This window comes from Psychrosphaera sp. 1_MG-2023, assembly GCF_030548245.1.
Classification (GTDB): domain Bacteria; phylum Pseudomonadota; class Gammaproteobacteria; order Enterobacterales; family Alteromonadaceae; genus Psychrosphaera; species Psychrosphaera algicola.
In genome coordinates, this window is record NZ_JAUORW010000018.1 from 1 (window position 1) to 57,671 (window position 57,671).

The following is a 57,671-nucleotide window of genomic DNA, read 5'->3' on the forward strand; positions in this document are numbered from 1 at the left end:
ACAAGCTGTATTTCCAAGGGTATGACGGTGCTGAATACAAAGAGCATGATGATCCAACGTTTGGTTATTACAACGAGCTGTTTGTTTATGATGGTGTCAATGCGCCGCGAATTGTAACGAATTTACGCGTAGGGGCTTCAGCTTCACCTTCGTTTATCGCGTCAGTGAACAATGAATTATTAATGTACGCCAATAACGGCAGTACAGGTAATGAGTTGTTTAAGTTATCTGGCGACGTTATGGACTCTGATAGTGATTCTGTAGCAGATGTATACGATGCTTTCCCGAATGATGCAGCCGCATCAGCAGATACAGACGGTGATGGTTATCCAGACGTATTAGTAGAGGGTGTCGAAACGGCTTTAGTTGTTGATGCGTTCCCACTAGATGCAGCAGCATCTATGGACGACGGTGACGGTTACCCTGATGCATGGAATGAGGGGGCGACAGCTGCGGATTCAACAACTGGGTTAGTATTAGATCAATTCCCTGCAGATGGCGGGGTCAACTGGACAGATTCAGACGGTGATGGTGTTGGTGATAATACTGATGCATTCCCGGCATATTCTGGTGCGTCAGTTGATGCCGATGGCGATGGCTATCCTGATAGTTATCATGACGGATACGACCACGAAATTGCGCAAGGTGGTAAAGAATTAGACCAATTCTTAGGTAATAGTGCGGAATGGAGTGATGTGGACCTCGATGGTGTCGGTGATAACTCAGATGCCTTCCCACTTGACGCCGCAGCATCAATTGATACGGATGGCGATGGTTATCCAGATGTATTAGTTGCAGGTATTGATACTGACTTAACCGTAGATGCGTTTGTTAATGATGTTACCGAATCCACAGATACTGACATGGATGGAATTGGTGACAATACTGATTCCGACATTGACGGAGATGGTGTATTAAATGCGGTTGACGCAAATCCATTAGTTGCAGTTACCAGAGAAAATGACCTTGACCGTGATGGTGTTGACGATAGTGAAGATGACTATGTCGACTTATTGTTAGCGAAAGCGGCAATTGAAGCCACCGTGGAAAGTTCTGGTGGTAATATTTCAATGAATGCGACGGGCATTGATACTAAGGTGACTGACAAGTTAGCGACGTTAATCAATGTTGCTAATATACCGACCACTGTTAGTTTTAAATCTGTAGTTGATGGCGAGTTAAAACAATCTGGTTTGCAGGATGTAGGCATTGTATTAACTAACTTAGTTGGCTCTGAGCAAACACTGTTTTTGCCGCTAGCGATTAATCCACTAGCCACGACCGCGACTACCGCATTTAGCAAAACCGGCGAAGATTTTGCGATTGATGTGAACTTAACCGGCGTGCCAGTAGATTATCCGGTGACATTCTCTTATCAATTAATTCAAGTCAATACTGTGTTAGTTGAGGGGACGTTATCAATTGATGAAGGCTTATCAACAGCACTAGAATTTGATGGCGTTAATGACGGGAATTACGCTATTACTATTGAAGATGAAAATGGTTTAGCTGTTTTTGCGAATGGTAAACATGAAGTAAACCTAACCGTTCAGCAAAATACGCGACCTTCAATTTCCACAGGCTTGATGTTTAACGACAAGAAAGTCACTGTGGTTGAATCAAGCGTAAGTTCAGCGTTTCTTGCGTTTGATATCTTCGATGCTGATATGGATTCATCTCATAATGTAATAATTACTATTGATGGTGAAGAAGTGTTCAATGGTTCAGCGTCTATGCATGAAGTCATTGAAATAAATCCTGAGCAATTAGGGGTTGGCTCACACACTGTTGTGGCCAAGGTCGTTGAAACGGATACAACTGACTTATTTGAAGCAAGCCAAACTTCTCGATTCTTTATAACGGAAGCGTTACCAGAATTAAGTACAGTGGCAGACTCAGATAACGATGGGATCTCAGATGCAGATGAAGGTATGTCAGACTCTGATGGTGACGGCATTGCAGACTATTTAGATAATGCGAACTTGTTAGCTAATCAACAAAAAGTCGGCGATACCATAATTTCTGTAGAGGAAGGCCTAACAATTTCGATTGGTCAAACGGTGAAAGCTATAGACAATGGACATTCAGCGGACGCTGCAACAACCGTTGCGGAAATTGAAGCTGCATTGAATGTAGAAATTGATGACTCAGATGTTACTAAATACGTTACCCCAATAATTGACTTCGAAGTACACGGTGCCGACGTTGGTTCAATTATTACAATGATAGTACCACTTAACGAAAAACTGCCTGTTAATGCGCAATATCGCAAACTTAAATCAGATGGGTCATTTGTTTCCTTTGAAGTAACTGACACTCAACAACGAGATGGTGATTCTATTTGGTCAGCGGTTAAAACCTTATCAGGTGAATGCCCAGCAGCCGATGACACCGAAGCGTGGAGCCGAGGTTTAGTACAAGGCAGCAATTGCATTAAGTTACGCATAACCGATGGTGGCGTAAATGACGATGATGGCGTTGCTAATGGCGTGGTTGTTGACCCTGCGGTAATAGTGGCGGTAAATAATGCGCCAGTAGTTGAGTTGGCTAGAGAAATACAGGCTAATGAAAATACTTATGTAGAAATTGTTGCGTCAGCAACAGACCTCGATAGTGCTTTGTTAGCGTATTCTTGGACGCAGGTTGAAGGTAGTGCAGTTGAATTGCTATATACAACAGGCGATACGATATCATTTGTAACACCTTCAACATCTGAAGGCGAAGAGTTGAAGTTTACTCTGCAAGTGACAGACGGTGTTCGAGTAACCACTAAATCAATTACGGTTGTGGTGGCAAACTCAAATACAGCACCAACTGTGACAGCGTCAAGTTCTGTCTCTGAAACAGAGATCGGTGGTTTAGTAACACTATCCGCATTGGGATTAGATACTGAAAACGACGATCTTACTTACAGTTGGTCTACAGCGACTAGCAATGTGGTATTAGCTAATGCCGATACAGCGACTGCAAGCTTTAATGCGCCAACGGTTACTGAAGATACGACAATCAACTTTGAAGTATTAGTTAGTGATGGTGAAATGACCGCTACTGCAAACGTCAGTGTATTGGTTAAAGCAGCTAAGGAAGAAAAAGATGAAGGACTATTAGGTCTATCATTTAGCTACACGTTAGCAACCTTACTTGGTGGTTTTGTGGCATTCCGCAGACGCATCAAAAAATAACAATTAACTGTTTTAGTTAATTAACCAAAAGGAGCTTTCGAGCTCCTTTTTTATTGCGGGTTATTTAGGGAATAAAAAAATCCAGCTTAAAAATTAGTTTGGCTAAACGCCATACAATCTAACTAAACCTGAATCATAGTGTTGTGGACCAAATGAGAGTGACAATTATTTAAGAAATACAGAAGGAAATGAGGCGTTTTTCATAATAAGTATTTCAAATCACCAATTAACATTTTATTACACTAAAATTTAGACATAAAAAAACCGACATCAGTCGGTTTTTTTGATTAATCCGCTACTACTTTTTAGGTAGTTCGATTTTTTTATCGTCACTTTGCTTAAATAACACAAGTGTTTTGCCAATTAGCTGAATTTTTTCGGCTTTGCTTTCGCGCACTATCGCTTCAACATATAGCTTTAATTCTTCACGATCTTCAGAAGGTACTTTAACCTTAATTAATTCGTGAACCGCTAGGGCGTTTTCGATTTCGGCTAAAACGCCTTCAGTAAAGCCATTCGAGCCAAGTTGCACGACAGGTTTTAGTGAATGGGCTTCGCCCTTTAAGAACTGGATTTGTTTTTTTGATAGACTCATTAGGTTTAATTTTACAGTAATTACTTGAATTAATGATATTCTACCCCACCTTTAGACTATTACCAATTCATATACTAAGTTATGGCAAAAGATAAACGTTCCGGTAGCAGTAAACGCTGGTTAGAAGAACATGTAAACGACCCATATGTGAAAGAAGCCAACAAACGTGGGTTACGTTCTAGAGCCTATTTCAAAATTGAAGAGTTGCAGAAAAAAGATAAACTAATGCGACCGGGCAGTATTGTTGTCGACCTCGGGGCCGCGCCAGGTGGTTGGTCTCAGTACGCTGTAGAGTTGTTAGATGGTAAAGGCACGGTAATCGCGTGTGACATTTTACCTATGGATCCAATTGCAGGTGTCGACTTTCTCCAAGGTGATTTTAGAGAAGAAGATGTATTAAATGCATTGTTAGATAAAATCGGCGACAATAAGGTCGATTTAGTCATGTCTGACATGGCGCCAAATTTGAGCGGAAACGACTCAATTGACCAAGCAGGTTCTATGTACTTGGTTGAGTTGGCTCTCGATATGTGCCAACAAGTGTTAAATAAAGAAGGTAAATTTGCTGTCAAAGTATTCCAAGGTGAAGGTTTTGATCAGTTTGTAAAAGATGTACGTAATGTATTCAAAGTAGTAAAAGTGAGAAAGCCTGAATCGTCAAGAGCACGTTCGAGAGAAGTGTATCTGGTAGCGACAGGATTTAAATTATAGTAGTCTTCATTTTAATGTTTATTTGTTGAGGTTATCCCTTTGAGCGATATGGCTAAAAATCTAATTATTTGGTTGATGGTAGCAGTGGCACTGATGTCTGTATTTAATACGATCACGCCAAATGATAGTACGAGCAGTAGTACAAACTATACCCAGTTTGTTAAAGAAGTTCGTATGGGCGAAGTTCGTGAAGTTAAAATTAACGATCGCCAAATTGTCGGCCTGAAGCGTAGTGGTGAAAAGTTTGAAACTTATATCCCAACAGCTTACGACAAAGATTTATTAAACGATTTAATCGAAAATAACGTACGCATTGTTGGCGTACCTCCTGAAGAGCCGTCAATTTTGGCGTCTATTCTAATTTCATGGTTCCCTATGTTGCTATTGATTGGTGTATGGATATTCTTCATGCGTCAAATGCAAGGCGGCGGCGGTAAAGGCGCTATGTCATTTGGTAAATCTAAAGCGCGTTTAATGGGCGAAGACCAAATTAAAACAACGTTTAAAGACGTAGCCGGTTGTGACGAAGCAAAAGAAGAAGTTCAAGAGCTTGTTGATTACCTAAGAGAACCTGCAAAATTCCAAAAGCTTGGCGGAAAAATTCCAAAAGGCGTATTAATGGTCGGTCAGCCTGGTACGGGTAAAACCTTACTTGCGAAAGCCGTTGCCGGTGAAGCAAAAGTTCCATTCTTCGCAATTTCTGGTTCAGACTTTGTTGAAATGTTTGTTGGTGTTGGTGCATCACGTGTTCGTGACATGTTTGACCAAGCTAAAAAATCAGCTCCTTGTATTATCTTCATCGATGAAATCGATGCTGTCGGTCGTCAACGTGGCGCAGGTTTAGGTGGTGGGCACGACGAACGTGAACAAACGCTTAACCAAATGTTAGTAGAGATGGATGGTTTTGAAGGCAACGAAGGCATTATCGTTATCGCCGCGACTAACCGTCCTGACGTACTAGACCCTGCATTATTAAGACCGGGCCGTTTTGACCGTCAAGTTGTGGTTGGTTTGCCAGACGTTCGTGGTCGTGAGCAAATTATTAATGTTCATATGCGTAAAGTACCTGTAGCAAACGACGTAGAACCTGCGTTAATCGCACGTGGTACGCCAGGTTTCTCTGGTGCTGACTTAGCAAATCTAGTAAACGAAGCTGCCTTATTTGCTGCTCGCTTTAATAAACGTTTAGTCGACATGCAAGATTTCGAAAAAGCCAAAGACAAGATCATGATGGGCGCCGAGCGTAAATCTATGGTTATGGGCGAAAGCGAACGTGAAATGACAGCCTACCACGAAGCTGGCCATGCAATTGTTGGCCGTATGGTTCCTGACCATGACCCAGTTTATAAAGTTAGTATTATTCCTCGTGGACGTGCACTTGGTGTCACTATGTACTTGCCTGAACAAGATCGTTTCTCACACAGCAAACAGTTCTTGGAAAGCCAAATATCTTCTTTATACGGTGGTCGTATTGCCGAGGAAGTTATTTATGGTGCAGATAAAGTATCAACGGGCGCTTCAAATGATATTGAACGTGCAACTGATATTGCTCGTAAAATGGTTACTCAATGGGGCCTTTCTGAAAAAATGGGACCTATGTTATATGCTGAAGAAGAAGGCGAAGTGTTCTTAGGACGTACGTCATCTAAATCGCTTCATATGTCTGATGAAACGGCACAGGCCATTGATGCTGAAATTAAAGTATTTATTAACCGTAACTACGAACGCTCAGTTGAAATTATTAAAGCGAATTTAGACATCTTACATGCAATGAAAGATGCGCTAATGAAATACGAAACAATAGACGCAAAACAAATTGATGATCTAATGAATCGTGTTCCAGTTCGTGAACCTGCGGGTTGGTCTGCAAAGCCTGAGTCTAAAAATGACGACGACTCTACAGACAACACCAAACCTGAAACTGACGTTCCTAATCCTGCCAGTTAATATTAAGGCCCCTTTATAAGGGGCCTCATTTTTATGACAATGTTTAATTTAACAAAACTCGAAACGCCTATCATAATGGCGATCTTAAATGTAACTCCCGACTCTTTCTCAGACGGCGGTAAATTTACTCAGCTTGATGCGTCTATTAAACATGCAGAATTGATGTTGTCTCAAGGTGCGGATATTATTGACCTTGGTGGCGAGTCCACTCGTCCAGGCGCGCCAGAAGTGAGTTTGGATGAAGAATTATCACGGGTATTACCTGTGATCGAAAAATTAAAAAGTGAATTTGGGTGTTTGATTTCGCTGGATACCAGCAAACCTGAAGTCATGCGAGAAGGCATTAATAGCGGCGTAGACCTTATCAATGACGTATGTGCGTTAACGGTAGGAAACGCTGTTGAGGTTGTTGCTAATTCAAATGTACCGGTTTGTTTGATGCATATGCAAGGCACACCGCGTACAATGCAGTCAGAGCCAGAATATAGCGATGTAGTTACCGATGTAAGTGCATTTTTGGCTGAACGAATAAATACCTGTTTAGAAGCCGGAATCGACAAATCTCGAATTTGTATCGACCCAGGATTTGGCTTCGGTAAGACATTAAGTCAGAATTACCAATTACTAAATCGATTAGACGAATTTGAATCGTTAGAATTGCCGCTCCTTGCGGGACTATCGAGAAAATCGATGATTGGAAACTTGCTAGGGTTAGCCCCCGATAAACGAGCATTAGCAAGTGTTATATGTGCAACTTTGGCATTGACCAAAGGGGCAAAAATCTTAAGAGTGCATGATGTTGCAGAAACGAAACAGGCATTAGATCTGTTTAAAGCGACTTATTACGGAGTAAATCATGAGTAAAAAATATTTTGGAACAGATGGTATTCGCGGATTAGTTGGGCGTTCGCCTATTACTCCTGAATTTGCACTAAAGTTAGGTTACGCTGCAGGTAAAGTTTTTGCGAAAAACGGCAACCGAAAAGTGCTTATCGGAAAAGACACTCGCATTTCGGGTTATATGCTTGAAACCGCATTAGAGTCTGGCCTTATCGCTGCTGGTGTTGATGTAGGCTTGTTGGGACCAATGCCAACGCCTGCTATTTCATATCTTACTCGTACATTTCGCGCCGACGCCGGTATTGTCATCAGTGCCTCGCACAACCCATATTACGACAACGGCATTAAGTTCTTCTCTGCGGCCGGTACTAAGCTTCCAGACTCAATAGAACATGAAATTGAAGCCATGTTAGATCAAGAGATCACATGCGTAGAATCTGAAAAACTCGGTAAAGCAACACGCATAAATGACGCAGCTGGCCGATATATCGAATTTTGTAAAAGTCGTTTTGCGCCTGAATCATTGCGCGGCATGAAAATCGTAGTCGACAGTGCCAATGGTGCAACGTATCACATCGGTCCAAATGTATTCCAAGAGCTAGGTGCAGAAGTGGTGTCTATCTTCGCAAAACCGGATGGACTGAACATCAACGAAAAATGTGGCGCGACGCATACCGAAGCACTACGTGAAGCGGTATTAGCCAACGAAGCTCATGTCGGTTTGGCGCTAGACGGCGACGGCGACCGCATTATTATGGTTGACCATAAAGGCGTTGAAGTTGATGGGGATGAACTGGTATTCATTATTGCGCGTCACGCATTAAAACAAGGCAACCTTAAAGGGGGCGTTGTTGGCACATTGATGTCAAACCTTGGTCTAGAAGTTGCCCTTAAAAAGTTAGGAATTCCATTTTTACGCGCTAAAGTCGGCGATCGTTATGTAATGGAACTATTAAAAGAAAACAATTGGACTATTGGCGGCGAAAGTTCAGGTCATGTTATAAACCTAGAACATATGCCAACAGGCGATGGTATTGTGTCGGCAATCCAAGTATTAACCGCCATGGTTGAGTCAGGGTTAAAATTATCAGAACTTAAATCTGGTATGGAAAAATACCCACAAGAGTTAATAAATGTGCGCGTTGGCCAAAATAAATATCCCCTTGAAGTGGATGAAGTTAAGTTAGCGATAGCAGATGCAGAAAAAGAACTTGGCGATGAAGGTCGTATATTAATTCGTAAATCGGGTACTGAACCTCTTATTCGAGTTATGACTGAAGGCAAAGACGCAGAGCTAATTAATGCCGTAGCGAAACGAGTTGCTGAAAAAGTAGCCGCATACGCCGATTAATTAAAGCTTTGCTTGTAACTTTGCAAGTTGTTAGTTACTATCACGCCCGCGAAAAATTAGGAGTAAAGCAATGGCTGAACGTCTACCTTTAGTAGTTGCCAACTGGAAGTTGAACGGCGATAAAGTGTTATTGGCGGAAATGATTGATGCGTTACAAGCGTTTGAATCTAATGAAGTTGAAACCGTTGTATGCCCACCATTTGTTTATTTGAATGAAAACACAAATGGTGTTAAAAAGGGCGCTCAAAATATTGCAGAAGTCGAATCTGGTGCATTTACCGGTGAAGTCTCTGGCAGAATGTTACGTGACGTGGGTTGTCAGTTTGTCATAATAGGACATTCTGAAAGACGCGCCATGTATGGTGAAACAGACGCTGTTGTTGCTAAAAAAGTATTGGCAACATTGCACGCTGGATTAGTCCCAATTATTTGCGTTGGTGAAAGTGAACAGCAACGCGAAGATGAAGAAACCATAGCGGTTATTTCAAAACAGATCAGAGCCGTATTGGATGATTTGCCGTCGTATTCAGACAGCTTAGTTTTTGCCTACGAACCCATTTGGGCGATAGGCACTGGAAAAACGGCCACGACGGAACAAGCGGAAGAAGTACACGCCGAAATCAGAAAGGTTTTGGCGAGTTATAATCAGGAGTTAGCGCAAGAGACTCGTATTTTATACGGTGGAAGTGTTAAGCCTGATAACAGTAAAGAATTATTTTCAAGTGACAACATCGACGGAGGCCTAATTGGAGGCGCGAGTTTAGATGTAGAGTCATTTACAACCATTTGTAAAAATGCGGTAGCTTAAGGTAATAGCATGTACGAAATTTTGATAGTAGTTTATTTAGTAGTCGCATTAGCTTTAGTTGGATTAATCTTGATCCAACAAGGTAAGGGTGCCGATATGGGCGCGTCGTTTGGTGCTGGCGCATCAGCTACATTGTTCGGTTCTAGTGGTTCTGGTAACTTTTTAACCAAAACAACCACGATTCTGGCAACCCTGTTTTTTGTTATCAGCATATTCCTAGGAAGCTTGACAGCGAATTCAGTTAAAGAAGAAAACGAGTGGAATGACATCTCAGCACCAGTTGTTGAAGAAGTTAAAAAAGTCGCTCCAGCAGATACGGACGTTCCAGTTTCTAACGAAACAACAGACGCACCAGTAAAAGACGTACCTGCAAACTAGAAACACTTTCGCGGTTGTGCTGAAATTGGTAGACAGGCAGCGTTGAGGTCGCTGTGTTCGAAAGGACGTGAGGGTTCAAGTCCCTCCAACCGCACCATTATTAGGTTTTTTAAGAACCAATAAAGACCCGGAAAGCCAATTAAAACAGGCTTTCCGGGTTTTTTTATGGGTTATTGTCGATTACTAACGAACAATGACAACCAGCAATTTAAGTAGTACATTATGTAGTACAGATTCACTTTCTCAAATGGTGTACTAGATAAATACCAGTAAAACCATCATCCCAAATCCCCAGAACAAAAAACCGTCATTAGTAAGCGACAACCAAACAGAAAAACATCATTCCCAATACCCAGAAAAAACGTCATCCCCGTAGCTTGTAAAGTTAGGCAGCCTAAGCGATATTAGGGATCTCCAACCGAGCGCAGAGGAATCACATAATCCACCTCCAATTAGCTCATAGTTTAAGAACAAAAACCGTCATTATTAATCGAAAATCAACAGGAAATACCGTCATCCCAAAAGAGCCTAAGCGCTATTAGGGATCTCCAACCAAGTGCAGAGGAATCACATAATCCACCTTCAATTGGCTCATAGGTTAAGAACAAAAACCACCATCCGAACCAAACAGAAAAACATCATTCCCAATACCCAGAAAAACGTCATCCCCGTAGCTTGTAAAGTTAGGCAGCCACAGCGATATTAGGGATCTCCAACCGAGCGCAGAGGACGTTACAAATATCAGCAACTCTGACCCCACAGGTTTCTTTCAATTGGTTGAAATTACGTTTTATACTGACCGACTAATTTCGACATATCTAACGCGAGATCATTAAGCTGTTTACTTATCATGGATGCTTCGGCGGTACCGTTTGCGGTTTCTTCTGCGACTTCAACAATCTGGTGCACGTTTTGGTTTATGGTCTCAGATACCATAGTTTGCTCTTCAGCAGCAGTTGCAATTTGACTGTTCATGTCGTTGATCGTCGTGACTGAATGACGTATTGCTTTTAGCGCTGTGTCGACTCTTTCTGCTTCTGTCACTGTGTGCATGCATTTTTCATTTATTTCAGTTATCGCAAGAACCGCTTCGTTAGTTCCACCCTGCAATTTAATGATCATGCGTTGAATTTCATCCGTGCTGCTAGCCGTTCTTGCCGCTAGGGTTCTAACTTCATCGGCTACCACAGAGAAACCTCTACCTTGTTCACCGGCTCTTGCTGCTTCTATCGCGGCGTTTAATGCGAGTAAGTTTGTTTGTTCTGCAATGCCTCGAATAACTTCGATTACACCACCGATATTTTTAGATTCTTCACCTAAATTACCAATAACGTCGACGCCAATATTAACTTGGTCACCTAACCCATTAATGATCTCTATTGCACCATCTAGTATTTTCGATGCGTCAGTGACTTGGTCTTCCGCGTCATGGGCGGCTTTTGCGGCATTGCTAGCGCTTTTCGCCACATCCAAAGCCGTTGCTGACATTTCGTTCATAGCGGTAGCAACTTGGTCACTTTCTAAATGTTGACGTTGCACACCTGATTCGGCTTGAGCCATCAGTTGCGTAAGGTTCACACTTGAAGTCGATAATATTTGAGTCGACCCATTAATTTGCTTAACCATATCTGCAATTTTTGACGCAAATAAATTGAACGCCGCGGAAAGCGCACCTAATTCATGGCCTTTTGATTCATCCAAACGTTGTGTCAAATCACCATCGCCATTGGCTATTTCATCTAAGGCACTCACGGCATGATTTATTGGTTTGGTAATAGTTTGTACTAATTTGATGGAAATAGCAGACATTACTAATAACAAAACAATCGCTAAGCTAATGATTTTAAAGATACTGTCCGACAACATTTCTTGGTTATGTTGTTTAAGAACGCCCAGGGTTTTTTCTAATTCGTCGACGTAAAATCCAGTCGCGATAACCCAATTGGTGTCAGGGATCATTACGGCCTTGGCGAGCTTGGGTGACGGTATTGTTGAGTTTTGTTTGGGCCATGTATATTCAACATAACCGCCACCGGTTAGTGCTTTTTCTATATATTCTTTAACCAGATATCGACCCTGCTGGCTTTTAGAGTCTAAATAATTTTTTCCTTCTCGTTCTGGATTATCCGCACTAACAATTTGATTGCCCTGGGTGTCATAAACAAAAAAGTAATTATTGCCTTGCTGGTATCTTAAATTACGTAAGATTGTTTTTTTCGCGTCATCGGTTTTAGCGGTAGCAACTGAGGTGATAGCAAGTTCGATAAATGAGTCGAGTTGCTCTTTTTTCTCGGCCGTCAGCGAAGTGCGTAATTGGTCTTGGCTTTGTAAGCTTATTTGCTCAGATTGTGAGGTCGCCAACAACGTAATTGCGAGTGCGGTAAGTGCTAGGGGTAATAATGCGATTGTTAATACTTTAAATTTAATTGATCTATTTGCCATGGGGATCTACCTATCGTCATAACTATCCTTTTTATCGGATAAACCTCGTCAATCTTTAAATTATTTAAGTCATTTATTTATTCTAGGGTTCTAACCCGTAACGGTCGTGTTTGCAACATTAGAATGAAAATCAACCCAAAGACTGGCATCGCTAGGTACTAAGCCACAGACAACAATATTTTTACTTTGGCAGACATAACAAAAGTGTTTGGAGTGCTTTAACCACAAGTTAGTTTAGTTGTCACAAAATGCAAGTTCAGCTGTCCTGCATCGTCGTTGTTTACGCATAGTCTTTTGCCCCAAAAATAATCTGTACCTAATTGCCATCGACCTTAGGGAAATTAGTCGGTAAAATTGGTGGTCTTTCTTTATTCAGTCCGTTGGTCATTATTCATGAAGTTATTTATTGCGGAGAAACCCAGTCTAGGTCGAGCGATTGTTGACGCGTTGCCTAAACCGCATAAAAAACAAGATGGCTTTATCGAAGCCAGCGACGGCACAGTAGTGACTTGGTGTATCGGTCATTTGTTGGAGCAAGCACAGCCAGAGGATTACGACAGCAAATTTAAGAAGTGGCAAGTTGAACACCTGCCGATTATTCCAACCCAATGGCAATTAAAACCCAAGCCAAAAACGCGCAAGCAATTAACGGTGATCAAAAAGTTAATTGGTAAAGCAACCACTATAGTTAATGCTGGCGACGCCGATAGAGAAGGACAAATATTAGTTGATGAAGTGATCAGCTATTGTGGTGCTTCAAAGCGCAAAATTGACCAAGCGCAACGTTGTTTGATTAGCGACCTTAATACCGCGGCCGTGTCTAAATCCTTGCATAATCTGCAGTCTAATAAACAGTTTGTGCCATTAGCGGTGAGTGCTTTGGCCCGAGCTAGAGCAGACTGGTTATATGGCCTGAATATGACACGCCTTTGCACATTGCAGGGGCAGAAGTCTGGGTATCAAGGTGTGCTGTCTATTGGGCGTGTACAAACCCCAATTTTAGGATTAGTGGTAAAACGTGACCTTGAAATTGAACAATTTACCGCTAAACCGTTTTATGAGGTGATAGGCCATTTTCAAACACAAAATGGCGAGTTTTACCAAGGGAAATGGCAACCAAGCGAAGCCTGCGAACCTTATATGGATGAAGCATCTCGGGTGTTATCAAAGCCATTGGCTGAAAATGTGGTGCAGCGGATCACCGACAAACCCGCCGTCATAGACAAAGTTAAAACAGATAAAAAGCAACAGGTTGCGCCGCTGCCGTTTAGTTTGTCTGGTCTGCAAATTGCCGCGGCCAAAGCCTTTGGGTTAAGCGCAAAGCAAGTATTAGATACGTGCCAATCGCTTTATGAGAAACACAAACTCATTACTTACCCGCGTTCGGACTGCCAATATTTACCAGAAGAGCACTTTGCTGATGTTCCCAAGGTCGCACAGGCCATGGCCCAATGTTCTGACACATTAAAAAAACTGTTAGAAAAAGCCAATTTGTCTCAAAAAGGACGAGCCTGGAATGATAAAAAGGTATCGGCCCACCATGCCATCATCCCTACGGCAAATGCGAGGTCTGTTGGTAATTTGACATCCAATGAACAAAAATTATATGGCATGATCGGCCGTCAATACATCGCCCAGTTTTACCCTAAGTTTGAATACAAAGAAAAACAAATCGATACTATTGTGGAAGGGGGATGTTTTGTTAGCAAACAAAAAGAGATCACTCAAAAAGGTTGGAAAAGTCTATTTGAATCAAGCAGTCCAAAAAGCAATGCAAAAACGAATGTCGATACCGATGACCAAGAATGGGCAACATCTGAATTGCCTCAAGTTACTGTAGGTCAGCAGGTGCATTGCCAACGTGGCGAGTTAGTTGAAAAGATGACCAGCCCACCTAAACCCTTTAACGATGCAAGCTTGTTGAGTGCCTTAACCGGCGTGGCGCGTTTTGTTACCGATCCTGCGATAAAAAAACTGCTGCGAGATACCGATGGACTAGGTACTGAAGCAACTCGGGCAGGCATCATTGAACTGTTATTTAAACGCCAATTTTTAACTCGTACCGGAAAAAACATAATCGCAACACCGATAGGGCGACAATTAATTCAAGCATTGCCCGACGTTGTATCACAGCCTGACATGACCGCATTGTGGGAGTCGCAACTTGAGTCCATTAGCCAACAATCTATGGGCTACAAACAGTTTATAACCCAAATAGAACAAAACCTTGCGCAACTTATCGAAGACGTTAAAACCGTCAAGTTTGAATCACTGCCACAAAGCCCAGCGAATCGAGGCGCATATAAACCCCGACGACCTCGTTCAGCGGCTAAAAAAACAGTTAAAAAGAAACGCAGCACTAAGCCAGCCTAGCCCAAAGCAGTCACTTAATTTAGTGCTGTATGAGTGAGTATTAAGTGCTTTTAGAGTTTTTTAAAGCGGGTATAACTAAAATTTCGGGTGGCGTAAATCGGTGTAGCTGACTGAGTAACTGACTGAGTAGCTGAATATGTAGCTGTGACGTTGGCCTTTTTTTGTTTACTTCTTTTTTCTAATCCTTAGTTTTTGCCTTCAACAATACGGTTATCTCGCTAAGCAGGCAATAATATAGGCTCATGACTACGAGCCTATATCAGCAAACCATATTACGAAATATTTCGTACGTCTAATTCTGGTGGATGAACAGGTGCGGTGTCTTCAATATAAAAGCTGTCACTGCGGGCTTTGCTCCACCAAATTTGCCACATGCCAGGCAGTGCGTCGTTCAGTAGCTGTTTGGTTTTCAATTCAGGTACTGTATGGGTGTTAGACTCAAGCATGCCGTTTGGGGTTCTGCGTTTGACCATATTGTAAGTGAGTTTATACACTTCATCTAAGCCCATAGCGCCGAGTAATTCATAAAAGCTGTGTAATGTATGGTGTTGGAACGAAGCGACTCGTTTGGCTTTGCGCTCAACGTCAATAGCTTTGCTGCGATTTTTGTCCTGCGTTGCAATGCCGGTAGGGCATTTGTTGGTATCGCATTGTTTAGACTGAATACAACCCACCGACATCATAAAGGTGCGCGCCGCGTTAACCATGTCGGCACCAAAAGCAACTTTGTTCACTATGTCGAAGCCAGACGCGGTTTTACCCGACGCGATGACTTTGATCTCTGAACGAATACCTAAACCGACTAAAACGTTATTTACAAAATAGACACCTTCAAGGCACATTAAACCAAGGCGATTACTAAACTCAACTGGAGCTGCACCAGTGCCTCCCTCAGCGCCGTCAACGGTGATGAAGTCGACAAACACGCCCGTTTCTATCATGGCCTTACCTAAACACAAAAACTCCGCAGGATTGCCTATACACAGTTTTATGCCAATGGGTTTACCGCCGCTGAGTTCTCTAAGTTGTGAAACAAAGCTAAGCAATTCTAAAGGTGTTGAAAATTCAGGGTTCATTGGTGGCGAGACGCAGTCTTGTTCTTTGCTTATCCCGCGTATTACCGCAATTTCATCAGTGATCTTAGCTTTAGGCAAAACCCCGCCATGACCGGGTTTAGCCCCTTGAGATAACTTAATTTCAATCATTTTAACTTGCTCTAGGTTGGCGAGCTTTGTAAAGTCGTCGGCGCTAAATCGACCTTTATCGTCGCGGCAGCCAAATAACCCTGTGCCTATTTGCCAAACCAAGTCACCACCATGTTTTAAGTGATGCGAGCTGATGCCGCCTTCACCGGTATTGTGGTAAAAGCCACCTTGTTTTGCGCCTAAGTTCATCGCTTGAATTGCCTCAGCGCTAAGTGCGCCGTAGCTCATAGCGGAAATATTAAGTCGCGAGGCCAGATAAGGTTTTTTACATTGTGAGCTGCCAACACGAATGCGTTTGCTTTCTTCCTTTAAAACCTTAGGTGCCATTGAATGCCAAATACTTTGGTAATTGGTTTGCATTAAATCGCGCTGCGTACCAAACGGAATGGTATCGCTCACGCCTTTTGCACGGCGATAAACAAGGTTGCGCTGTTCGCGGTTAAACGGCATTTCTTCAATGTCGTTGGCGATAAAATACTGCTGGATCTCAATTCTAATGGATTCAAAAAAGTACCTAAAATACGCTAACACAGGATAAAGCCTATTTAGTGTATGACGGCTACTGGTGATGTCATGCAGGCCAACAAGGGTATAAACAGACGTGAAGACCATTAAACTCACGGTCCAGCCATTTACAAAATTAAGTAACAAAAAAATGGCAAGGGCGTTGCCAAAGGTTGCGATTATCCATAAAACTCGTTGTGCAGTTGTCATCAAATCATATCCATCTAAAAGTCGTTATCTTCAGCGCCTTATCATCATAAAACGCATTTAACTGATAACTTTAAGAATATACGAAATTAAAAATATGGAAATCGATAGTTGCCTGCAAATTTACGGGGTTGAAGGCGTCGAGAGTTCGAGGCCGCGGCTCATATAGATGTCGTCATAGGCGAGCCCACCATTGCCGTAGGGTTTTTTATGTGGTCCGGTATTAGAGTTAGCAAAAAAGTAGATTAATGGCTGTTCTCGTTTCATTCTAAAAGCCGCGTTTTTAAATACTAAGGTCTGCTTGGCAAATTCGCCACCTTGTAGATACACATCGTAAGTTTGCCCACCGTCCGCCACCTGCGCATTATTAACCACATACCAAATTTGATACCAAACGTTAGTTTGCAATGGGGTTGCAGAGCGATTTAAATCATAGTTTTGAACATTGCTGTATTGACGGTACTTGTCGTCGCTGTCTATTTTCACCATCAAAGTACCGTCGTTTTTAAAGCCATTGGACTCGGCTTTATCGGTGACTCGTAAAGTTGGTTCAAAGGCGTTATAGGCTTGTTTGATGATCTCATCAGGCGTTAAATTACTAATGCCAAACGCATGATTGTTGGGAAAGCTCTCAACCAAAATACGAGTATAAAATGTATAGGTGTCACCTACCGCAACCGCTTCTGGTAAGGCTTTAAATGTCAGGGCTTTTCTATTGCCAACAACGCCGTCGGCGGCGGGTTTCTTAAGTAAATAGCGATTATTATTTGCTGTTTTAATCACGGTGACTTGCGGGTTAGCAACAAACGGCTTGGTGTCATTTTGTGTATCCACGATTTGCCAATCGGTGATCTCGGGCTGCTCAAAGTCATCAACCAAGATCCAATTAGATGTAGGCATAGTGGTAACACATGCACCGAGCATAAAAATGGTTGTAAGCACTAAGACGGTTTTCATATTTAATTGTATTTCCATTTTTAATTGCGGTTTTTATGTCTGCCACTTTTGGGCCTAGCCTAACTTCACTTAGCTTCACTTCTCTTCACTTCACTTAAGATAGCGGGCTAACTGACCGGCTGCTCTGAGCTGTCTAACGACTATCTTTTTGTCATTTTAACGACCGGAGCGTTAAAGGTCTAATTGCTTAGTGCGTTACTTTAATTTATGACACACAAATTTATTATATTTTTGATTTATTAGAATATTATTTGGTTTGGCCATTGCTTTATTAGCTTATTATTAGTTTAGGACAAGAACTCAGTATGAGACCAAACTCTAGTTAATCCCGCGTATTTTATAGTTCAAAAATACAATTAATTACAGACAATAGAAGGGATCTAATGCATTATAAGTACTATGAACAAATCCCCTTTATAGTTCATCGAGTTAGGGGGCAATCTTTATAAGGAGATAAAGTGAATCTACAAGATGCTTTAGGCGTATTATCAAGATCTTCAAAATATTCAGTATCAACTTTACGAACAGAAAATACCGTAGATGAACTTCAAGCGCTGAAAGATCACCTATACATTACTCCAGAGATACAAAACGACTTTAAAGTTGCTTTGCAAGCAGCTCTCGATAATCCGGATCCAAAAAGAATTATATGTCTTTGCGGAAGTTCTGGAGATGGGAAGTCTGAAATTCTAACTCAGTTGTATAGAGAGTTTTCTTCCGAGATAGACTTTCATCTAGATGCAACTCATAGTAGCAGCCAACATAAATCAGCAATTGATTGTTTAGATGAAAAGTTTGATGAGTTTAAACTGAATAATAAGCCTTTAGCGATAGGCATAAATATTGGTATGCTTCAAAAGTTTATTAAACAAGGAAGTGATAGGCATAGTGATATAAAAGGCTCTTTTGAAGAGTATTTTAAAAATAGACATATAAAGGGCTTTGATACTCAATCGGTTAGCTTTTATGATTTCGAATGCTACCCTAGGTTAAACTTCTCATCTTCTAAGATAACTTCTGATTTCATATCAAAATTTTTAGCAAAACTCACAGAAGAAACACCAGAAAATCCTTTTTATAGATATTATCAGTTAGAAAATAAATCTAGCTCATACGTAGCAAAAAACTTTGAGGTTTTATCATTACTATCATTTCAAAATAAATTAATTGAACTCTTTGGATTGGCTAGGCTAATGGAAGAGCAATTTCTTATTCCTAGAATATTTGTAGATTTCATTTATCAAATCTTAACCATTGAAAAGCCAGATGGAATTATTGGTAATATTTTTTCTAAGTTTGATAATGAATTTAGTCGCTGTTTCGCTAAAGTAGACCCTATTCATATTCGAAGCAAAGCACTAGACAACTTTTACTTGGAATATACGACACATACTTTGTCGGCTGAAGTGCAAAAAGATATTGATATTCTTTTATCTTTAGTAAACTTTAGCTTATCACCTGAAGGTATTGTCAGAGCTTCTTATCTTTTAGAGGAAGAAAACCTTAATTCATCTTTATCAGAAATATCTAAAAAGTCTTTTTTAGCCTGTTCTCTTAATAACTACCTCAATTTAGTTAATATCTTTCAAAAAACAAAATTCACAGATGAAGATGAAGATATTTGTTTGAATATTATTGAAGAGCTAATTGTAAACTCTTCATTAGATTACGCTAATCGACTATTACCTTCAAAAGCGGATGGTTTTATCGTAAGTAGAAAGTTAGACGATTACTCCATCTGTAATAAAGTTAATGTCCAAGCTGATATCGAATGGATTGAAAAGCATAAGCTAACTACTACAGACTTCATTCCTATTCCGCTGATTATTAATAACGGTGATTCACCTTATATTTTCAATATTGACCTAAACACAATGATTCAAGCTATATACATATCAAATGGCTTTAGACCTAACCGTCAAAACTTGGAAGGCGTAGCAAAGTTTGATGAGCTAATTTCTCATATTATAGATAAAACAATAAAGACAGAGTCAATGAAAATAATCAGTGATAATAAAGTTATATCTGTCAGTAAGAATAGACGTAGGTATAAGGTGGAGCGTTAAGATGGAAGATTTTACTACAATAGAAACGTCTATATCAGATATTGGCAAGCTTATCGAAAAAAACAATTTATCAGCTTATAGCAATGTAGCAGATCAGTTTTTACCTATAGGTCCTCAAACATTGAAAGATCACCAGTTAGACTGGGAGCTAGTATATCAATCTCTAATTGAAGATTTGTATCAGCTATCTTTAGGAGGTAGGGACAGAAATACTCTTAAAGACGAAGTATTAGAGTCATTTAGAAATAGTCGAGATACCAGAGATTTAGTTGAGGTTTTTGACGAGCTATATTTATCTTCAAATACAATAAGTAATATCACTCCACTAGCATACTTAGTTGGTAAAAAAGAAGCGCCATCTGCCAGAACTAAAACGATGATAAATATTGTTCAGGGCCTTGTAACATCGCCTTTAATTGAACAAATGACTTCTTGCGGGAATAATCCGCTAGAGTCATTATTAATAGAGAAGATAGAAGACCTTTGTCAAGCCAAGACTTTCGATGAAAGTCGATTAACTTATTTACCTTTTTTGGCTGAAGTATTTTCGAAAGACATAAAAACACTGACAAAAAGCCCAAGTTATTTTCTTGCTGAATTAGAAAGCTTTATTAGCCTTTATACTTTCCTTTACCTTACGCAGCTTACTAGCCAGGTTTGCATCCCAGATAATCGGTATAAAACACCTCAGGCAAGACCTCTTTATTTTATTTTAGAAACAGAAAGAGCAAGTAAAGAAAGGCATGAATGTAACCAATATGGTTATGATTTTTTGTTTAGTAAAACTCGTGGTATCGCTTTTAACCTTTTTCCTTATTTAGGCTATTTAAATCGTCTTTCAAAGAAGCCAAGCTGGCAGTTAACTAAGTATGATTTCACATCCAAAGTTAATGAACTTAATCGTACCGTAGCAAAGTTATTTGACGAATTATACCAGGACGAAGATCTCCCTCAGTCGGCCATAAACTCTGGGCTTACTTTACAAAAGCTGATATTTGATAAAACCTCTCGAAAAGACGCTAACAAGAAAGTTGTTGAAATTTTCGAGAAAAAGTTTGCCGCAGAATTTATCACTGATAGAAAGGCTGCCGGTAAGTACTTTGTATTAAATTCAAACATGCTTTTGTTGCTAACTAACTTGGTTATAAGTGACTCACCAGAAAGAAAACTTTTGATAGATGATGTGATTGAAGGGTTTAAAAAACGTGGTATTTGGTTAGATTTAAAATCTAAAAAAGCATTATTACAATTCTACGAAAACGTAGGGAATATTGAAAAATTAAGTGACAGCGGGGATGCAGTTTATGTCAAAACTACCATTTGAAGAATTTTTAGCTAGGTTGTTTTGTCAATTTATAGCGCAGTCAAATTCACTAAATAACAAATATCACTTTAGCAGCTCTGATCCTGCTCAATCGATTAAATTATATAATGGGTTTAAAAGTTTAAATTTTAAATCTTTACCTGTTGGCAAATCTTCATTGAACTATGTCGAGATTGAAAATGGTAAGAAGGTTATTGTTATGTTGCATCATCTAGGGGAGCAAGATAAGAATTCTAATCATGAAGATTTTATAGCTAGTATTAGAGATGAGCTGAATAATATTGAAAATGCAGTCCTATTTGTAATTAATAATAGTTCTTTAGAAACACTAACATCTACATTTACAGATGTTAGTGTAAATTATAGTGTTTTCACACCTAAATATGTCAATGAAGCTTTGGTTAAACATGCTTCGGGTATTAAAGATGAATTGATTTTTAATTACCTAGTCGCTCGCGAAGAGAAAAAAATAAAAGAGCAAAATCTAAGTATATTTGGATATGAACCACTTTATAAATCGATTCACAAAGAAAAAATAGACCTTAAAGAACACGGCCTTTTTTCGGAACCAAGACTATCAGAGATAGATGATGAAAAGGCACTTAAGAAAGAGTTAGATAGGAATGTACGCCTATCTAACATTATAAATTCTAGAGTCCATGATTTTGGTGACGACCCAGCAGAGCTTCAAAGGCAACTTGAAGAAGAGGGCTTTAGTGAGCGTTACATTAAAGAAAAAGTTATTAAGGGCAACATAAAAGACGAAACTTTTTCTGGAATAGAAGCGGAAATTGAGCGGAATAAAGATAGAAACTTAGACCTTGTTGATATCGAAATAAACGGACAAAAACTTGAAGAGTGGAAAACTGGAAGTTCTAAAAAACATATTTCTTTAATTGGGGATGTCACTTCTAATGTTATTGAATTAAAGATAAGAATGACAAGGGGAGAACCATTACTTAAAACTGAGCAAATTACCCCTTATGGTAATTTAAAAAAGAACCAAGTCATAATATCAACCTCTAATCATGATCAGCACTCAACACTCAATGTAAAATTACCATTTGACGGTACGCCGTTATTTTTTCAATTAAAGTTAAAAAGACCTTCGCAAAGAGAATGTTTTCAATTTAATTGCTGTTTTGTAGAAAAGGATTCTTTCTATTTATATAATTTTTTTGAAAAACTAGAAGTTGAGATAAAAAGGAATAATGGCAAAATTATTTTGGAAAATATTCAAGATAAAATTACTCTAAATCCTGAGGGTTTATATGTTCATACTTTTACAGGTTCTGAAAGTGAAATAGATTGTAAAGAAATTAAAGAAATCGACTTTAGCCAGAACAGTGATGAAGAAGATTTTTTAGGTGATTTTGAATTAGTTTTAGATGACCATCGTTTACCGATCACCATTACAGGTACAAAAGTTATTGAAAGCGTGAAGCTTCCAAGTTTGTTTGACTTACAGCGAAGCACAGACATTTTTGATAATGACAGAATTCCTAAATATAAGCCTTCTACTTCAAGAGTCATTATTAGCGGAAGAGAAAAAGAGCTTTCCGTAAAAGCAAAAGAATTATGTATTGATGAATATACAATTATTAATGAAGGAATATTATATATTGACGATACGGCTTCTAACACTTTATACCTAAGTAATATAGAAGCAGACTTTCCTAAGGTTGCTCAATCATATCGAGCATTATTTTCTTGGCTGACTAAGAATGAGACCTTGTTATCTATAACAAATTGGCCACCAGAATTATTAAACCTACTTGAAAGTACGCTACATATTATAAAATCCGAATTAGATAGTATTCCTCAAGAAGCATTAAGTCTAAAAAGTCGAAACTTGTTAAAAATAGGAATGATTAAAAAAGGTGATGATGAGTTTTTTAGCCCTTTTCATCCTTTGTGTATGTCATATGCTTTAGAGTTCGCTAAATTAAGATATACAGATAATGAAAGCTCATTTAATCAGGTTCCGCAGACGACAGTAAATAAGTTTAATGCTGCTGGATTACTTCCTATACTATTTGACGAAAATGAAGGGTTTGTTAGGACACAATCATTATCTAATAATAAGCTCTGGCTAGAAGCTGTGCCACAAAAAGATTCAGGAAATAACTATGTATCATCTTTGGTACAGGAAAAGATTCAAGATTTTATAACTTGTTTCGATATGTTGTTTCAGCAAAGTAATGATGCACCTTTGATTATTAACTCTATTAATAATCAAAAAAATATTCATGTTTTTAAAGGTATTTTAAATTACTATAAAAAAGCAAAAGGTAAGGCTAAAAAGATACAAATTAACATATATGACGAGCAGCATTACCTGACCGCATTTGAAGAGTTTTCTGAAACAAGGAAAATTGAAGAACTACGAGAGCTAGTTCGATTAAATAACTCTGACAAAGAAGCCATTCTTGACGACTTAATATTTAAAATAAGAATGAATGTTACGGTTAATAAGGTAAGGGAATTTAATGAGTATGATTATGCTCATTTGAGCTTCTTTAAGAATAATGAAGAAGTTACGCTGCGATCTAATAATGTAGATGAAGGTAAATCAGGCATTGTATGTAATGGTGTATTATCTGGCGAAGCTTCTTACTTAGAAAATGAAGTTTTCTATACAGGTTTCGGTCTTAAGAATGTTAAATCTGAAAACTTATCTGTCAGTATTGCCTCTTTATATAATCAATTACTTTTCGCATATCGCGACAAGTCAGCTAAATACATCAAGGGCAATGTGCCTGTACTTGCGGTGAAAGATACCTTTAGAGATAAACTATCTCAGTCATATGATTCGAGTTTATGGACTTGTATCATCGACCCTAAAGTAACCCTAGAGTTTTTTGACACAAAAGACACAATATTAATTCACTATGCTGACCAATATACTAACTCAGTCGCTTACGATGCTATTACTGTCTCGTCGCGTGTTGGTTTATACAAAGACTTATTACAAAGCCAATCTGATGAGTTAATTAATTCTTTTAATGCATTAAATGGGCAATGGTTATTAAGCATTGTAAAAGAATCTGGTAAGAAAAAAACGGAAAACACCAAGAAACAAATAAAGGAAAAACAAGGGATTGTTGCTGCATATAAGTTCTTATCTAGCTTACTTATCTCGAGCGACATTACTTGGATTCCTTTATCTGTAGGAGAAATGCTTAGAGTAACTGGTAACCTTGGATTAGAAATTAAAGATAACGATTTTGCTGCGCGACTTCATAATAAAACCAAAGGCGCACTATCAGACGATATTTTGTTTGTAGGTATTAAAAACGACCAACTAGTTTTATTGCCATTAGAAGTTAAAACAAGAAAAAAAGGTACTGACTTTACTAAGGCAGTAAAGCAGGCAAAAGCATTATCTGATCATATGAAACGCTTACTTGAGCCTAAAACATTTAAAGGGAAAGTGTATCGCTCGCTATTTATTCAGCAAGTATTAACTCAAATAGACAAGTTTGAATTATATAATGTTTTTCCAGAGAATTACTTTACAGGTATACGCAACAACCCTAATACCTTATTGCAAGGTGATTACGATATTTGTGATCTTTCTAATTATCCTGAGGGCATTGCTTTAGCCGTCAATGAAGGTATGGAAAGATCCAGAATTGAAAGTGAGCTAGATGAAGAGGTTAATGTTTTAAAGCTTCGCTTACCTCAAGAGTTTGTCAAAATGATCCATGAAAACTCTATAGAAGTACTTTCTAAAAAATATCAAAACAATTCTGATTATCCTGAAATTTCGAAATTAAATTTACTTAAAAGTGAGTTAAGTAAATTTGTAAATAATTACGAAATGGACACTAGTGGTGAGGAGGAGATATCTTCCGCTCAGGTTGATATAGCAGATACAACTTTTCAAGAGCCTATTTTTGATTTTAACCCTAAAAACGCCTCTGATGACAATTACATTGCTCTGTTCGACTATCCGGATAACTTATCTTCCATTGTCGAAAAAGTAATAAATATTTATCAAAGAAATGTTGATGAAGCAGACGTATTATCATTGAAGGAAAGCAGTTTCGAAGAGTATCAACTATTGTCTTTTTATAGACTTAAAGACACCCTATCTACCGCTAGTCAAAATGAAAATAGCTTACTAGGCGATCGCAAATCAATCGACGAAGGTACGATGCTAAACTCTATCGAAATCGAGCCAGAGTTTTCATATTTAGCTAAAACCTTATTTAGGTTTTTAGGTAAGGAAGTCACTCTAGGAGAGTTAGTATCCTTAGATGTTAATGATTTACTAGAGATTGAAGGGTTTGGTGTAACAAAAGGAAAGTCATTTGAGCTTTTTAAGGGCAAGTTAAACGAAATTTTGTCAAAGCCCAGTGAAGAGGCGAGTCCTTTAGATAATTTAAATGAGATTAAATTAGCATCATTAAATATCACTAGTGAATATAATGCCTTAGCCAATACTCTTTTAAGAGCATTTGGTAAAGAGTTAACCATTAACCAAGTAATAAATGTTAATCGAATGAGCTTGTTGTCAATTCCCGGCTTTGGGAAGGGGAAAATTGAAAAACTTGAAGCTTTTATTAAGAAATTAGAATCAGGTGCATTTAGTGCAAACGAAGTGCATGAACAAAGATTAGATTTTGATTTATCTATAAAAGAGTTAGAAATGGAGTTAGTAAAGAGTTTTGATAAGTTTTTCAGTGGAACCCCTTCTAAAGAAGCTAGCATTCTCAAGAGGCGATTAGGTATAAATTGTGAAAGCGAAACGTTAGAAGAAATTGGCAAAACTTATGAAATATCAAGGGAGCGAATTAGGCAAATAGAAGCTCAAGCTAAGAAAAACTATGTCGCGAGATTAAGTATTTCCCCCAAAGTAATTTGGGCAATTACCAAAAGTAATTTGAGTGAACTTCGAGCGCCTTTATTTCCAGAGCTTAGAGAACGCTTCAACAACAAGAAGAACTTTTATTCATTCTTAGAAGTTTGTTGTGAACTTAAAGAAAATGAGATTAGGAAAGTAACCTCTCCGAATTTAAGTAAAACAGTTTTTGAAGAGTTTTGGGTATGGAATAAATCTCCAGCTAACCTTGAAGACTTGTCTTGGTACTTACATGAAAATATGAATATCGAGCTTGCTGTGGCAGAAAACCAAATTTCCATTTGGAAGCAAGAGGGACTTCTTGAGATAAATGATGAAGAAATTAAGCCGCTAGCTCTATCGAAAGTACCTGGAATTACTAATGCATTACTAGATTTCCCAAATGGTGATACTTGGCAAAATATTCAAAACCATGCCAATTCTAAAAGAATAACACTGGGTGACTTTTCTACAGATAGACCAGAGCCTAGTTTAGGGTATGGAGCGGATAAAGAGTACTTATATCAATGTGCTCGTGGCACATACCGCCACTTGGCCTATCTCTGTATTAATGAAGACGATAAACAACAAATTCTAAATAAAGTTCACTCTAAGTTGGGTGAGCATAAGCACTCAGGAAGAAACTCGGTTAACCTTCATGCAGATATATTTAAACCAGTAGGGTTTTCACATGAATACTTCACGGTAAGGCATATTGTTAGAGCTTTTGGAGAACCTTTTGGAATTTATTTTAATGGTAAATCAGGAGCTGATACTGTCAGCCTTGATAGCGAGTTTAGTTTAGCCTCTCAAAAAACGGTTTTAGTCGACTTATTTAAAGCGTCTTTAAAACCCCTCTCTAAAAAGGATGTTGCATCTAAAATCAGAAGTCAGTCACTTGGTCATGCTTCTTTCTACCTAGATAAGTTATTAACTGATGGTGACATAGTGCGTATCGATGAAACACATTATGCTCATATAGATAATGCATTTATTAATGTGGATATAGAGGGAACATTAAGGTTGGCTTTCGACTACATCGATAAAGAGAGTCGTATTATTGAAGGTGAAAAGGTTCAGTCCCAGCTTAATAAGTATCTTGATAAAGAATATAACAAATACTTTTATATATCTTTATTGAAAGCTCATGCCTGTGACTTTGGTAAACAGTATTACTTTATTCAGAATCTTATTTCTAATACCGAAATTAAATATACAGGGCTATCTGATATTTGTAGGGAGGCATTAGATAAGTCATCTACTCGTGATGGGGCCTTTAAGTTTGTAAATGAACGAGTATGTATCCATAAGCATGTTTTAGCACGGTGCTTTAATCAATCATCATTAGGGCACCTTAGCCCTAACGTTGCCTCTTTACTTACAAGTGATAAAGAGTTAACCGATAGTTCAGAAAATATTGAAGTTGAGGCTAGTACAGCTACTGAAGTCACTACCCAAACCGAAAGTTCATCAATGAACTCAAAGAAAGCAGATGTTGAAACCTGTCGAGTTTTAATTGGACAAGCTATAGATAATCGCAAACCCATTTATTGGGAGTATGGTAATAAAAGCTTAGCGAATAGACACTTAATTGTTTTTGGTCGTTCAGGGCAAGGTAAAACCTATTGCATTCAAGGGTTATTGATGGAACTCGCTAAGCACCAACTAAATTCGATGGTTATAGACTACACCAATGGTTTTTTACCAGAGCAACTAGAGCCTGAATTTACAAATAAAGTACAACCTAGAACAGATTTAGTGGTTCATAAACCATTAGAATTAAATCCTTTTAGTAAACAAAGTCAAGAAGTGGCAGGCTTTAAAATTTCGGATAAATCACACGATGTAGCTTCTAGGGTTGCATCAGTATTTAATGCTGTTTATTCAGACATAGGCAGTCAGCAGTTACCGACCTTAATAAAAGTAATTGAAGAAGGAATTGACCTATATGGAGCAGATTATCGCTTTGAAAGAATGTTAAAAGACTTACAAGAAGAAGGTAAGCATGGTGAAGCTTTAGCTAATAAGCTTAACCCTATGGTTAGAGCCAATCTCTTCTCTTGCGACGAGTCATCTCAAGGCTGGGAAGGTATTTTTAAATCTCAAGATCCGACTACCAGGTTAATTCAACTTGCTAGGTTATCCAGAGATATATGGAGATTAGCCACAGAGTTTATTCTTTGGGATTTATATTCCTATGCATGCACAAATGGAAATAAGAATACACCTTTACCAGTAGTACTAGATGAGGTTCAAAATTTAGATCAAAAACTAGATAGTCCGCTAGGTAAAATGTTAACTGAAGGCCGTAAATATGGTTTGTCATTAATTCTTGCGACTCAAACATTAAGTAATCTGAAAAAAGATGAGCAGGATCGCTTATTTCAAGCCGCACACAAATTGTTTTTTGCTCCTGCTGAAACAGAGATTGATAGCTACGCAAAATTATTAGAGCAGGCAGTACCAGCTTCAAGTAAGAAAGCTTGGTTACAAGAGCTGGCTAAGTTGAAAAAAGGTGAATGTATCTCTGTTGGTTTGCACATGAATGAATATGGTGTTGTTGAGCAAGGAGCGCGAGTGGTTAAAGTTTCTTCTTTGGGAGAACGTATATGAATACTCACAAGAAAATATCTTGGATTAACCTAGTGCTTTTGGAGCTGTTTAATGAATAGAGAAGAAAAACTAACCCAAGAATTGTTAATTGTCATTGATAAAAACAATGCCTCAGCCCTTTATAGTATTTCTAGTTCAGTGAAGGGGTTTAATACTTATTTAATGAGTGAAAAGACTTTAACAATCCAAAGAGGAAAAATTAAGCACAAAGGCCATGAATTTGAATATTCTGCGAAACTTGGTAAAGTCAAAAAGAAGGATCAAAAGTTTTTTTATTTAGTTCTCACTGCACCTTATAGTGATCTTGAGAAATTTAGAAAAATGTTACGAGAGCTAAAGAGAGTAATAAAGTAAGAAGAGATCATAATAGAAACATTGCAAGATGATATTTCTGGTTACTATTCTCAGAAAGGTTATTCATTAATTTATTCAATTGAAAATTTAATGAGAAAATTTATTACATATTTCATGATAACCAACGTGGGTAAAGATTGGATAAATGATAGTCCTGACAATATTAAGGATGCTTTGAGTAAGTCAAAACGTAAACAGCATATGGATGTACTTCACCAATTAGATTTTATACATTTAGGTGACTTTTTATTTAAAAAATATCAATCTATAGATGAAGAGAAGGCTTTTGAGAAGCTGTCACAATATAGAGATGATAATGAAGTCACTCTTTTAGATGTACAGAGTGCGATTCCTCGCTCTAATTGGGAGAGGCACTTTAAAGGAATAATTAATCAGTCTGATGAATATTTGAAATCCCGCTGGAAGAAACTATATGAATTCAGGAATAGAATAGCTCACACGTCTAGCTTGTCAGATTTTGATTTAAATGAAATAGATATTATTGTAAGTGACGTTCAAAAGGTATTGAATGATGCATTCAAAAATATAGATGTGATTGAATTAGAAGAGCAAGATCGACTTTCTATATCTGAAGGGATTGCAATAAATATTGATCAAAGAATGGAGCTCTTTTTTGAAGAGCTAGATAACCTTGAACAAGAATTAAGAGCTTTAGACAAAGAAAGCTCACAGCTTCCTTTAGAAAAACTAGTAGAAAAGCTTAAATCAGATCAAATTTTAGATTTCGAAACCATGGAAAAAATAAAGGAGTTAATAAACACAAAGTCTTCTATTGTCTTTAGTGGAGGTTCCTCAAGTAATAGGATTAATGAATTAAATGCCAAAACTATAAATATCAAAAATAAACTAAGAAGTACCTGGATTACAGATGTGTTTAATGCTTTAGAACGTCTTGGAGGCACCGCTTCTTTGAAAGATATATATAAATCTGTCAGAGAAGTTTCTGATAGAGACTTTCCTGATTCTTGGGAAACCTTGGTAAGAAAAACGCTCTATACTCATTCATCAGACACGGACATTTATAATGGAATAAATGATTTGTTTAAGAAAAAAGGGCGAGGTCAATGGATGATCAGAAAATATCCGCCCGAAGAATTTGATAATACTTAATAAATTCAATAAATCATTTAAAGTCACCCATATAGGTTGATAGCTTGTCGCATTAGTAAAGGAACCTATAATCCAATTACTACATAACATTGAACCATTATATTTGAGAACGAAATGTCCAATCAAAACATAGAATTCATTGAGTTATCTAAACTAGAGTTAGATAAATTAAATCCAAGACTTCCATCTAAATTTAGGAAGGAAAAACTAACTAAAATTGACATTGTTAATTGGATGCTGGGAGATGCGAGCATTATTGAGTTAATGTTAGCGATTGGAAATGCAGGCTTTTTCATAGGTGAGTCGTTACTTGTAGTAAAAGAAACTGATGACAGCTATACAGTCATCGAAGGAAACAGAAGGCTAACATCAACCATTTTGCTAAATGAACCTCATTTAGCTGAAATACATAAGAAAAAAATTGATCAAGTCATTCTAGAAACAACAGAAAGACCTAAAGAAATACCTTGTATAATTTTTGAAAGTCGAGAGAAAATTAACAAATATTTAGGCTATAGGCATGTAACTGGAGTGAAGTCTTGGGGCATCCTTCAAAAGGCAAGATATTTAACAGGGTTGCAAAAAGATTATGTAGACATGCCATTTTCAAAACAATGTAGGGAGTTGGCTAAATCTATTGGTTCTAGAAGTGATCATGTTCGAAAGTTAATAGTTGCTTATCAATTATATGAACAAATAGAAGATAACGGGTTTTATAAAATAAAAGACTTAGATGAAACCTCCATTTTTTTTAACTACTATGCAGATTCACTGAGTAGAGATTCGATTAGAAATTTTATTGGGGTAGATGTTAAATCTGAAACCCCACTAGAGAAGTTAGAAACTATCAATCTTCAAGAGTTGACAAAGTGGTTTTTCGAAAAAAATGACCAGAATAAAACTAGAATTATTGGCGATAGCAAGCATTTAAGCATGCTTGATAAAGTTTTAGGCAATGAGGAAGCTAAAGAATACTTCCGAACTGGCAGTGGCTCTATATTTGATGCATATCAAATTGTCTCTGTATCGAGTGATTCCTTTAATCACGAGGTTGAAATGGCTCTTACAGGCCTTAAAAGAGCACAAAATATTATTCATAAAGTCGAAAAACATGTAAATAGTGAAACCATCAAAATTAAGCTTAAGGAGATTTTTACCTTAGCGAAAAATATGAAATCAATCATTGAATCCACTGAGGATGATACTTGGGATGATTGAATTTAAAATTCTTGAAAAAACACCTTCTTGTGCTCGAGATAAAACACATCACTACTGTGATTATATTGAGTTAATAACTCTGTGTGATGGTGTTGATGGTGTATCTAATTCCGATATCTATGACCGTTTCTTAGAAGATAGTAGAATTCCTGAGATTGGTTCTGAAGATGGTGCACAATCCAATGAATTGTGGGTAGCTGAAATAGATAATTGGTTTTCAGAATTAAAAGTTAGACAATCCGCTTATGGAGATAATTACCCTTTTGAATTTGAAGGTAACCGCTTTTGTTTAAAATCGGAACTAAATGATAGCCACTTTATTTATATTGGATTACTACTCTGTTCATCTTTAAGGTATATAGAAAATAGCAGTGTACTATCAAGTGCTTTTGAATATGCATCCTTGTGCGCAATGACTGAGTATCTACCAGCTCTGGCAGAAGTGCATATTTTTGGCGTTTCTAGTAGAAACGAAGGGAGATACACAGGTAGCCTAGAAAATAAGATACGTCTTCTTTCTGAAGATACTAATTACCCTATTAGCTCTAGATCTAATATATTTAGACCCGCTGATAACGGTGATGGTGGCGTAGACATAATTGCGTGGCTTCCTTTCAACGAAGATACCAATATTGACAAAAAACTACTTTTTATTGGCCAAAGTGCTTCTACAATGGGATGGCCAAGTAAGCAGCATAGCGGAGAGAGATTACGATCATACTTAGACATAGAGACAACTTCTCTTAACACCCTTTATGTTCCATTTGATATGAGGGACTATGAAAGAAATATAAAAGAGTGGACTATTGTAACAACTGACATACTCTTCGACCGGCATCGCATGTTGAACTTATTAAAGCCGGAAACCATATTTTCAGGTGAATTGGGACTTGAATTTAAACAATTAATTGAATCAGCCATCGCGTTTGAAGAAGATATTGTTTAGATAAACTGATTACTCTCACTTTTTCAAGTCGAATTGTCAGATATTACCTGAACCAATAAAACTAAAATTATCAGTTTTAACCCTCATTTTGTATTAATACACTTAAATAAAATGAAGGTTATAATTTTTTTATCACAAATTATCATTTCCTATTAAAGTAGAAAGTAATTTGTAATTTCTCAATGCACTAATCCCATGTTCAACATGAGCAGCCCAGGCAATCTGAAGGTCCTTACCTTTTAATTCTGGGTACTTTTGTTTTAGTAATAACTCAGTAATAACTTGAGTTTTACCTAGCCAAGTGTATTTATCCAATATAAGGCTTCCATCGAGCTTGTAATCGATGTTTGACTGGTAAGTGTAATCAGACTCAATTGAACGGAAAAATGCGATACGAGCTGAAACGTTAGGCGTAATACCAGTGTTAGCTTTTAGCTTTTTAAGCTGCTCTTCAACCGTGCGGTTTAGCTGCATTCGGTTTGGTAACATTATACTGCCTCCTTTTGAGCAACAACTGGGTTGGTTTTCCAGAAGTATCCTTCATTTAATGTTGAGCATTTAGTTTGTTCATCAAACTCAATTTCAAATGCATGTGAAACTTCGTGAGCCATTGCACTAAAAAAGTCTTCATCAACTTCTGTATCCGTTGATAACAATATGACTTGTTCTCCCGCTTCAGGGAAGTAATGTTTAACCAGTTTATCACGATGTTTTGAATCTAACCTGCCTAACGGGGTATCAACCACAACAGGTAACACTTTACCTGATAACTTGCCAAGTGCTTCTAATATAGCAAAGGCAAAGATTTGCTTTTCGCCCGCAGACATAGATTTTCGGTTAATGGCGATATCATCAGCATCAACAAGCGTTACGTCAAATGTATCAGGGTTTATCTTGGCTGAAAGCTTGAGGTCTTCTTTTCGAGCAAGCTTCCGGTAAGACCGAGAAAATACCTCTTCTAGTTGGCTGACACGCATTTCTGTTAGCTGGGTTGCAAACTCTTCTAAAACTTTACTGGTTGCATCTACACGCCTGACCGCTTTTGAAATAGACGCTTCCGTTTTTTGACTGGTATAAAGCTTTTCTAGTCGTTTAGCTAATTCTAAAGCTTTAGTAATTAACGATTTTGCTTTAACTAAGTGATGACTATATTGCGTTTTTAGGGCGTGTTTTTCAGTATCCAACTTCCGTAAATTGTTATAAAGACTTGTAAGTTCTTCTTCATCTGGTGCTCGTTGAATGTTGATAGAGACTGATTCCAAAGCTTTTTCTGTTTCCATTAACTCTTGAGTTAGTTCATTGCAGAGCGTTTTTGCATCTGCAGCGTCAGATATTTGTGCTTGTATTAGGTTAAAATCAGAATTAGAAATATCAAGCTCTACACTTTCTGATGATGTGTCAGTTAAAGAGCTAAAATAGTTGTTGATTGTCGCTAGTAGCTCGTCTGAATCACTTTCAAATTGAGATTTTATGACTGTTTCCAAGCCTGTTAAGTTTTCATTTAATTTATTTGAAAAAGCTAAAGAATCTTTAATTTCTTGTTCTTTAGTTAATGTATCTATGAGTTCCGCTATTGCATTGGGCGCTAACGCAAGTGGGAAAGAACCATCTAACTCGCCAAGCAGTTTTGTTTCTAAAACTGCTTTACGCTTAATTAAGTCGTTTGCCTTATTTTTTTCATCATTTTTAGTTTTTGCCCAGGCACCACCTCGCTCTTGGATCTGTTGTTCAGCTGCCTGAATTTTAGGTTCCAATTCGACCAGTTTAGTTTTAATCTGGTTTTCAGCTTCTCGCTCTTTATTAGCTTGTAATAGTAACGCTTTTTTTTCTAGTTCAAGCTCTTCAATAACTTTGACGGTTTTTGCATCGGCGGCTTTTTGGCTAATTTGTTTTATGTATATGTCTAAATCGTCGGAGAGACGATTAATTACGTCGATACCTAACAGCTTTTGCACGGCATCTTTGAGGTACGAGCCAGTATCATCTTCTGCTAATTCAGCGATCTTTTCGCCATCAAAAAAGAATAAGTCACCTATGCCTGGAGGCACTAACTCATGAAGGAAGCTTTGCACTTGTTCGGTTGTGAGAGAATCCTCACAGACTTCATTCTTAAATAATATAAGTGATTCATCTGCATCTAATGACCAGTTGCGTACAACGCGGTAGGTGCTATGTTCGCCTTGATGTGTGTGAGTAAATTCTAAACTTACTTTGGCAATGGGATCGATATTATCCTTTATTGCCTTTTTATTAATTTGTTCAGCAAGGTATTCGTTAAATTCCTTTTTAGAGACAGCATTACCTATGGCTTTTCTACCTAACAAAGCTAAACGGATAGCCGTTAAAATAGATGTTTTTCCTGCCCCATTTAATCCACCAAATAATACAACTGGCTTAGATAGCAATCCATCTCTTCTAGGAGCTAATTCAATATTGTGAAGTCCGTTAAATACTCGAAAGTTCTCTAAGGAAAGTGTTTTAAAAATCATTACAAACCTTCCTTTTCAATTAGCTTATTCAATTGTTCTAATTCTTCAGCGATAGTTAAAACTTCTTTTGATTGGCGCATTTGGTTTTGTCGGCTTTCAAGGTTTTTCTCGATAATTTCTTCTGCTGATTCCCAATCCTGCTGAACAATTTTACCAATCTTGCCAAATATACCTGTACGACGCGATAATCCACTCATCGAGGTTTCTAAGTCTATGAGCTTTTTAATCATTTGTGGTGCGACATCATATTTGGGAGATAGAGTATTGATCAACTTGGCTTCCTCGTGGCTGAATTGATTAGTATCATCAACTGTCCAATCAAGGTCATAGCCGAATATCTCGTTGAAGATTTTCGGAAGGGTATCTTCCCAATCAGGCTCATTCGGATCGTTTAGCCATTGATGGCGCACTGCGTGAAGCTCTGGTACGGTTATCAATTCAAGGTCTTTGCTGACTTTGTTTAGCTCTTTTTGAGTTTCTAATAGCTCTCTTAAAAATTGCTGTCTGAAAGAAAGTAAATAAGGACCATAAGTATAACCTTCAGTCATTTCTTTTTTACCGTCGACTGTAAGGGTTTTAAATGCCATACGGCCATCACGACGGATGTGGCTTCTGTATTTTCCTTTATCTTCAATAACGGTTGTTTCAGCCAACTTATTTCGTAAATCTAGCAAAGGTTTCATCCATTCTTCGCCATTCTGTACCAAACTTTCCATCGCTCTGTCTTTTGTGACAACAGTACAAGTCCAACAACCAAATCTAGAATTACCGCAAGAAGGTGTTGTTTCGTCAATAACCATAGGACATTCGCCTTGGCCGGAAGAGTCCTTATACAAATTCCATAATATTAGATTCTTGCCTCCCCAAGGGTTTTCCCACTCAAGGTCGTATTTATCAAACCATTTGTTTTTAGTCCCATGAGGCGTTTCTTCACTTTTTAAATGGCATAAACGCAAAATTTTCCATACATCATCGACATGCCATGTATCTATAGGTGTATATATGAATGCGTTTGACAGTGTTGTATGTTTTGCTAGTGACGACCCATCAATTTTATGCTTTGCAATAACTTGTGCACGAGATGCGCTTTCTTGAGATCGCGAGCCCAATACGACAATGACTTCGTCATATTGACTCACTTTGTCAGTAATGAATGTGCTGACAGGGTCGATTTTCATTCTCTCCGTACACCACCTGAAACTTCTTGTTGGAGCAGGGTAGCCCTTACCTAACAAGTTTGCCCAGAACGTTTCAGATGTCTTTGGCACAACTTTGTGCGATGTAATAGGCAAGTTATCTCTTTTCGCTCCTCGCTCAATTGCTTTAAGAGAGTTATTTACGTGATTAACAACTATTGGAGTTTCGACTAGTGTATCTGAGGCGACCACAAAAACGGGCTTATGACGTTGCTCAGGTTTTAATCCTAGCAATGCCATGTAAATTAGCGCCATAACCGCAGAAGAGTCTTTACCCCCGCTATAACCTAGAACCCAAGGTCGTTTGTCAGATAAATATACTCTCTGAGTGTCGGCTATATATTCGCTGAGATATTGACCTGAGAACATTTCGTTTTCGATGAAGTCGACATATTCTTCATCTAAATCATGCTTATTTAATAAATTCATGTGTTTAGTAATTCTTTTTCTTTAGTTAGATCTTCAGTTGAAATTGGCAGACCTATTTGTCTTTTGATTTCCGTAGCGGTTAAGAATATGTTTGAAACTGCCTTTGAAAGTCGTCCGTGTTGCATAGCTCTGTTTGACCAGATTGAGTTAGATTTAAGCCAGTTAATTCGTTTTAGAGCTTCGAATTTTTTATCTTGTTCCAGCTCAGTTAGACTGTATATATCTTTGCCTACAAGAGCTAGAGCCTGAAGACCTATGCCATGCGCTGTGATGTACTCTTGCCTGAATTCAGCAGCAGATAATGACTTAGACTGAACTTGTTGCCATTCAACCATATAGTCATTCAACCTATTCCAAAATAACTCTGCAATGTTACGTTCTTCTTCAGTAAACCCATCTTTGGGGCCTTTTGTAAAAAGAGCTCTGGTTGCTTGCTTAATACCGCTTAGTGTAAATAGCTTACTACTTCGAACCGAAATGCTTGAGCGTTCAAATTCAGTAAAACCAACAAAAGGCTTTGCATTCATTGATAAATAGCGAGCTAATTCTGAAGCTTGGTCTCTATGGTCATATAAAGTGCCAAGAGAAGAGCTCGGTCTTACAGCGTACTTATTTAAATCGGCAAACATTTGTTGACTGCGTTTTAAGCCTTCATCAACAAAAAATAAAACGGCAATATTATCTTGGCCTAGTTCAGGATTTTCTTTGATCGCTTCTTCGATGGCCGCTCTACGGTGTTGCCCATCATTGATTAACATTTGTGCATCCATAGAAACCCTCAAAGTCCCCATGTTGTGGGCACCTTCAGTTTCCTCAAACGCTACGTCAGTGCCGACAGATGCTGTGATTGCAGAAAATACATAATCTTTAGGTGCATCTAGGAGATACTTAGTCATTTCTGGAATACGGCTTTTGTTTAAAGTTCGCTGAGATCTCAATTCAACAGGGACTTCTTCTTCGTCGTAAATAAAAATTTTAGGAATGATTCTAAGTGGGCAAGTCGCTATATAAAATGGCTTTCCTGCTTGTATAGCTCTAATTGCTGGGAAAGAATAGCTGTAATTACTGTCGATTTTATCCATGATGTTCACCAAGTTATTACGTAATGTACGTGATAATATTACGTACGATCCGATTCGTCACGTAAAAAATGATATTTTATTTTATGTGTACACTTTCTAGGCAGGTTTATTTGTTAGTGAAAATAACGTCCACTACTTTTTATTTTTTGGCGGATTTTGATAGTAATAAGCGTTACCAATTTTCTTAAACACAAGTTTTCCGCATTCTCTCAAATGCATTAGTTCACAGCCAGATATTTTAAGGACTTGGCGTATTTCTTTACTTGTATACCAAACAGCGACTTCGGTCATTGTAAACTCTTAAATCAAACCAATCGAGTTGTTCCATAGTAAAGCTTTATTCTTCTAAAATGAAAGTTTGAATGATGTTAATACTTATATTATTCAACAATTGCCTCGTTAGGCTTTTTTACACTGTACTTTGGTTACCTATTGGTAGTGTTCTACAGTGGATAAAATTTAGAAATTATGAACCAAATTTTGAATTTTTTTGATGTTTTTTTATTCAGGGGCTGCCGGGAGTAATTGTGTTTGTTGTATCTTAACATTAAGAAAACTAACAAAAGGCCAGCTTATATGTTGGCAAAATTGTGGGTTAGGAAGTTGGCTAGTTTTATTTAGTAATTCAGTGAAATTCTTTAAGCAAAATAGCATTTAACCACTTTTCGTTTTCACGACCAGGTCGGTTGTCGCCTGTTATCCATGTTTCACTGATTGTTAACTCTGGCAGATTGTTAATTAACGCAGTCAAAGTGGACTCGTTCATATCGATGAATTGTCTGCCGTGCTCTATACGTTCAGCGTCACCGTATTTAAAGCTAATATACATAACGCCGCCATTGTTTAAGTGGCTGTTCAAGTTTTTCAGAGAAGGTAATAACTCAGATTTAGATAAATGTAGCAATGAAGCACAACACCAAATGCCGTCAACTTTTTCCTGTATAGAAAACCGCTCGAAGGTTGTAATTGCCACCTGTTGTCCTAGCAAGCGTTGGGCTCTATGAGCAAGTTCAATGGAGGCATCAAATGCGGTAACCTTAAAGCCTTGGCTCTTGAAATAAAGGGCGTCACGACCACTTCCACAGCCTGCATCAACAATTTGGGCATTAGGTTTTAGAAAGGGCAAAAATTTCTGGTAGATATTATTCATATCAACATTAACTGTTGCGTCAAAAAAAGCCTCAGCATGTTGATTGTAGTAGTCTAAAGTCATTTGTCGTCCTTGTTCGGCTTACCGACCTGTACTTTGCCATTTTTGTTGAATCGGCGCAAAACTTTGTTCGCCTACTCTGTGTTTAGCTGGCTCTTATTACCAAGATTTTTGTTAGCGAATTTAACGTGCATTAAAAAGTCAATTTACGCATAATTGACACGATAATAATTGAACTTCCTACTTCCAGTAAGTTCTAATATGCTACCGCTTGTTTATGGATTTTTCCCCTATTGTCGAAGGAATGTTATGAAAGTTAATGTTTGGTCTTTGTTGTGTTTTGTCTCTGCGTTGTTTGTGTCTCAGTTGGTTTTGGTGGGCTGTTCTAATGATGACAATGCTGCGTCGGCGGTTGGCGTGGATGAAACGTCGGTTTCTGAGGGCGATAAAGGCATTGCTTCTTCGGGTATTGGCGAGGAAGAAGCCGCGCTGGATATGGCTCAGGCGTTAATTGATTACAAAGACGCGCCGTTAAAAATTCTTGATGTATCGGAGCGCAGTAAAGACGGTCGTAATTCAATTGCGATTACCTTGTCGGTGCCGGTCGACCCTTCTAAAGATCTACAAAAGTACTTTGGCATTAGCCAGCAAAATGGCAAGGCCGTCGACGGCGCTTGGGTGATTGCTAAGTCGGGTAAAACCATTTGGTTTCCGTACGTAGATCCAGAGGTTAAATACAAGGTCACCATTTACCAAGGGCTTAAAGCGATTAATAATCGAAGCTTGCTCCGAACCCAACATGCCGATGTGGTCACAAGCCGCGTAACGCCAAGTTTTAATTTTGATACCAGTGGCGCGTTTTTAACCCAAGGGTTAGGCAATGGCCTGCCTGTGGTTACAGTTAATGTAAATGACGTCGACATTAATTTTTACCAAGTGCGAGAAAAAGACCAACAGCGCTTTTTAGAAGAAATGTCTCACCGTCAATATTACTGGGGTATAGAGCGTGTTACTCAGTTTGCCGACTTAGTTTATTCAGGTCGGTTTGAGTTTGACGGCGAGCCAAATACGCGCACCAAAAGCAGTATCGATATCGAAGGTATTCAACAGCTAAAACCGCCGGGGATTTATCTCGCAATTATGGCAAAGGCCGGAACGTACAGCGGTCAACAGATGATGTAGTCTTTAGTGCTTATTTGTATTGGTTTGTGTCGACGATTGCAGCCTGAAACTGCCACAACAGAAGTCAAATTCAATTCCAAAACTAAAACTAAAATCATAGTCAGATATTTTGCCGATGCTTCATATTGGTTTTATCTCATACATTTACCACTGGTGGTGTGGTTGCAAATCGCCTTTGCCTAACTCCCCATTTACTGGGGATTAAAATGGCTGTGTGTCAATGATAACAATCGTATTGGCTTTATTGACTTATGACCTCGCGGTGCGTTCGACATTTATTTGAGCCATGTTAAATGGCAAGAAAAAACCAGCCTTACTGTTAAAATCAAAAAACTAAGTTCACCTCTTTACCCTTTATTTTACCTATATTTTACCTTGCCCTGTTTATTTTAATGTCATTACGATAATAAATTGAACCGGCGCTAAATCGCCAGAACAGTTAAATGCTTTAATGCCATGACTTAAGTCAGTGATGACAGCCATGTTCAGGCGGTTGGTAGGAAAATAAATGAGTATAGAAATCAAAGTTAGCGAGCTTAGTCATGGATTTGATGACGGATCGCAATCGATTAAGCTGTTAAATAACGTCAACGCACTATTTGAAGCAAAAAAGCTAACCGCGATAACGGGCATGTCAGGCTGCGGTAAATCTACGTTGCTTACGTTTTTAGCTGGGTTAGATGCCCCTGAATCTGGCCAAATTAAATACATAGATACCAGTACCAATCGTCGTATTTATCGGCGCGATCTTAAAAAATGCATGAGTTTAATATTTCAACAATTTCATTTGTTGCCAGAGCTTAATACCGTGCAAAACATTGCGTTTCCTTTGTTACTTAGGGGGGATAAAAGGGCAATTGACAAAGCCAAATTCTGGTTAGATAAAATCAATCTAACCGCCGCTTGCAATCGGCCGATACATCAGCTCAGTGGGGGCGAGCAACAGCGGGTTGCCATTGCAAGAGCTTTTGTCACTGAGCCCAAAATTATTTTTGCCGATGAGCCAACAGGCTCGTTAGATTCGAGCACTGGCGCCTATATTCAAGCGTTATTGTACGACTTCTGTAAAAGTGTGGATACCACGACAATTTTAGTGACGAATAACGAACAGCTAGCGAAGAGTGCCGACCAACAATTAACCTTCATTGATCGTAAGTTGATGCAAGCCTAATGAATATTTTTGTATTAGCCTACCGAATACTGCGCTCTAATATTAAAACTCTTAATCATCGACTCTGGGCGCTGACTCACCTTGCATTAGCCATTTATATTCTATTTGTCAGTGGGGGTCAGGGCACTTTGCAAAAGTATTTAAATAACGACCTTGCAACTATGTTAGGTGCCGACACAGTAGTAGAAGTCAAAACGCCTATCGCACCTACTTTTGCCACTTTCTTAGCGCAATACTCTGATAGGCAAACAGACATACTAATTGTTGAGCTGGTCATGAGTAACGACACTAAGTGGTCTGAAATATTATTGAAAGCAGTAAATAGTACCTATCCACTCAACGGCAAGATAGAGGTTTCTCAAAAGCTTGGCGGCCAGATAGAGTCCGTGTTGTCAGGCCCCAAGAAAGGCGAGATCTGGTTAAGCGAACGAGCCATCGTAAAGCTCAATTATCACATTGGCGACATGGTTCAAGTCCATGACCGTCAGTTACGGTTGACGGCGGTGCTGGTCAATGAACCCGATCGGCTATTATCTTTTGGTAATTTTAAACCTAATGGCTTGTTAAATCGTGCAGACTTGAGCCATAAATATACGAGTGAATCGAGACAAACACATCGTTTTTTATTGCAACAAACTCAACAACAATGGTTTGCTTTACAAGAGACGCAGAAAGCCCAAGGGGTAAGCGAAGCTCAGCAGGATGCCAAGTTTATATCGGTTTATTCAGGTAAACATCCACTTTCTAATTTGCAACAACGTATTTTCAACTTTATCGGTCTTATATCCATCGTGTTATTTCTGTTGGCGGCTATCGCATTTGACCTAGCGGGCAACACAATGAGCAATAGGCAAACTCAGTTTTTTACTGTGGCTATGAGTACAGGTTTAACCAAATCTAAAGCCGTACTCATTTGGTTTTCTGCTGCAATGTTGCAGTTTATTGTCGTGATAGTTTTAGCGATTATTATCGTGACTTTTAGCCTGTCTGGATTGTTTTTCGTCGCTCATGAAGTACTGCCAAACTTAAAGTTCAGTTGGTCTTTGGTCGATATTCTACAGCGGATATGTCTGTTACTGATTATCTATTTTGCTAGTTTACTGCCTGTTCTTTGGAACTTATTGCAGTTAAATGTAAAAGCGCTATTGGTGACCAATTCAAACTCGAAACCTAACCTTAGCATTCGATTGTTGAGCATTTTGATCAGTTTTTGCGTCATTACCTACACCTATAGCGACAATGCAGTTTTAACTACTTATTTGTATCTCGGGTTTGCCCTAGCGGCCGCTGCTATCTATTTGTTTACATTGTTGACTTTGCATTTAACCTGTCGGCTGTTGGCAAAACGATCGGGTTTTACTGCAATCATAGTTAATGTGATGTTGCAGCGTATAAATACAAAAATTGCACAAATTGTTGGTATTGGGCTGTGCATTTTTGTTATTTCGTTTATCTCTATTTTAACCGAAAACTATTCAAAACAATTTCACACATTAAGTTTTATGCAAGATGGTAACTTGCTTGTCGAGCAGGCAACGCCGCAGGAAATGAACAGTTTTAACCAATGGCTTGAACAAACAGACTCAAGTTTATTACAGTCAAAGCCTTTTGTTTTTGGGAATCTAATCGGCATCAATGGTCAACCCTTAGGACATTATTCACTTAAACCGAATGAAAGCTTGAGCAAAGTACAAAAGGCGATTCGTCTTCATTGGCTTCAGGATATTGCTGGGGCATGGCAAACAACGCGGAGCCCAAACAAGCAACAAACCCAGGGCAATCAAGCCGCCGAAAAAGTGCTACAGAGTGCAGCGCCTATTTCCGTTGTTGACGAGGTTATGACCGACCTTGAATTGTCCATCGGTGACCGTTTAACATTTCAAATCAATGGCGCAACTCGGCAGTACTATATAACGTCAGAACATCGACATATTCCCGGAAAGAGCCTGCTAAGCTTTTGGTTTGTTCACCCTTTACAACAAAAGACTCAGGCGTTTAGCAATGATAAAACGTTATTTGTTGCGAGTACTTCTTTGTCTAAAGAAGCCCAGGCCGAACTAGCTCATTTTTGGCGGCGATTTCCGCTTATTCAAATGCAACCAACCGAACTCATCGCAGAGAAAATACAAAGTTTTTTACAGGCATTAGAGGTCATCGTTTTATTTTATTCTGGTTTTTTAGTCATGCTCAGCACGCTGGTGGTGTGGACTGGGATCAACGCTTATGTCGACTGTGACAAAATGAGAAATGGCTTAATGTTGAGCTTTGGTCTGTCAAAACTTCAGTGTTACAAAATGACCAGTATCGAATGGCTATTCACGTCGTTTATCACTTCGTTTGGAGCATTACTCGGTGCTTATTTAGCGGTTTATTTGTTATACATATATAGCCTAGGTGAGCCGTTTTATTTTAGTGTTACTCAGTTTGTATCTAGTTTGCTCGAAGGCACGTTAGCGCTGTTTTTTGTGGCGTTTATTTTAAATTATTCGTCGTTCAATATTAGTCCCATCAATTTGTTAAAAGGCAATCTATCGGATAGCTTGAGTTCAAACCTAAAATCGGCCCAAAAGCTCAGTAAACAATGCAATTCGAGTACAAGTTTTATTCGAAAGTTTAGCGTTAAATACATTGTTTTTATTATTAAAAATTGGAAAAAGATAGTTAGAAGACTTAAGTAGGAAACATTATGAAAACTTGTTTATTCACTGCCATCATACTAATGGTTCATTGGGTTTTGCTACTGCCAGCGATGGCCCATAATCACAAACTGAATTTTGAAGTGTCCGACGTGACATTCTATCAAAATGGCGAAGCGCTCTTATTTGGTGGGGTGGTTCAAAATAAACCATATTTGAAAATTATGGATAGAAAAGAAAATGGCGAACTCAGCACTAGAAGCCCATTTTATTTAGACAATAATCTGTACCAAGGTTTTGCTACCGCGATGTTAGTTGAATCGAGTACGTTAACTCAAAACGCGATTGAACGGCCCGTTTTATTTGGTCACAATGGCGTCTATACCATAGTCGGAACAGAGGTCGTTGAGCTCATCAGAACCGCGTCAATTTATCGCAGCATTGATGATTCTGCGTTTCGGTTGTTGCCCCATGCGCTAGACGTCAATAATGACGGATTGACGGACTTTGTGATCCCAAATTTTGAATCTACCTCGATTTGGACCCAGAAAATCAATGGTAGTTTTAAGCAACAGGTACTCGATTTTTCTCTGCCTACTGAATATTACGTTGACGAATTTGACCGCGCGAGCTTGTTCATTGAAGTTCCTAAACAAGTTATACAAGCTCAGGTGATAGGTAATGAGTTAGTGGATCTTGTCGTAGTATTTGATGATCAAATTTTGATTATTGAAGCCATTTCAGCGGGGCTGTATGCAAGTCAAGCTGGGGCGAGTGGCAAAAAGGGAGTTAAGCCCATTGAAGTGAGACTGCCATTTGCTCTTAAATCTGAGCATGCTGAAGAGCAAAACAAGGCAAACGGCACCACTTATAAGCTGTTAGATGTACAAGATTTGAACAATGATGGCATTGTCGACTTGATTATAGATAAGCGTTATTTTGACGGTACGGATAATGATGTAGGCAATGAAGAACAATCGATAATTGTATTGTTTGGCGCATTAAAGCAATCCGAGTTGTTCTATGCAAAAACGAATAGTGACGAAATCAAACTCGGTGGTGAGATGCTAGATTATGGCTTTGCTGATTTTAACGGCGATGGCCGTAAAGATTTATATTATGTGTCTGGCGAAATTGGTGCAGGGTCAGTTATGTCAGCCCTGTTTGGTGGGGGCTTTGAAGTCGATATTCGAGTTCATTTACAGCGTGAAGGCATGAACTTTACGACTAAAGTCAAGGCTGAAAAAGAAACGCAATTTTTAGTGGATGTCAAAAATGTAGCATTTGGAACTTTTCTCGAGGTGGCCGATATTAATCATGATGGTAAAGACGATTTGATCTTAAAAGAAAGTGAGCGTTATTTATCGGTGTATTTAGGCAATGCGAAACGGGTTTTAGCTAAAAAAGCGCAAAAGATTAAAATGTCGCTACCTGAAAATCCAGCAAAAATTAAACGACTCAGATTAGGCAAAAACCACTTTGTTGTATCTTACGAGAAGTTAGATCGCCTCGTTCAAATCAAATTGGATTAACAACAGAGTGGTATTAGAAACAAGTGCATTGTTTCTAATACCACTCATTTATTCGGAAGCACATTGCACTTGTTTGATTTCAGTAGATGATATTAGCCCCAGAGTTTTGGCGTTAGGCCCTCCACTAATCCTTTATAGTAAGACAGTCCAAAATCACGGTCCTGTTTTAAAATTATTGGGCCATCCAGATCGGCAAGTTCACAAAACTGCGCGACAACAAAAGCCGGCGCCATACTCAACGAAGTTCCCATAAAATTCCCCACCATTAATTTTAATCCCTTACGTTTTGCTTGTTTAACAAGATGAAGAGCTTCAGTAAGGCCACCGGTTTTGTCTAGTTTTATGTTGATCATAGTGTACTTTTTTGCGGCGTCATCAAGTTCACTTGAGTCTAGACATGACTCATCGGCACAGAGTGGAATAGGTGATTCGTAGTCCAATAATTCATGATCGTAACCTCGTGGTAGCGGTTGTTCAATCATAACGACATTTAATTCTTTAAATTTAGGGGCGAGGTCAACAAGTTGTTCAAATGACCAACCTTGATTAACATCAACCACAATAACGGCATCAGGCCTGGCTTTTCGCACTGCAGTTATTTTTTGTAACGGCTCGATGTCATCAAGTTTCACTTTTAAGTATTGTGAATCTAAAGACTTAGCCTGTTGAGCCATATTTTCTGCGCTGTCGATACTTACGGTATAAACCGTATTCACTTCTCGTTGCGGGACATTAGAGATTTGCCAAATGGTTTCACCCGCTAGCTTAGACTCTAAATCCCATAGTGCACAATCGACGGCATTTCTTGCACCGCCCGATGGCAATAAGGTTAATAATTCTGCTCGTGTACATCCAGCTTCAATCTGCTCTTTAATACTGTTTATCTGGGCAAGCATGGACTCTGCGGTTTCGCCTTGATAAAAGACGCCGCATCCTTCGCCGCGGCCTAAGATTGATTGACCAGTTGATTCGTCTCTAATGGTTAAATAAATAACGCTAGAAGCATGAAACGTATGTCCTGTAATGGCAAAAGGTTTTGCATAGGGCCAAGATTGAATTTCTACTGTGAGGTGTCGCATGGCAATTTCCTTAAAAATTGATTAGTCAAAATGGTTGATTAAATTTTGGGTAATTGCATCACAGCCATCAATCAATGGGTCAACGCAGGGTAATTCTAAAATGGCACTGACATCTTGCAAATACTGGACTCTGTTGGTTTTTGGCAGACCTGAAGTATTTATACTCACACCAATGCATACGACATTTGGATTTGTAAGTCGAGCCGCCCGCAGGTTTTCAGAGATACACTCTGCAATGTTTGGCACTGGATAGTCGTCAAAACCCGCAATAGTTGTGCGGGTTGCATCATGGCAAACCACAATTGCATCCGGTTGAGAACCATGTAATAAACCTAAACTGACAGCAGCATATGCCGGGTGATAAAGTGAACCTTGTCCTTCAATTACTGACCAAAGGTCGTCAGAAGTTGCTGGCGAAACACATTCGGCGGCACCAGAAACGAAGTCGGCGACTACGGCATCAATTGGAATACCATTGCCTTCTAACATGATCCCAGTTTGCCCAGTTGCACAGAATTTGGCTTTAATTGACTGCTTTTCCATTGACTGTACAAGTGATAGAGCTGTATATTTTTTGCCTACCGCGCAGTCAGTGCCAACTGTAAGAAGACGTTTTCCTGGTCGTTTTAGACCATTTGCTATTGGTAATCGTTTTGGTGGTGTTCGAACATTAATCAGGGCAACTTGATTTAAGTCCGCAATTTCTTGAAGTTGAGGAATATCCTCAAGCGCAATATGTAAGCCACTAACAATATCTAAACCCGCGTTTGCCGCTTGTCGAAGTACATCTAACCAATGTTGGTCAATGTTACCGCCAATTGGTGCAACCCCAATCACTAAGCTTTTGACCCCAAGGTTGACCGCTTCTTCTATTGTTAGGTCTTTGACGCCCAAATCTAGCGGATTACCTTTAAATCTGAGTTGCCCGGCAACAAGTTCTGGACGCCATTGAACAATACCCGATGCAGTTTTTGCTGCTGTTAAATTATCTGTGTCACCAATAAATAACAAGTATGGTGTTTGTAAGTTCAGTTGACTAAATTGCTTCATGATTTTTTTTGCCTTTTAAAATGAGCTGTGGTTTTTACTCTAACACCACGATTTAATAGCCGTGGTTGTATACAAAAACAGATCTTAAAGTGGCAGTTGTGCAGCAACTAAGCTCTACATGGCGTCATTACTTTTTACCCAGTTATCACCAATTAATAGAAACGTTCGGGTGATGTTTGGTCCACGGAAAAACAATTTCAAGCTCTCCCGCGATTTGCAGTAAGGTCGCTTCGTCACAATATTTACCTGCTATTTGTACGCCAACGGGAAGACCTTCTTGCGAATAGTGTATCGGTAAAGAGATCGCGGGCTGGCCGGTGACATTAAAAATTGGAGTAAATGGTGCAAATTCAGAAACAGATTGGTTCGCCCAAGAAGGTAGACTTAACGTTTTGGTGTTAGAGTTTAAGGTGCCAATGGCCGGAGGCTGACAGGTAATCACTGGACTAATAAATGCATCGTATTGAGTAAAGAAGTTTCCAACATCAGTACAAATCTTATGTAATGCTTGTAAGCTTTTATCAAACTGCATTACCGACATTGTTTTACCATGTTCTAATATAGCTAAATTATTATATTCACGAGTATCTGGGTTAGATTTTTTATTGAGCATGGTTTCAAAAGTATGAATGCTAAGGGGATGCTTGAAAGACCATAGATCGATGAAGGCATCAAACAATTGTTGCCAGTCATAAGGTAACTGTCTTTCGACAACTTTAAATCCTTTGTTTTGGTAATAATGTACGGCTTTTTCTACCGCCTGAATATTGTCTTTACTTACTTTGGAGCCGGAAGGACTCGTTGTTGTATAGGCGATGGTTAAGCGACTAGCTCTAGTTTTTGCTTCTAGCGCAAATGACCTTGTCGGTGGAGTAAGCTGATACAAAGCTCCGGGCTCATTGCCATGCAAGCAATCGAGCATAGTGGCGGTATCTCGTACGCTTCTTGTTATAACATGAGATACGTTAGGCGCAAAAGGTAAGTACAGCTGGCTAGGTGTACGAGATCTTGTCGGTTTTAATCCGACAACACCACAACAAGCCGCCGGAATCCGAATTGAGCCTCCGGCATCGCTAGCCTGAGCAATCGGCACCGCTCCACAAGCCACAGCGACAGCCGCTCCGCCACTGGAACCACCGGCACTTAACTTCGTATCCCAGGGGTTTCTTGTCGCCCCGTATAATACCGATTCCGTTGTTGACGAACTTCCCCATTCGGGCATGGTAGAAATGCCCATTATGGTTACGCCGGATTGTTTTAGTCTTTTAGTGAACTCCGAGTCTTTTGTGATTTGGACGTGTTGGCCCAATCGACTGCCCAACTCAAATGGTTGGTTTTTTAGTTCGGTATCTTTGATAAGAATGGGGACCCCGGAAAATGTCGTATTACTATCACTTAGGCTTATCGCTTTTGTTGTTTCTTGTTTAGTGTGGTGGGCAAGATAGTTGAGTTCTGGGTTCGTTTTGGCTATTGCAAGGTCTGCTGCATCTGCTAATTCTTTATGGGATACCTGCTTATTGCGGATCAACTCAGCTAGCCCAACACCATCGTATTGACCGTATTCTTTAATGTCCATAACCCTCACCTTTATGTTTTCTTGAATATAAAGGAATACGATTACTTATTGGCTATAGCTAGGGTGCGCATTGAGTCACGTTGCCTTAGCTAGATGTCACTATTGTGCGCATTAGCATTATTGATCGTGGAATGTTGAACAAAAATCAACCATACTAATTTTACTAAAACTATTTAAATCGCGGCATAGTATTAGAGGAGTCTACTGTGATGACCAATTATTGTACACCAACGCTCGATATCCCTAACGGGCCTTGGACTTCAAATGACAACGTGATTAGTATCGCCTCAAAAAAAGCCATTACGCATTTTGATGATGATGAGTTTTTGGCCATGCCAGATAATGATGATATTCCCAACTTAGATGGTAGGCTTACTTACATACATATTAGTGATGACTGTATTGCGCAAATTATCGATGTTCATTTAGCCAATCCTTTCAATGATAAAGGAATTACAGAAGCAGGCTGGATAGCTTTTCAGTTTGCCTTATGTGGTAATCAGATCTCGATAGTTGATGGTTACGGTCAAATGACTTATTCAGGTCCAAGGTTTGGGGTTTGTGCCACAAGCCACGTAACCAAGGCTGTTAAGTTCATTCAACCCGGGTATGTAAACTACGTTAATATTATAGTTAGGCCACAGTTTTTACTGCAACAATTTGGCCTAGATCCGCAATCATTGCCGCATCAAATTCAGGCCATATTAGCAGGCAAAAATGAAGGCTTTTATACGTGCAGTCATCCGCTTAATTCACTGATGAGTAATGCAACTGAGGCTTTAATAAAAAGTACCTTTAACGGGAAGTTGTTTGAAACTTTTGCCAAAATTAAAATCATGGAATTATTGTGTTTTGCATCTGATTTGATTACGCAACAGCATGAAGTTTCACAATGTAAATTAAAACTCAGTGATCGCGATATCATGTTGCTTAATAAGGTTCGTGAAGATGTACAGGACAATTATGCGGACCCTGCGCCGTTAAGTGAAATTAGTAGAAAAATTGGCTTGAATCGCAATAAACTATCGCTAGGTTTTAAAGAGTTATTTGGTACTGGCGTATATGAGTATTGTCAGCAGTATCGAATGTTACAAGCTAAGAAATTACTGCAAGATACAAAAATGTCGATTTTGGAAATTGCCATCGAGGTTGGATTTCAAAACCATTCGAGTTTTAGTCGAGCCTATAAAGATTTTTATAATCGCGCTCCAAGCCAAGATCGCGCAGCGTAATATTTGTTTTCTTTTTAGGGGGGGAATTGTATTTAAGACTATTCCAACCCGAATTGGAAAATATCATATTTTAATTGTTTAAAGTCTTTTTCGAATCGATAATCTTAGTCAGTGATAAATGGGTGGAATCAGTTGAGTTGATAAAACTCTTTTTTACACACGGAATTTGTGAATAAAATTATGATGCCTGAATATACCTTTTCTATAGCCTCGATAATTAAGCTGCTGTTAGTGTTTAACTGTGTATATGGCTGTTTGTTACTCAATCGTCCAAGGTACACTGGGCTTAAATGGCTATTGCTTATCGCTGGATTGGCTACGACACTCGACCTCACTCAAAATGTATTTAATCTGCATCAAGAATTGGCCATAGCAACGGTATTTACCTTGATTTTAGGACCCGGATATTATTGGTTTATCAAAGGTTTGATTTCGCCTGTTAAGTTTCAATGGCAAAATTTAAAACACCTGTTGCCCGCAATTATCGCCTTGTTTATTTTGAACCAACCACAAATTGTCATTGCTTTTGGCACCTTAAGTCAGCTTGCCTATGGTTATGTGATTTTAAGGCTGATAAAAAATTATCATAAGGCAATACAATCAGAAACGTCTTTTGCTGAATCTCTAAACCTCAACTGGGTAAAATACGCTATGGTGGTTTTGATCTTAAGCATCGTATTTGATCTCATTCGGTTAAATTTACAACCTGTGATCCCAAACGACATCAATGAAGTGTCGCAAATTATCTCAAATGGCATTGCGGTGATCGTCACCAGTTTCTTGGTCATCAAATTAAACCAATTGCCCGAAATATTTTCGGACTTTTCGCTACCACAAGACGCTCAAGCACCTGCGGAACAGCCAGTGGCTGATGCACTCGCAGAGGACATGTTTCAACAGCTGCACCAGCAAATTATGGAACAACGGTGGTTTTTAACCCCCAGGTTAACTTTGAGGATGTTGTCTGAGCTAACCGGCCTTGGCGAAAAAGACATTTCCTGGGCAATCAATACCGGTGGCTCAGCCAGTTTTAACGATTACATAAATAAACTTAGGTTAACTGAGTTTACCCAGCGTTTTGAGCAAAAAAATCACAACCAAATGTCGATTCTTGATGTCGCTTTGGATTGCGGCTTTAACTCAAAGTCATCGTTTAATTTGGTTTTTAAACGGGAGCTTGGAGTGACACCGTCGCAATATTTAAAAACGCGTAATTCGGAACCTGGGCGAACTTAAAACCAAATACTCACCCGAAGTGGCTTAACTCATACGTAGCTTAATTTATTAGGTTTTATATTAAATTGTTACCGGAGTTAAATTTACATTAATACCAGAAAACTGTTTTAACGGAGGTTCATCATGGAAGTCGGTCCTAATCCCAATCAATTAGCGCCAATACCAGCAGCAGAACAAGTAACGTTTTTAAAAAATATTATAAAGTCACCCAACATCATTGTTGGGGATTATACCTACCTAGATGACCCTGAACTGGCTCGCGACTTTGAATCTCAGGTACTTTATCACTACCCATTTATTGGCGACAAATTGATCATTGGCAAATATTGTGCAATTGCCCATAAAGCTACATTCATTATGAACGGTAGCAACCATCTAATGAGCGGAGTCTCAACCTATCCATTTTATATTTTTGGCAATGGTTGGCAAGAGGCGGCGCCTGAAGCGGGTGACTTACCCTATAAGGGGGATACAATTATCGGCAATGATGTTTGGTTGGGCTACGACTGCACAATTATGCCTGGAGTGACTATAGGTCACGGGGCCATCATTGCGAGTAAAAGTGTTGTGAGTAAAGATGTTCCTCCCTATGCTATTGTTGCCGGAAATCCGGCGAAAGTGATAAAAACTAGGTTTGATGACGCAACGATATCGAAACTGCTGCAACTACAATGGTGGGATTGGTCACCGCAACTCATTACTACAGCATTACATGCCATAACACATGCTGATATAGAGCAACTCGAAGTACTTAAAGCTGAGCAATAATATATAGGCCTATATCAGTACGATGTTTGTTGCGTTAGACTGAATCGTTGATTTTCGAGTTGATATTGACCGTTTAAACCCGTCCACTGTTTACTACGTCAACTAACTCAACTAACTCAACTAACTCAACTACGTCAATTACGCTTGCGAGTAAAAATGATAATGACCATCTGCACAATGAAAACGTTGTTTGTGTAAATTTACCTTTTTTTTACCTCCTTATAATTATCCTATGCAATATCGCTAATTACTGAGTCCAGAATCTGTATTTGGGACGATCTAATAAAGAGCGCCGACGATAATCAGTACGTTACAGCAACCCGAGCCTAAGCTGTACTTGAGTTTTGTGATTATCAAGTATAGGTGGAATTTAATTCATTACAGCTCTTTGTATTTGGTGTAGAGCTGTGCACTTTTTATTGTAAGTGATTTGAAATGGAGCAATTTATGGAACTCATCAAAAGTCGTTTTTATAAACAAAGTTTAAGTGAAAATTATATTCCTCGACGTCGTTTGGTTGAATTGCTTAATGTCCGTAACCACAAGGGACTGACTTTAATTTCAGCGCCAGCGGGGTTTGGTAAAACCGAATTATTAGTGGAATGGACAGAACAGAGCCTTTGCCGCACGGCTTGGTTGTCGTTGACACAACAGGAAAGCGATCTGTATCAATTTGCCCGATACCTAATTGGCTGTTTACACGTTGGGCTTAACCTGAGCTTAGACAAGTCTTCAAACTTATGCACTAAGTCGCTCAAAGAAAACTTTGACCTGTTTTTTACGACGTTTATCAATGAACTGGAAGATTATGAACAGCCATTTAACCTGATCTTAGATGATTTTCACTTAGCGGATTCGGCAGACGTCGATCATTTTATCAATCTGCTGATCGAACATTTACCGAGTACCGTGCGCTTGGTTTTAGTTACTAGGGAAGATCCTAAATTACAGTTGGGTAAGCTGCGTATTTCAACTAGTTATCGTGAAGTGAGAGCGGTGCAATTACGGTTTACTTACGATGAGATTGCATGTTTTTTTAGCCAAAATGTAGAAGGTGAAATAGAAGACAAGTTACTTTCCCGCATTGAAGAAAAAACAGAAGGTTGGATTGCTAGTATGCAATTAATGGCATTGAGTTTGGTCGGTTCAAAAAATATTAGTCAGGATATTTACGATTTTTCCGGCAGCAACCGTTTCATTATCGAATACCTAGTTGAAAGTGTGTTGCAAACCTTGTCCCAGCAACATGTGGACTTTCTAATAAAAACGACGGCGTTTGAAAGGTTTACTCCACAACTATGTGACTATGCACTTGGTACAGCAGGCAGTGCTGACATCATCGCTAGATTTGTTGCGAATAATCTGTTCCTTGTGCCCCTAGACAATAAAGGTGAATGGTTTCGTTATCATCATTTGTTCTCTGAAATATTAACGGCTTTAGATCATTCAAACATTGAAAATGGCAGCGAAATTCACAGTCGAACTGCTGAGTGGTTTGAAAGTCACGGCTATTTTCGTGAAGCAATTGAACATGCGTTTAAAGCGGGTGATGAAATGGCGACGTTGTCGTTGATCAACCAGCACTGGCCGGTGCTTTCATTTAGTGAAACTGATGAGTTGCTACTTAGCTGGATGAACAATATAAACGGTGACTATTTAACTCAGTTTCCCTATTTATATGCATTATTCGGACTTAACTTACTCTCCATTGACTTAGCAAAGGGGCAGGTTTATTTAGAGCGGGTTCAACAGCTTGGCGAGAATGAATCGAACAACAGTGAAGCTCAAACTTACCTAGCCTTAGTTGGTTTAGGCAATGCTTACATTTCAGCAGCGAGGGGGCAATTTGAGCAAATTATTCCAAGTGCAGAAAAAGCGTTACAGGTTTTATCGAATGCCGAGCAATTAAACGACAGTGAAATTGTATGGGTTGGCTCTGCCTATGCGCTGATCTCGACAGCGAGTTGGATGAATGGCGACATGAAAGCCACGATTAAATCACTTAAAAAAGCGATTGGTTATATGCAGACGTCCAATAATACCGGGGCGGTATGGTCTACCAATTATATGTTGTTGCAGGCTTATTTAGACCAAGGGGACATCAAAAAGGCTCAATTTTATAACAGCACCATGCTGGAAGCTGTGCAAAGTACGATACAACAAACAGCACAAAACGCTGATAAATCTTCCCCCCAGGGCGGGGCTGAAATTTTTTTAACTAAAGCCTTGGTGGATTACGAAACTGGAGAGCTTGCCAAGGCGTCGGAGCATTTACGTTATGCGATGAATTTGGGGGTTAAGTCACAGTTGCGTGAAGCGGCTCACAAATATCCGATTTTACAGGCAAAGCTTAATTATTTTTCGGATTCCAAGGACCAGGTTCAGGAACAATTAACCCGCTCAGAAGCTATCCGTATTGCTAATCCTATTCCAGATACCTATTCCGCTGAATATTGGCGCGCACGTTTTGCTTTATTGGATCAGGATGACGCTTATTTAAGTGTGTGGTCGGAAGATAAAGGTTTTAGTTTTGACTATCAGCTTACCGTAGTTGATGAGCCGAGTTACGTCATTTGGCTTCATTGGCTTGCGGTAAAAGGGACCTTGTATCAAACCAGCCGCAGGCAGTTGATGTCCGTTTTGGAGCCTCTGATATTAGAAACAAAACAGCAGGGTCGTTACCGAACGTATATAGAAGTGGTCTTGATCCGCGCGTTATTGCAGCTCAATAGTGGTGCAAAATGCGACGTGACTAGTATCGCTGGAGCAATGGTTATGGCTCAAGAGTTGGGGCTGAAACAAACGCTAAAACAATTTCCTGCCCTTAAGAGCTTGCTAAATCAAGAATCTATTACAGAGCAGTTTACCAGACCATTATTGCAATACGTACGAGGCACAATTTTAGGTGAGGAAGCTTTGCGGGAGCTCAATTTACAACAGGCCAAGAAGCTGATGCTCAGCGGCAAAGAAATTGCGGTGTTAAAACATCTTGCGTCAGATAAAACGGGTCCAGAAATTTGTAAAGCGCTATATGTTTCGTTAAATACGTTTCGAACCCACAGCAAAAATATTTATTCAAAGTTGGACGTGAATAGTCGAATGGCCGCGGTAAAAAAAGCGACAGAGATGCAAATTCTGCAGTAGTGCTAGGTACACAGTAGAAAGTGCCGAACTCATTAGCAAAATCACATCATGATGTGATGACCCAGATTTTTGGGGAAGGATAATAGTTATCAATCTTTTAGTCATTCTTATACGAATTTTTCGGCTAACAGAACAAGTAAATACTTACCAACTGATAGGAAAAGTAAGTTTAGCCTGCAGATTTAATTTTAAAATTATAGGAGTCATTTATGAAAGATATATTTAAGGTCAGTATCATTGCACTGTCGGTGCAACTTGGGGCATGTTCATGGTTTGATAGCGACGACGATTCTAGCAACGCGGATCTGGTTACTAAATATGACGGCGTTTGGTTAGCTGAAGCTTATGGTGAAGGCATCAAAATAGGAAACGGTATTTTCATGACTTTTGATTATACGTCTGACTACTGTTTAGTTGAAGATGAAGACACTATTGATTCAGAAGCCGATATTGACGAGGTAATATATTCGGCAGACAGCGAACACTTTAAATTAATTGCAGGTTACGGCACTAAAGACTTTCATTCTCCGGGTAAAGAATATACTAAAACGGCAAACGGTTTAATGCCAAGTAGTTGTGAAAATGGCTTTATTGCACAACAGGGTGAGTCGGGTTATCAGCGTGATGTGGTTAGAGATTTAGATTTGTTTTTTCAAACATTTGCTGAATATTATGTGAGTTTTGAATTAACAGGCACCGACTGGAATGCGATTTACAACGCTGCGGCGGCGGAAGTTGACAGTGACACGAGCGATGTTGAGCTTTTTGATGTCTTATATAATGCTATTGCAGCATTGAAAGATTCACATGTGTCAGTAACTTCACCAGATATTGGTGTTGCGTCGGTTAATAACGAGCCGGTGATGTGGGAACAATTGTTAAATGAATATGCCGAGCAGAATAATTTGAGTTTACCTATTCCCGCGGAACACTCGGCGGCGGTCAACGAGTACATTGGTGACAATATCGAATTGTATGAGGCCATTATTGAAACTTATGCAGAAGATGAGTCCGATATCAAAACTGACGGCGTCCTAAAGTGGTTCAAAAATGAAGGGGTAGGTTATTTGGAAATCGGCGCGATGGTGGATGTCGCCAGTACCGGTAATCTAGAAGACATTGAGGCGGATATTGCCGCTGCAAAAAGTGCAATTGAGTCGGCTCTGACAGACCTGAGTGATACCGATGCACTTATCCTTGATGTGAGAATGAACAATGGTGGTCGTGATGTTATTTCAATGGCATTTGCGAGTTACTTCATTGAATCGGCTGGTACATTCGCACAAAAGTCGGTGACGGATCAGTTTGGCGTCACTACAGTATCAAATTATGATTTAACCCCTGCCGCTCAAACGTATACTAAACCGACGTTTATATTAACCAGCGCATCGACAGTGAGTGCCGCAGAAACGTTTGTTATTTTGTTAAAAGCACAGGATCATATTGCTACAGTAGGTCAGCCTACGCAGGGGGCATTATCTGATATCTTGGACAAGACCCTACCTAATGGTTTTATGATAAACCTGTCTAATGAAAAATACTTAACAACAGATGGCGAATGGTATGAAAGAACAGGGATCCCGGTTGATGTACAAGTGCCACATTTTGATTTAGAAAGCCGAGAGTTAGTGATTGATAAGTCTATTGAAACGGTTCTTGCAATTTTAAGCGGTGAATAAAAGACAGTACGCATTAAGTAATTTAAAAAGGGGGAAACCCCTTTTTTTGTGCCTGATTTTTGGCTTGTGATCTTAATTTAAAACCTTCGCCAATGATGTGAACTATCATCAAAATCACATCATGATGTGATTCTCTAAAGCGCCGCAATTTTTAACATACTCCCCTAGAAAATTTTGTTTTAACTGCACTTATCTGGCACCTGATACATCAGTAAACGCCTCTAATTGTAGTTAAAACCAATGATTGACCAATTTCACTCAATTTTTAAAAGATAGGTTTTGCAATGCAAGAAGAGACATCAAGTGCTTACGTAATATCACTAAAAGGGCAATTGGATAAAAAGTGGAGTGTCTGGTTTGCTGGTTTTGAAATTACTACCACAGACTCCGACACGTTGCTCATTGGACAAATAGAAGACCAATCTGCCTTACATGGTTTATTAAGAAAAATAAGGGATGCGGGACTCAACCTTAACTACATAAAAAAGATGGCAGGGCCAAACGATGAGTAATCACCAACCTCAATACCACAGCCGGAATCAGCAACTCTGTCAGGGGGTCAATCGAAACCAAAGCCGGCGCCAGAATCAGATCCAAAACCGCAATGTTGAGAACTATGTTTCGCTTAGCTCTAATTCGATATTTCAAGCCGTGTTTGTGGAATTAACGGAGCTAATCTCCAGCAGAGAGCTTTATAAGCAACCTAGATTGTCGGTTAAAGATATCTCGGATCTTACAGGTCTGTCTATTAAAGACATTTCTTTTGCCTTTAGCGAAGGTGGTGGAATGAACTTCAATCGTTTTGTAAACCTCAAACGTATTGAAGACGTGCAAAAATCATTAGCGGTCACGGCAAAACGTCGATCGGTACTTGAGATTGCCTTTGCGTCAGGCTTTAATTCTAAGTCTTCGTTTAACTCTGTTTTTCGAAAAGAAGTAGGGGAGACGCCGTCCCAATTTGCAAAAAGGTGCAAAAAGGTGCAAAAGGCATGTGTAAAGGAGGTAGGAAGTATTGGCCATCAGATAAAAGGCGCTCTTTAAA

General features: G+C 39.0%; 38 protein-coding genes and 1 tRNA gene. 27 read left to right on the forward strand and 12 right to left on the reverse strand.

Annotated elements, in window-relative coordinates:
- The coding region (locus Q4575_RS15900) for a choice-of-anchor U domain-containing protein (protein ID WP_303523480.1) at positions 1-3,182 on the forward strand (3,182 nt) is incomplete at its 5' end.
- 298 nt (positions 3,183-3,480) lie between these two features.
- Here Q4575_RS15900 and yhbY read toward each other — a convergent pair.
- Positions 3,481-3,777 carry a ribosome assembly RNA-binding protein YhbY gene (gene yhbY / locus Q4575_RS15905; RefSeq protein ID WP_215964070.1) on the reverse strand — a complete coding sequence of 99 codons (297 nt, stop codon included), beginning with the start codon at positions 3,775-3,777 and terminating at the stop codon, positions 3,481-3,483.
- A gap of 81 nt (positions 3,778-3,858) precedes the next feature.
- Here yhbY and rlmE point away from each other — a divergent pair, with 81 nt between their 5' ends.
- The 7 genes from rlmE (at position 3,859) to Q4575_RS15940 (ending at position 9,909) form a co-directional block, all read left to right on the forward strand.
- The gene (gene rlmE / locus Q4575_RS15910) at positions 3,859-4,488 is read left to right on the forward strand and encodes a 23S rRNA (uridine(2552)-2'-O)-methyltransferase RlmE (protein WP_215964069.1); all 630 of its coding nucleotides are present in this window, start codon (positions 3,859-3,861) and stop codon (positions 4,486-4,488) included.
- 39 nt (positions 4,489-4,527) lie between these two features.
- Entirely contained in the window at positions 4,528-6,435 is a 1,908-nt protein-coding gene (gene ftsH / locus Q4575_RS15915) for an ATP-dependent zinc metalloprotease FtsH (RefSeq protein WP_215964068.1), read from the forward strand.
- Between the two features lie 39 nt (positions 6,436-6,474).
- Positions 6,475-7,299, forward strand: a complete 825-nt coding sequence (gene folP / locus Q4575_RS15920) for a dihydropteroate synthase (protein WP_303523519.1) — start codon at positions 6,475-6,477, stop codon at positions 7,297-7,299.
- Complete coding sequence (gene glmM, locus Q4575_RS15925) at positions 7,292-8,626, forward strand: phosphoglucosamine mutase (RefSeq protein WP_215964067.1); 1,335 nt, start codon at positions 7,292-7,294, stop codon at positions 8,624-8,626. Before folP ends, glmM begins: the two co-directional genes overlap by 8 nt.
- 70 nt (positions 8,627-8,696) lie before the next feature.
- On the forward strand, positions 8,697-9,434 hold the full coding sequence (gene tpiA / locus Q4575_RS15930; protein ID WP_215964066.1) for a triose-phosphate isomerase: 738 nt from the start codon (positions 8,697-8,699) through the stop codon (positions 9,432-9,434).
- A gap of 9 nt (positions 9,435-9,443) precedes the next feature.
- A complete protein-coding gene (secG, locus tag Q4575_RS15935) occupies positions 9,444-9,812 on the forward strand; it encodes a preprotein translocase subunit SecG (protein WP_215964065.1) in 369 nt (122 codons plus the stop codon).
- Positions 9,813-9,822: 10 nt separating this feature from the next.
- A tRNA-Leu gene (locus tag Q4575_RS15940) sits at positions 9,823-9,909 on the forward strand.
- Positions 9,910-10,595: 686 nt separating this feature from the next.
- Here the strand turns inward: Q4575_RS15940 and Q4575_RS15945 are convergent.
- On the reverse strand, positions 10,596-12,254 hold the full coding sequence (locus Q4575_RS15945) for a methyl-accepting chemotaxis protein (RefSeq protein WP_303523481.1): 1,659 nt from the start codon (positions 12,252-12,254) through the stop codon (positions 10,596-10,598).
- Between the two features lie 393 nt (positions 12,255-12,647).
- On the opposite strand from Q4575_RS15945, the gene Q4575_RS15950 reads away from it, so the two are divergent.
- The gene (locus tag Q4575_RS15950) at positions 12,648-14,627 is read left to right on the forward strand and encodes a DNA topoisomerase III (protein ID WP_303523482.1); all 1,980 of its coding nucleotides are present in this window, start codon (positions 12,648-12,650) and stop codon (positions 14,625-14,627) included.
- A 272-nt stretch (positions 14,628-14,899) separates the two neighbouring features.
- On the opposite strand, the gene Q4575_RS15955 is transcribed toward Q4575_RS15950, so the two are convergent.
- Positions 14,900-16,546, reverse strand: a complete 1,647-nt coding sequence (locus Q4575_RS15955) for an FMN-binding glutamate synthase family protein (protein WP_303523483.1) — start codon at positions 16,544-16,546, stop codon at positions 14,900-14,902.
- A gap of 120 nt (positions 16,547-16,666) precedes the next feature.
- Positions 16,667-17,467 (reverse strand): hypothetical protein, encoded by an 801-nt coding sequence (locus Q4575_RS15960; protein ID WP_303523520.1) that lies wholly within the window; start codon positions 17,465-17,467, stop codon positions 16,667-16,669.
- 491 nt (positions 17,468-17,958) lie between these two features.
- Here Q4575_RS15960 and dptF point away from each other — a divergent pair, with 491 nt between their 5' ends.
- The 7 genes from dptF (at position 17,959) to Q4575_RS15995 (ending at position 31,998) form a co-directional block, all read left to right on the forward strand.
- Positions 17,959-19,566, forward strand: coding sequence for a DNA phosphorothioation-dependent restriction protein DptF (gene dptF, locus Q4575_RS15965; RefSeq protein WP_303523484.1), 1,608 nt, complete (start codon positions 17,959-17,961; stop codon positions 19,564-19,566).
- A gap of 1 nt (position 19,567) precedes the next feature.
- Positions 19,568-20,890 carry a DNA phosphorothioation-dependent restriction protein DptG gene (gene dptG, locus Q4575_RS15970; RefSeq protein WP_303523485.1) on the forward strand — a complete coding sequence of 441 codons (1,323 nt, stop codon included), beginning with the start codon at positions 19,568-19,570 and terminating at the stop codon, positions 20,888-20,890.
- Entirely contained in the window at positions 20,871-28,349 is a 7,479-nt protein-coding gene (gene dptH / locus Q4575_RS15975; protein ID WP_303523486.1) for a DNA phosphorothioation-dependent restriction protein DptH, read from the forward strand. The genes dptG and dptH overlap by 20 nt, the downstream gene beginning before the upstream one ends.
- Positions 28,350-28,400: 51 nt before the next feature.
- Positions 28,401-28,703: a hypothetical protein gene (locus Q4575_RS15980; RefSeq protein WP_303523487.1), complete on the forward strand. Its 303-nt coding sequence runs from the start codon at positions 28,401-28,403 to the stop codon at positions 28,701-28,703.
- Between the two features lie 21 nt (positions 28,704-28,724).
- Positions 28,725-29,834, forward strand: coding sequence for a HEPN domain-containing protein (locus Q4575_RS15985; protein ID WP_303523488.1), 1,110 nt, complete (start codon positions 28,725-28,727; stop codon positions 29,832-29,834).
- 114 nt (positions 29,835-29,948) lie between these two features.
- Complete coding sequence (locus Q4575_RS15990; protein WP_303523489.1) at positions 29,949-31,052, forward strand: hypothetical protein; 1,104 nt, start codon at positions 29,949-29,951, stop codon at positions 31,050-31,052.
- A complete protein-coding gene (locus Q4575_RS15995; RefSeq protein ID WP_303523490.1) occupies positions 31,045-31,998 on the forward strand; it encodes a hypothetical protein in 954 nt (317 codons plus the stop codon). The genes Q4575_RS15990 and Q4575_RS15995 overlap by 8 nt, the downstream gene beginning before the upstream one ends.
- 132 nt (positions 31,999-32,130) lie before the next feature.
- Here Q4575_RS15995 and dndE read toward each other — a convergent pair whose 3' ends face one another.
- From dndE to Q4575_RS16020, 5 genes are all read right to left on the reverse strand, one after another.
- The gene (gene dndE / locus Q4575_RS16000; protein WP_303523491.1) at positions 32,131-32,487 is read right to left on the reverse strand and encodes a DNA sulfur modification protein DndE; all 357 of its coding nucleotides are present in this window, start codon (positions 32,485-32,487) and stop codon (positions 32,131-32,133) included.
- Positions 32,487-34,487 carry a DNA sulfur modification protein DndD gene (gene dndD / locus Q4575_RS16005; RefSeq protein ID WP_303523492.1) on the reverse strand — a complete coding sequence of 667 codons (2,001 nt, stop codon included), beginning with the start codon at positions 34,485-34,487 and terminating at the stop codon, positions 32,487-32,489. Before dndD ends, dndE begins: the two co-directional genes overlap by 1 nt.
- A complete protein-coding gene (gene dndC, locus Q4575_RS16010; RefSeq protein ID WP_303523493.1) occupies positions 34,487-36,112 on the reverse strand; it encodes a DNA phosphorothioation system sulfurtransferase DndC in 1,626 nt (541 codons plus the stop codon). The genes dndD and dndC overlap by 1 nt, the downstream gene beginning before the upstream one ends.
- Entirely contained in the window at positions 36,109-37,194 is a 1,086-nt protein-coding gene (dndB, locus tag Q4575_RS16015) for a DNA sulfur modification protein DndB (protein ID WP_303523494.1), read from the reverse strand. The genes dndC and dndB overlap by 4 nt, the downstream gene beginning before the upstream one ends.
- 625 nt (positions 37,195-37,819) lie before the next feature.
- The gene (locus Q4575_RS16020; RefSeq protein WP_303523495.1) at positions 37,820-38,407 is read right to left on the reverse strand and encodes a bifunctional 2-polyprenyl-6-hydroxyphenol methylase/3-demethylubiquinol 3-O-methyltransferase UbiG; all 588 of its coding nucleotides are present in this window, start codon (positions 38,405-38,407) and stop codon (positions 37,820-37,822) included.
- 246 nt (positions 38,408-38,653) lie between these two features.
- On the opposite strand from Q4575_RS16020, the gene Q4575_RS16025 reads away from it, so the two are divergent.
- The 4 genes from Q4575_RS16025 to Q4575_RS16040 all read left to right on the forward strand — a co-directional run bounded on the left by Q4575_RS16025 (position 38,654) and on the right by Q4575_RS16040 (position 44,865).
- Positions 38,654-39,526 carry a hypothetical protein gene (locus Q4575_RS16025; RefSeq protein WP_303523496.1) on the forward strand — a complete coding sequence of 291 codons (873 nt, stop codon included), beginning with the start codon at positions 38,654-38,656 and terminating at the stop codon, positions 39,524-39,526.
- Positions 39,527-40,034: 508 nt separating this feature from the next.
- Positions 40,035-40,697 carry an ABC transporter ATP-binding protein gene (locus Q4575_RS16030; protein ID WP_303523497.1) on the forward strand — a complete coding sequence of 221 codons (663 nt, stop codon included), beginning with the start codon at positions 40,035-40,037 and terminating at the stop codon, positions 40,695-40,697.
- Positions 40,697-43,375 (forward strand): ABC transporter permease, encoded by a 2,679-nt coding sequence (locus Q4575_RS16035; RefSeq protein WP_303523499.1) that lies wholly within the window; start codon positions 40,697-40,699, stop codon positions 43,373-43,375. Before Q4575_RS16030 ends, Q4575_RS16035 begins: the two co-directional genes overlap by 1 nt.
- 8 nt (positions 43,376-43,383) lie before the next feature.
- Positions 43,384-44,865 carry a VCBS repeat-containing protein gene (locus Q4575_RS16040; protein WP_303523500.1) on the forward strand — a complete coding sequence of 494 codons (1,482 nt, stop codon included), beginning with the start codon at positions 43,384-43,386 and terminating at the stop codon, positions 44,863-44,865.
- A gap of 92 nt (positions 44,866-44,957) precedes the next feature.
- On the opposite strand, the gene dgcA is transcribed toward Q4575_RS16040, so the two are convergent.
- The 3 genes from dgcA to Q4575_RS16055 all read right to left on the reverse strand — a co-directional run bounded on the left by dgcA (position 44,958) and on the right by Q4575_RS16055 (position 48,570).
- The gene (gene dgcA / locus Q4575_RS16045; RefSeq protein WP_303523502.1) at positions 44,958-45,944 is read right to left on the reverse strand and encodes an N-acetyl-D-Glu racemase DgcA; all 987 of its coding nucleotides are present in this window, start codon (positions 45,942-45,944) and stop codon (positions 44,958-44,960) included.
- A gap of 21 nt (positions 45,945-45,965) precedes the next feature.
- Positions 45,966-46,994, reverse strand: a complete 1,029-nt coding sequence (locus Q4575_RS16050; RefSeq protein WP_303523503.1) for a DUF1611 domain-containing protein — start codon at positions 46,992-46,994, stop codon at positions 45,966-45,968.
- A gap of 145 nt (positions 46,995-47,139) precedes the next feature.
- On the reverse strand, positions 47,140-48,570 hold the full coding sequence (locus Q4575_RS16055) for an amidase (RefSeq protein ID WP_215963842.1): 1,431 nt from the start codon (positions 48,568-48,570) through the stop codon (positions 47,140-47,142).
- Between the two features lie 209 nt (positions 48,571-48,779).
- Here Q4575_RS16055 and Q4575_RS16060 point away from each other — a divergent pair, with 209 nt between their 5' ends.
- The 7 genes from Q4575_RS16060 (at position 48,780) to Q4575_RS16090 (ending at position 57,670) form a co-directional block, all read left to right on the forward strand.
- On the forward strand, positions 48,780-49,802 hold the full coding sequence (locus tag Q4575_RS16060; protein WP_303523521.1) for an AraC family transcriptional regulator: 1,023 nt from the start codon (positions 48,780-48,782) through the stop codon (positions 49,800-49,802).
- 168 nt (positions 49,803-49,970) lie between these two features.
- Complete coding sequence (locus Q4575_RS16065) at positions 49,971-51,038, forward strand: AraC family transcriptional regulator (protein ID WP_303523504.1); 1,068 nt, start codon at positions 49,971-49,973, stop codon at positions 51,036-51,038.
- A 123-nt stretch (positions 51,039-51,161) separates the two neighbouring features.
- Positions 51,162-51,806 (forward strand): Vat family streptogramin A O-acetyltransferase, encoded by a 645-nt coding sequence (locus Q4575_RS16070; protein WP_215963839.1) that lies wholly within the window; start codon positions 51,162-51,164, stop codon positions 51,804-51,806.
- 447 nt (positions 51,807-52,253) lie between these two features.
- Entirely contained in the window at positions 52,254-54,950 is a 2,697-nt protein-coding gene (locus Q4575_RS16075) for a LuxR C-terminal-related transcriptional regulator (RefSeq protein WP_303523505.1), read from the forward strand.
- Between the two features lie 209 nt (positions 54,951-55,159).
- Positions 55,160-56,629 (forward strand): S41 family peptidase, encoded by a 1,470-nt coding sequence (locus Q4575_RS16080; RefSeq protein ID WP_303523506.1) that lies wholly within the window; start codon positions 55,160-55,162, stop codon positions 56,627-56,629.
- A gap of 284 nt (positions 56,630-56,913) precedes the next feature.
- The gene (locus Q4575_RS16085) at positions 56,914-57,141 is read left to right on the forward strand and encodes a hypothetical protein (RefSeq protein WP_215963836.1); all 228 of its coding nucleotides are present in this window, start codon (positions 56,914-56,916) and stop codon (positions 57,139-57,141) included.
- Complete coding sequence (locus tag Q4575_RS16090; RefSeq protein WP_215963835.1) at positions 57,134-57,670, forward strand: AraC family transcriptional regulator; 537 nt, start codon at positions 57,134-57,136, stop codon at positions 57,668-57,670. The genes Q4575_RS16085 and Q4575_RS16090 overlap by 8 nt, the downstream gene beginning before the upstream one ends.
- The last annotated feature ends 1 nt before the right edge of the window (position 57,671 follow it).

What these genes read in the sequence shown, in the direction of transcription:
- yhbY (WP_215964070.1), bottom strand. Translation starts at nt 3,777, where the DNA reads ATGAGTCTATCAAAAAAACAAATCCAGTTCTTAAAGGGCGAAGCCCAT.
- rlmE (WP_215964069.1), top strand. Translation starts at nt 3,859, where the DNA reads ATGGCAAAAGATAAACGTTCCGGTAGCAGTAAACGCTGGTTAGAAGAA.
- folP (WP_303523519.1), top strand. Translation starts at nt 6,475, where the DNA reads ATGTTTAATTTAACAAAACTCGAAACGCCTATCATAATGGCGATCTTA.
- glmM (WP_215964067.1), top strand. Translation starts at nt 7,292, where the DNA reads ATGAGTAAAAAATATTTTGGAACAGATGGTATTCGCGGATTAGTTGGG.
- tpiA (WP_215964066.1), top strand. Translation starts at nt 8,697, where the DNA reads ATGGCTGAACGTCTACCTTTAGTAGTTGCCAACTGGAAGTTGAACGGC.
- secG (WP_215964065.1), top strand. Translation starts at nt 9,444, where the DNA reads ATGTACGAAATTTTGATAGTAGTTTATTTAGTAGTCGCATTAGCTTTA.
- Q4575_RS15945 (WP_303523481.1), bottom strand. Translation starts at nt 12,254, where the DNA reads ATGGCAAATAGATCAATTAAATTTAAAGTATTAACAATCGCATTATTA.
- Q4575_RS15950 (WP_303523482.1), top strand. Translation starts at nt 12,648, where the DNA reads ATGAAGTTATTTATTGCGGAGAAACCCAGTCTAGGTCGAGCGATTGTT.
- Q4575_RS15955 (WP_303523483.1), bottom strand. Translation starts at nt 16,546, where the DNA reads ATGACAACTGCACAACGAGTTTTATGGATAATCGCAACCTTTGGCAAC.
- Q4575_RS15960 (WP_303523520.1), bottom strand. Translation starts at nt 17,467, where the DNA reads ATGCTCGGTGCATGTGTTACCACTATGCCTACATCTAATTGGATCTTG.
- dptG (WP_303523485.1), top strand. Translation starts at nt 19,568, where the DNA reads ATGGAAGATTTTACTACAATAGAAACGTCTATATCAGATATTGGCAAG.
- dptH (WP_303523486.1), top strand. Translation starts at nt 20,871, where the DNA reads ATGTCAAAACTACCATTTGAAGAATTTTTAGCTAGGTTGTTTTGTCAA.
- Q4575_RS15980 (WP_303523487.1), top strand. Translation starts at nt 28,401, where the DNA reads ATGAATAGAGAAGAAAAACTAACCCAAGAATTGTTAATTGTCATTGAT.
- Q4575_RS15990 (WP_303523489.1), top strand. Translation starts at nt 29,949, where the DNA reads ATGTCCAATCAAAACATAGAATTCATTGAGTTATCTAAACTAGAGTTA.
- Q4575_RS15995 (WP_303523490.1), top strand. Translation starts at nt 31,045, where the DNA reads ATGATTGAATTTAAAATTCTTGAAAAAACACCTTCTTGTGCTCGAGAT.
- dndE (WP_303523491.1), bottom strand. Translation starts at nt 32,487, where the DNA reads ATGTTACCAAACCGAATGCAGCTAAACCGCACGGTTGAAGAGCAGCTT.
- dndD (WP_303523492.1), bottom strand. Translation starts at nt 34,487, where the DNA reads ATGATTTTTAAAACACTTTCCTTAGAGAACTTTCGAGTATTTAACGGA.
- dndC (WP_303523493.1), bottom strand. Translation starts at nt 36,112, where the DNA reads ATGAATTTATTAAATAAGCATGATTTAGATGAAGAATATGTCGACTTC.
- dndB (WP_303523494.1), bottom strand. Translation starts at nt 37,194, where the DNA reads ATGGATAAAATCGACAGTAATTACAGCTATTCTTTCCCAGCAATTAGA.
- Q4575_RS16020 (WP_303523495.1), bottom strand. Translation starts at nt 38,407, where the DNA reads ATGACTTTAGACTACTACAATCAACATGCTGAGGCTTTTTTTGACGCA.
- Q4575_RS16025 (WP_303523496.1), top strand. Translation starts at nt 38,654, where the DNA reads ATGAAAGTTAATGTTTGGTCTTTGTTGTGTTTTGTCTCTGCGTTGTTT.
- Q4575_RS16030 (WP_303523497.1), top strand. Translation starts at nt 40,035, where the DNA reads ATGAGTATAGAAATCAAAGTTAGCGAGCTTAGTCATGGATTTGATGAC.
- Q4575_RS16035 (WP_303523499.1), top strand. Translation starts at nt 40,697, where the DNA reads ATGAATATTTTTGTATTAGCCTACCGAATACTGCGCTCTAATATTAAA.
- Q4575_RS16040 (WP_303523500.1), top strand. Translation starts at nt 43,384, where the DNA reads ATGAAAACTTGTTTATTCACTGCCATCATACTAATGGTTCATTGGGTT.
- dgcA (WP_303523502.1), bottom strand. Translation starts at nt 45,944, where the DNA reads ATGCGACACCTCACAGTAGAAATTCAATCTTGGCCCTATGCAAAACCT.
- Q4575_RS16050 (WP_303523503.1), bottom strand. Translation starts at nt 46,994, where the DNA reads ATGAAGCAATTTAGTCAACTGAACTTACAAACACCATACTTGTTATTT.
- Q4575_RS16055 (WP_215963842.1), bottom strand. Translation starts at nt 48,570, where the DNA reads ATGGACATTAAAGAATACGGTCAATACGATGGTGTTGGGCTAGCTGAG.
- Q4575_RS16060 (WP_303523521.1), top strand. Translation starts at nt 48,780, where the DNA reads ATGACCAATTATTGTACACCAACGCTCGATATCCCTAACGGGCCTTGG.
- Q4575_RS16070 (WP_215963839.1), top strand. Translation starts at nt 51,162, where the DNA reads ATGGAAGTCGGTCCTAATCCCAATCAATTAGCGCCAATACCAGCAGCA.
- Q4575_RS16075 (WP_303523505.1), top strand. Translation starts at nt 52,254, where the DNA reads ATGGAACTCATCAAAAGTCGTTTTTATAAACAAAGTTTAAGTGAAAAT.
- Q4575_RS16080 (WP_303523506.1), top strand. Translation starts at nt 55,160, where the DNA reads ATGAAAGATATATTTAAGGTCAGTATCATTGCACTGTCGGTGCAACTT.
- Q4575_RS16085 (WP_215963836.1), top strand. Translation starts at nt 56,914, where the DNA reads ATGCAAGAAGAGACATCAAGTGCTTACGTAATATCACTAAAAGGGCAA.
- Q4575_RS16090 (WP_215963835.1), top strand. Translation starts at nt 57,134, where the DNA reads ATGAGTAATCACCAACCTCAATACCACAGCCGGAATCAGCAACTCTGT.